Here is a 57671-nt window from a genome sequence, read left to right on the forward strand (position 1 = left end):
TTTTCCGCCATACCTGTACCAAGATGCGGGTTTTCTTTAGACCATCCGTCAATCGGAGGCCATAGCATTTTGTCAAGGTCTGCCCCTGACTTATAGCCATACTTCAGGTATGCGCGGGTTGTGATATTGCCTGCGTGGATGATGCGAGTGCCTTCAGAACCATCACAAAGGTGGAAGGCATCCTGACCATGCTCTTCGACAATAAAAGTACCCTTCGTAAAATCAATCGTATTGAATTTGAATTTACGGAACGCCAAACAAGGCTGGCAACCGTGAAGCGTCAATCTGACTTCATCAGGGATTCTTTTTCTAACTCCATCTTCTTCTCGCCAACCATAACCGACACCGCGCGTTTTAATACGGTTGTCCGCGCCGAAATAATCAGGGGCATAACCGACGTTTTTAGTCAGCGGGAATACGCCGCCGCGCGTGGAAATCCAAACATTGGACGGCAACTTATCCAGCCACGCCTGAATAAGTTGGACGATTTTCAACGCTTCTGCTTGATTGATGTTTTTCTCTTTTTCGTAATGACGAGTGCGAACCTTCTCCTTAAGGTCTTCAGGCAACGCGTCTTCGATGTAGTAAACGCCTTGTTCAAGCGCAATGCGGGATGCTTCCTTGACCTGAAATTCTTCAAAATTGCTTTGCTGTTTGTACAGACTATTGGCAACATCAGGGCCGCCCAAAGCAACTCCCACCTCTCTGGTAAGGGTCGATGGTGTAATAAGTTTAGTGATGGTTTTTCCGCCATACTGCAATTCGCCTGCTTCGGTTACGGCAGGTTCGATGGCTGCCAGTTTTTTGGCGTCCGCCGCCGTATCCTTTGCCGCCTTCGTATTCTTGGCAATTGCCGATAACGCTTTTTCTAAGTTATTTAATTCTTTAGTCATTTGTTTCATCTAAATCTTTCATAATATCCGCCAAAGCCTCGTCACTAACCCCGCCATTGTCCGTTGCCGGTTGCGTTGGGGCAGGAGTGGGCGTTGCCGCCGCGTTGTTACCCGTGCCGCCAGTTGCCGGTTGCGTTGGTGCGGGTTGTGTAGGTTGAGTGGGTTGTTTTGCACTACCGATGTTTTCTTTAACAACCGTTTCGACGATTTTTCTGATTTCTTCGGCTGTCAGCATTTTTGGTGTCTCGACTGACGGAGTGGGTGATGCCATAACCACTAACCCCTGCTCCATGATGCTGACGCGTACCGGCTCAGTAGCCTCACCTATAAATCCGCTGACGTTTGAGATTGACGGCGCGATATATACGTCGCCTTTTAGGACGGTTGAGACGATACCGCCAAAAATGGCACGGAGATCGTATTGTCCGTTTGCCCATGCGACATTTTGAGTCAGGGCGGCAGGAAATGTAATAATGATTTCGCGCCCGCTGACACTAAGCTGCGGCCTCAACTCTTCACCCGTCTGACCACGAACCGTCATTGCCCATTGAGCTTCACGCGGCTCAAATGGGAGTCCGCCGCCGTCAAAACCGACGCGAAAAACTCGGGTATCACCACGGTACAGGGTCAAATTTTTGGTTTGGATGCTCATTTTTATGCCTTAAAAGTCAAATTCGATTTTGATGGCTTCGATTTCTTCGATTGTGTTGGCGGCGGCGATTTTTTCAGCTAATGCCTGACGGCGTCCGGCAACTTCTGCGCTCAATTCCTGATACTCTTTTGCTTTACGCAGAACAACAGCTTTTAGGTTGTCTGAACCGATTCCACGAGCGGCGGCGATGCGATCGATTACTGGCGTCGGTGCAGACGGATTTTTTTCCCACTCGCGGGCTTCGGCAGCTTGGTCTACCCAGCTCTGCACTTCAAAGGCGGGCAGGTCGTCCATGCCGCTTTGTTCATTGACAATTGCTTGTGCTTGTTGATTAAGGCGAGACAAGGTAATGGATTTTGCGGCGGCGAGCTTAGCCTCTTCTGCTTCGGCTTTTTTATCTTGGTTTTCTATCCATTTTTCACCGTCCCATTCGCAGTATTCGGATGCTGGTTCAAGCATCGTCAATTCGTCTGAAAGCCTGCCTACTTTGTCGACAATAACGGCAATGCCATCGGCTTTGCGGTACGCTGCTTTGCCGCGATGGTCGTCAATAATTTCCCAGTCCGAGCCGTTCCATCGGGCGGCGTGTCCGGCTGAAATTTTGGGTGGCGATGTGTCAATACAGCCGGCGGGAATAAGGTAACTACCGTCGCGGGCGTAGATGTCCAGTTCGGCATTGACTTGACCAATATAAATATTTTCCGCATCAAGCTGACAGACGGGTTTAGTCCATTTGATGTTTTGGCTCATTTCTTTTTCCTTTTCCATAAGGTCGTCTGAACTACGTTTCGGTTTTTCAGACGACCTTTTCAAATTAAATCTTGATGATGTATTTCATAGCCACGTTCATCGGGCGTGTTTCCACACCGCCTGCGGCGGCGGTTGTGCCTTCGTTATCAACGGATACAGTCGATGGATTATGCCCCCTGTCGGTATCGGCGCCCAGTCTTACCCCGATGCCGTGGGTATGGCTGCGAAATTCGTCCGCCTGCCAACTGCCCAAGACGCGCCCAATGTCCCGACCGCGACCGGCGTCCCAGCCGCGAATAAATTCACCGCGAAGGTCTGGCAGGTTGAATGTTGTACTGCCGTCGCCCGCTCCGTAGCGTGTCCCTATAACGGCGAACAGCGTGGCATAGGTCTGACGGGATAACGCCGCGCCGTGACACTCAAGCCAGCCGTAAGGCACTGATTCGCCCGCTAAGGCTACAACCGTGCCGCTTGGTGCTGATACATTGAAAAATATTTGGTCAACTTTTGCCACCAGTCCGGGGACGTCCCAGCCGATGGATATCCGATGCTTTGAGCCGCTCGAAGATGGCGAAACATCGATTGTTTCGGCTTTTAATTTTGACAGGGCATACGATGACGGCACGGTATTGGTACCGGTATGCTCTGGATTATGGGAAATGCTCCGTTGCAAAAGCAGCGGCGAATTATCGTACTCGATGACTCCGTTGTTTTTTAAAGCCAGTGCTTTATTATTGTTTTTGTTGCGCAAAAAAACCTGATCCGCGTCGGAGTCGATATGGATATATTTGTTGGCGGCGTAAAGCGCAGGCGAGGCTGCCACGGCAATGCCTTTTGTAAACACGGTATTGCCGCCAAATGTTTTGTCGCCGTTGATGGTTTGATCACCGGTAATCTTGACGGTGTCGGTGTTTTCACTGATTTTTTTATCGACGGCTTTGAGACGGATGTTTAAATTGTTTGTCCTGTTGGCGAGTGCCTGCAAAGGCTGGTTTATTGGGGCATCCGCGCCGCCAATGACTTTATCGCCCGGTTCAACCAGATAAACATATTGCGTGAATTCGTTTTTTTCGATTGCGTTTGCCATAATTTTCCTTAAGCTGCGCCAAAGTTGTATTCGCCGTTAAATTCGATTTCGCCATTCCAGTAGATGGCGTTGCTTCTGTAGTCAATCTCGACCAATCGGCAACGGAGCGGCGCGATTTGCCCTAGCCATTTCTTTATCTTTTCGGCCTCGCTGTTTGTAATCGGACGGCTCAGTTTGATTTTGTATTCTGCCCAGTCGCCTTCCTGACCACCGAAAACGAATGTCCTGTCAAAATAGGCGGTGCCATCCCAATACAGACTTCCGTAGTTTTCAATTATCTCAATGTCGCCATATCCCAAGTCTTTGAATAATTGTCGTATTACGGACGGCGTCCCTTTTCTTTCGTGGATTTTGATGTATTCGGCGACAATTCGCCGACGGGCGGATTCGGTTTCGGCAATGTCCCAGCCTTCATCGCTGCCTATTGAGTTTTCCCACGCCAGCCAAGGCAGCCATTCCGGCGGGCAGTCAACAGGGCGGCGGGTTCGTGCGATTTCATTCAAGTCAAATAATTGCGCCAGTTCCGCCGATGTCAGTTTTGATAGCGCGTGTTGCAATTCGGTGCTGCTGCTTGGTTTTATGCTTTCTGTCATGTCATATTCTCCAAGCTGATTTCGCTGATTTCGATGTATTCTCCGTCGCTACAATTTATGTCTTCCAACGGTGATGCCATTTCGATTTTTTTAACGCCGTCGGTATCCAGCGCACCGATAATTTTTGACAATGCGACGCTTGCACCTAATCTGCTGTTTTTTTCGAGCATTTTTTTTAAGTCATCAAGCTGCTTGTTTTTTACCAAGGTCAAATCCGGACCCGATTCGTATCTAATCCTTGCGGCAATCCTGACTGCCTTCGGGCGACCGGCTTTAACTTTTACGGTATCGCATAAGGGGCGGCGGGTCTCCGCGCTCAAATAATCCTGCGCCGCCTGCAAAATTTCTGCTGATGGCACGCCGTCCGCTGCCTTAATAAAGACGCAGACCGTACCTGCAACCTCTCGGACGGCGCGCGCGTCGATGATTTTCGGATGGGCGTCTAATGCATGGGCTTCGTAGGCGGCGCGCGGACCGGCTGCGGCGAGTTTTTCGGGGTAAAGTTGGACGCGACGGCGCAGGTCGTCGTCTGTTTCGTAAAGTGCTTCGACGGGAGGCAGGGCAGTTGGGTCGGCTTGACGCACTATTTTTCTTGTTATCCCCTTCGCGGCGGCAAGGTGGTCTAAATCGCTACCTTGGGCAAATGCCAGCAACGTCGATGCTGCCGCTTGGTTGATGCGCTGCCTAAGTATCATTTCTTGGTAGGCTTGCTGTTGCAGGTCTATTGTCAGCGGCTCTGATTCCAGCGACAGGGTTGCTGCAATAGTTTCTCGGACGGATGATGGGACAAGCTCAAGCAGTGCTGTTTTTTTGCGCTCGAAAATCGTTTCGAAATCTAATTCTTCGATGACTTTCGGAGCGGGAAGGCGGGTTAAATCGATTTCGGCCATTTTCTTTACTCTATTTTGAATATTTGCTCTGTCCCATCTTCAAGGGCGGTATGTATGGCTACTTTCAGACGACCTTCAGCGGCGGCCTGTACGTCAAATTGGATTTGGCTGATTTTGATTCGTGGCTCCCATGTTGCGATGGCAGTTACTATTGCTTGATGGCTTACGGCAATAACGGCAGGGGTCATCGGCATATCTATCAATTCAGGGAGCAGGCTGCCGTAATCTTCTCGCATTACACGGGTACCGATGCGGGTGAAGAGAATGTTTTTGATTGATTGGGCAATGTGTGTTTTTAATCCGATCAAGCGTCCTGTTTTGTCGTCGGTCATTGCGGCTGTCCTGTCGTTCCGCCGCTGTCTCCCTTATGGGTATGGGTGGTCAGGTTTATTCCGTTGCTGATAATGCTGCCCGATTGTTGACGAATTGTTCCGTTAATAACGGCTGCCGCTCCACCTGTGCCACCGCTGCCTGACATACCGCCTTGGTATGTGAGCAGCCCTTTGACATTTAGCGCGCCTTCAATATCGGTCATGGGGCTGTCAATAGTCAGATGTTTTGTGTGTACCGTTGCAGATTTTTCGGCAGTGATGTCTGCGGTTTGTATTCCGCTGATTTTTAAATGGCGGCGAACGTGGTCGTAGTTTATTTCCGCCCCATCCGGTAATCTGATGATGGTTTCATTTGGGTTTTGTGATGGTGCTGGGTATTGGGTACTGTCGATGCCGCATAAGACGATGCCGTTTTCTGTTTCGCCGCTTGGCGATAAGATGAGGCAGGCTTCGCCGATGCTTGGCAAACGCCAAATCGATACGCCACCGGCAGCAGGGGTTTTATATTTGAGCCAGTCCGTCAACAATCCGCCATGTTGTACCCGGATACGGTTTGACACTGGGTCAACCTCTTGCACGGTGCCTATTTTTATGAGGTTCTCTAATTGACGGGCTGTCATGGGATTATGTTGTCTCCGATTTTTATATTTTCTGCTGCCGATTTGCTGACAAACATGGCTCGTCTTTCAAACTTCCAGCCATTTTCGTTTTGCAATTCGAGGTAACAAACCACAATCCGCAGAAAAACAATGGACGGCTTTTGATTTTCAGTATGGTGCAAGGTTCTTTAAACATGATGCCTTCTCAATTTTGGAAAAGCCGCCGTTGATTGGCGCAACGGCGGCTTTTGGGATTGCCGTCTTTCCGGCTGTCATGCTTACAACTTTCCAAGGAGTATCACTTCAGATGACAGGCTTATTTTCACAAGCTCCGCAGATATGGGCAAGTGGCGGCGTTTTTGTATGTGTTTTTTAAGTTTCGATGCGGTAAAAATGTAAAAGGTCGTCTGAATTGTTATCAGGCGACCTCTTTTCATTTTAGATGTTTTATTTGTTATTTAATATGTTACTTTTCTATTTTAAAAAATATTCTGTTTTTAAATCATTAGGTTTTTATTTAATCTTAATCCCTTCCTCTCTGCCAGATTTTAAAGGCACTGTTTAAAGCAGTGCCTTTTGTTTGACTAATAAAAATTGGGGCTGAAGCAGATTGGCCTTAAATATCATACCCATTTCTCAGGGTTTTTAATTACCGTTTCGGTACGCCAAAGTTAAAAAAACTTCACATTTCTTCGAAGCTACACAAAAAGATTTTCCAGTTATTTCTGTTGTATTTACGTAAACCTTCTTATCCTCAAATTTTGCAGAAAAAGATGAGGTCGTCTGAAAACAAAAACTTTGTTTCAGATGACATTGACAGGTAGGTCATCCATGTTTTGCCTTGTTTGCGAGCATGGTAAACAGGATGCCCTGCCGTTGAATGACTGATTCAACGGAGGCCCCTCTCTACTAAGGGATTTAAGACTGGATAAGGTGTGCTTCATCCCAAGCCTTAGCATTAAAAACAAAGCTCCGCCAGTTCCGGATTTAAAAAAGGTCGTCTGAACATTTTCAGACTACCTTTTTATTGTTTGCTATTCGTTCTTGCAGAAAATTGCTTAACCTCTGGGCAAGCCGTTTTCATTCGCAGAAAAAATAGGGAGCGGTCAGATTTGTTTTTCAATCATAAAGCCCGCCTATCAGAATAGATCAACCGCGCCCACTATCTGTTTTGCCATATTTATCATGCAGATTTCGGATTTCTACTTTCAACCATTCATCCCATTCAGGGCATAGGCGGCAGAGTTCTTTGTTCCAATACAGACAGTCCCAAGCCATGCTGCGCGAGGCTTCGGTATCGCGCTCAAACATTCGGGCGACAAAAGGTACGAGCGTTTGCGCGCTTTTGAACATACCGCCGTATTCTCCGTAAGTGCGGCAGGTTTCGGGATGGAGCGTTTCCATCAACGTTTCGATGTCATCCTGCAACGCAAGCCATGAACCGTTTGACTCGTCCAGCCCAAGCACATCGCGCAGCCAATGCTTGATGTTTTCCAAACCTTGAAAACGCGGGTCATGCCACAGCAGGCTCAGGGCGACAAGCTGACTTTCGGCTTCCGTCCGACCTTGCGGGTTTTCATGATCAAAAAGAGAGAGGAGTTCGTACAACGCACGATTGCGCTGCTTTTCCGGCAGCGCAAGTAAGATGTCGCAGACTTGTTCGGGAGTCTGCCAAAGAGGAAGTTTGGAGAGGGTCATGGACTTGGAGGTCGTCTGAAAGTCAATGAACATGGCTAAATCAATTGATTCATTTGATTTTCGTAACGAAGCTGCTTTTGAATTGAAAATATAAAAATCCGCCCTGGGTCGTCTGAAAACCGATTTCAGACGACCTCTCTGCCTTAAACCATCAACCGCAATATCGGCAGTCCAATATGTCTTTGCGGATGTCGTTCAACAGAAAGGCTGCGGTGTCTTCGTGTTCCGCCTGTACGAAGGCGAAGAGTCGGGCGATGATTTTGCCGATGAAGACTTTTTGCAAGGCGCAGGCGTCGGTCAGGGTGCGCTCCTTCAGGAAGCTGCGGATGTCTTCGGGCAAGGTGTAGTCGCGCGCAACGGCGGCAAAGCGGGCGTCGGTTTGCAGACGATCGAGCAAGGTTTGGTTTTTGTCCAACTTAATGCCTGCTTCTTTTTCTTCGGCGGTGGCGCGGACGAACTGGTCGTAAATTTCGGCATAAAGCATATCGTTCGGACCTTCGAAGATAGTGAAGGGGCGGATGTCGATAGCGATATTGCTGGCGGTGTGTCCGCGTTCAAAACCCTTCGCACCCAAGAGTTTTTGCAACATTTGGGCAGCGGCGTAAGTGTATTCCGTGGCGAGGGTTTTGATGATGTTTGCCTCCATCAGCTGATGGGCGACGGGGGCAACGGGCGAAACGCAATGGCAGACGTAGCGGTAAAGAATCTCGGAAACCTGATGGCGGCGTTGGATTTCGCGGCGTTCGTAATCGACAAATTTGATGTCGTGGCGGACATATCGGTTCAGGTTGTCAAGGATGTATTCCATGATGCCGTGCGTCATGCCGATCAGTTGCAGGCGGCTGCGGATAAAGATGTTTTGGAACGCGCGCAAACCGGCGGCATCGCTCTGCGAGAGTTTCATGACGGCGGCAGCGGGCATTTGGGCATCAATGCGGTTGACGGCGTAACGGACGGCGCGCAGGCCTTCGGATGCGAGGGCTTCGTAGCGGATGTATTGTTTGGGAACGAGCAGCAGGTTGATGACTTTGGAGAGTTTGCCGTTTTTGCGCTCTTTGGCGGCAACGAGGAGAAAGTCGCTCTGCGAGTTGCCTTGCCAGTATTTCGCGGCGTTGACGTAAATGGTTTGTTCGTCGATGTATTCGTAGTAGGACTGCATTTCGCGGGCAATCGCCGCGCCGGAGGTTTCGGGTTCGGTAATGCCCAAACCGCCGCCCTCGCCTTTAAAAACCATGTCCAAACCTTGCGCGACTTGCGCTTCGTCGCCAAACTCTTGCAGAGGCTGCAACACCAGTGCGCCTTCGATGCCGGTACGCAGGGTAACGGGCACGCCGTAATGCCCCGCAATCCGCAGGACTTCTTGGATTTCAAACTGGCTGCCCTTACGGCCGCCGTGTTTTTTGTCGAGGAAGGGCAACAGCAAACCCGCCTGCTTCAAGGCAAGCCATTTGTCTTCGGGCAGGTATTGCATGAGGTTGAGGTCGTCTGAAAAAATGCGGCGGAATGCGGATTCGATATGCTTTAAAAAAGCAGCCGTGTCCATAGTTGACGGCTGCGCGCTTGATTCGGTGTGTGTCATCATGATTCTCGGTTAATCGGCAGTTATTAGAGTTTAGAGCTAAATTTCTAGGATTTATACCACAAACCCGTTTAAGCGACAATGATTATCAAGTATGACCGGACTTTCAGCGTGCAAACGCATGATTACGCCGCCCCGATAAACCGATAAGGTGCTACCATAACGCAAAACACCGCCGGAACACTGCCATGTATTCACAACACAGCGAACGCCATTTCAGCAACCGCAACAACTGGCTGCGCGCAAGCGTATTGGGCGCGAACGACGGCCTGATTTCCACCGCCTCGCTGCTAACCGGCGTTGCGGCCGCCGCACCCGATTTCCAAACCCTGCTGCTGACCGGCGTTTCCGCCCTGATCGGCGGTGCGGTCTCGATGGCGGCGGGGGAATACGTTTCCGTATCCAGCCAGTCGGACACGGAAAAAGCCGACTTGCGCAAAGAACGCTGCGAATTGGAAGCCAACCCAGATGCCGAACTTGCAGAACTGACCGAAATATACCGCCGCCGCGGTTTGTCCGACGCGCTTGCCGCCGAAGTCGCACAGGCATTGATGGAACACGACGCGCTCTCCGCCCATGCCCGCGACGAAATCGGCATCACCGAAACCTCCGCTGCCAAGCCCATGCAGGCCGCTCTTGCCTCCGCCGGTTCGTTCTGCGCCGGCGCCATACTGCCTCTGCTGATCGCGCTGACCGCTCCCACCGCCCTGATCCCTACGCTGGCGGTGACCACTTTGTTCGGACTCGCCGCGCTGGGCTACGCCTCCGCCAAACTCGGCGGCGCACTCGTCGCTCCCGCCGTCCTGCGCGTGTGCCTGTGGGGTGTGGCGGCGTTGGCGGTTACGGGTATGATCGGCAAACTGGCGGGTGTAGCAGTTTGAACGGAGGTCGTCTGAAAACTCAGCCTCAATGAAGAGGAAAGTATTTTCAGACGACCTTTTGTTATATCCGTTTGTCTTTACACAATGTCTCTTACCAGTCAAAACTAATGTCATCAGGCATATCGAACTTTATCCGCTATCCCGAAAAATTTCAGACGACCCCTTCATCTCAAAAGGTCGTCTGAAACAGACAAAGCGGTTGGTTTAAACCTGTCTTTCTGTGTTCAAAAAACAAGTTCAGTTCAAGCTTACGCTTCGCCTTCTGCCTGCTCGGCTGCCTCCGTTGCGCTTGGCTCGGCGGCTTTGTAGAGGTAAACCGTTGCCAGCGGCGGTACTTTGACGGCGAGCGAGTTGGGTCTGCCGTGCGACCAGATCTCTTCGGTCTGCAGGGTTTGTCCGGCGGATACGCCGCTGCCGTTGTAACCGGGGTCGTCTGAATTGAGGATTTCGCGGTATTCGCCGGCTTCGTTCACGCCGAAGCGGTAGCTGTCGTGGACGACGGGCGTGAAGTTGCTGATGACGATGACGCGGTTGCCTTCGCGGTCGCGGCGTTCGAAGATGAAGACGGAATTGTTGCCGTCGTCGGCGACCAGCCATTCGAAGCCTTCCGACCATTGGTCGAGCTGGTAAAGCGGCGCGGTGTCTTTATAGACGCGGTTCAAATCGCGCACGAAGTTTTGTACGCCTTTGTGCCAGCCGCCTTCTTGGTCGAGCAGGAACCAATCCAGTCCTTCGTTGTAGTTCCACTCTCTGCCTTGCGCGAACTCGTTGCCCATAAACAGGAGTTTTTTGCCGGGGAAGCCGTACATGAAGCCGTAGTAGGCGCGCAGGTTGGCGAATTGCTGCCAGCAGTCGCCGGGCATCCGTCCGAGCAGCGAGCGTTTGCCGTGTACGACTTCGTCGTGCGAGAGCGGCAGGACGAAGTTTTCGCTGTATTGGTACATCATGCCGAAGGTCATTTTGTTGTGGTGGTATTTGCGGTTGATGGGGTCTTCCATCATGTAGCGCAAGGTGTCGTTCATCCAGCCCATGTTCCATTTGTAGCTGAAGTTCAAGCCTTCTTGACGGGTTACGTTGGCGAACGAGGTGGATTCTTCGGCGATTTCGGTAGCGGAGGGGACAACCTCTTTCAGCATGGTGTTGGTATCGCGCAGGAAGGCGATGGCTTCGAGGTTTTCATGGCCGCCGTATTGGTTGGGTATCCATTCGCCGTCTTTGCGCGAATAGTTGCGGTAAATCATGGAGGCGACGGCGTCCACGCGGATGCCGTCGAAACCGAAACGCTCTATCCAATACAGGGCATTGCCTTGCAGGAAGTTTTTGACTTCGTTCCTGCCGAAGTTGTAAATCAGGGTGTTCCAGTCTTGGTGGTAGCCTTCGCGCGGGTCGGCGTGTTCGTACAGCGCGGTGCCGTCAAACTTGGCAAGCCCGTGGTCGTCGGTCGGGAAGTGTCCGACCACCCAGTCGAGGATGACGCCGATGCCTTCGTCGTGGGCGGCTTTAATCAGGGCGCGCAATTCGTCGGGCGAACCGAAACGGCTGGTCGGCGCATACAATCCGGTCGCCTGATAGCCCCACGAGCCGTCAAACGGATATTCGGAAACGGGCAGGAACTCGATATGGGTGAAGCCCATGTCTTTGACGTATGCGACCAATTCTTTGGCGAGCTGTTCGTAAGTCAGCCAGAAGTTGTTTTCAGGATTGCGTTTCCACGAACCCAAATGCACTTCATAAATGCTGATAGGCGCGTCAATGGCGTTGGCACGGGCGCGGAAGTCGGGTGTGTCCACTTTTTCCGGCAAACCGCGCACGACAGATGCCGTATTCGGGCGCAACTCTGCGCCAAAGGCATACGGGTCTGTTTTTTGCCGCACATCGCCGTTGGCATCGCGGATTTCAAATTTGTAGAGGGCGTTGAGTTTGACGGCGGGGATGAAGATGTCCCAAATACCGTTGTCGCGGTGGAAACGCATGACGTGGCGACGGCCGTCCCAGTGGTTGAATTCGCCGATGACGGACACGCGCTGCGCGTTCGGCGCCCATACGGCAAAGTTGACGCCTTTCACGCCGTCCACTTCGGCAAAATGCGCGCCTAAAGTTTCATACGGACGCAGGTGTTTGCCTTCCGCCAGCAGCCAAGAATCCATATCTTTTAAGGCAGAGCCGAAGCGGTAAGGGTCTTCTTCGCGCACAGGCTCGGCATCTTCGGCATAACGGACGTTCAACGCATAATCGGGCGCACCTTCGGGCAGCACGGCAACAAAGAATCCGCGTTCATCGACTTTTTCAGACGACGTAATCAGTTCGCCGGTTTCACGGTTGACAATATCCACGCCCCAAGCGTTCGGAATCAGGGTCCGCACGACCTCGTCGCCTTCTGCAAGGCGGTGTCGTCCCAAATAGGCGAACAAATCGCTGTGGGTGGCAAGAAACAGGCTTTCGACCGTGTCGCGTTCGACTTGGTCAAGCTCGTGATAAGGCTTCATCCGGCTGTTTTTCTTCATGCGTACCTCTCCAATCATGGCAAGTTGGCCGCCCATCAGGCGGTTGTGGGGAAAATCTTCAAGCGCAGCGGGCATTTTGCGCGCCCAGTTGGGATAACCCTCGGAAACGCCCGGCACATTCAGGTTGTCGCTCATGCCCAGCAGGTTTTCCAGCTGCACCGCATACAGTTTGCTGCGGCTCATGGCGGCATACCGGTGCAAGGCGGTTAACAGCGTTTCGTCGATTTCAGACGACATCTCGGCGTCGGCAGGCAGGCAGCCTGCGTGTTTCAACTTATCGAACAAATCCGACTTGTCGTGTTCGCGCGCTTCCAAGGTCGTCTGAAAAGTTTCCGCATCGGGAATCGTACCCAAGCGGAACATCAAATCCAAATCCTTGCCCGTCCAATAGCCCGCCAAGGGCACGACATCGTGCGTGCTGACCACCGTAATCGCCTGTTCGGGATATTCTTCGGGCCATTCAAAGCCGTGCCAGCCTTTGCTGAAATACACGACCTTATAAGAAAACACCTGATAGCGGTTCAGCAAATACCGCGCTTGGTCGGGTACCGTCCCCAAATCCTCGCCGATAACGACGCATCGATTCCGCCGGCTTTCCAAAGCCAGGATGGCAAACATCACATCCGCGTCGTAATGCACATACGCACCAAAGTCCGCCGTCTTGCCCGCAACCCACCACAGACGGCACAAAGCCATCACATGATCAATGCGCAAGATACCATAAAGCCGCATATTTTCACGCAACAGTCGGACGAACTTCTCATAACCCGTGTGCTTCAACATCATCGGATTGAGCGGCGGCAAATCCCAGTTTTGCCCCGTCGGGCTGAACGGATCGGGCGGCGCACCGACCGCCATATCCATGCAGTAATCGGCGCGGTTGAGCCAAGTGTCCGCGCTGCCGCGTGCCACGCCGACCGCCAAATCGCCGTAAATCCCCAGCTTCACGCCGCGCGCCGCAGCCGCCTCGTTCACTTCGCGCAACTGCTCCGCGCAAAGCCATTGCAGCCACATATAAAAACGGATTTCGCGGCGATGGCCCTGTGCAAATCTTTGAACTGCCTCACCATGCGGATCATGAAATTCCGACGGCCAAGACAGCCAACCCACTTCGCCGGAGCGGTTGTAATACTGATCCAACGCCTCAAACAAACCGAAGCCTTCCAAAGCCTCGCCGCGTTCTTCGGCAAAAGCGTCAAATGCCGCCCGCTCTTGTTCGGCGGCTTCGCATCCGTCGTTTTCAAACGCGTCAAACGCCCTCTGCAAAGCATCACGCTTGAACGCCCAAACCGCCGTATAAGCGACGGTTTCCGTAATCCGCAACGCCGCAATGCGCTGGCAGATATTCGGCTGCTTGAGCCAGTTTTTCAGCTTTTCGTTGTAGGAAAACGCGCCGACCTTCTCCACATCCAGATAAATCGGATTGAGCCATTCGCGCGAAGACGGGCTGTACGGGCTGGCAAAAGCAGGTTTGGCACTGAAAAGCGCGTGCAGCGGATTGATGCCGACGAAATCCAGTTGCTTATCCGCCGCAAACGCCATCAAATCGAGCAAATCGGTAAAATCCCCGATGCCCCAGTTCCGTTGCGAACGCAGGCTGTACAGATGCGTTGTCAGCCCGTTCATGCGCAAACCGTGTTCCAGCATTTTCGGCTGATAAACCGACTGCGGCGCAACCACCAGCCGCACCTTGCGGACGCTGCCTTCCACTTCCGCAGACAAAGTGTAATAGCCGCAAGCCAAAGCCGGCAGCGCAACCCAAAGCACGCCGTCTTCGCCATGGTTCAACGGCAAAACCTGCCGTCCGCCTGCTTCGTCTTCCAAGCAAATTTCAGCCGCGCCATGAAACTCGGAAGGCAGTCGCAAAGACTCCCGACCGTTTTCATGCGCGACCAAAGTATCCGCATAACGGTCGTCTGAAAAACCGTCCTGCTGCAAAGCCTTAATAATCCCTTCCAAAACCTCGGGCTTGGCCGCATGATAAATTCCACCGATGTCGTGGAAACCCAAATCAATACCCAAGCCTGCAGCCTGCTCTTCCAAATGTTCGCTCATGACACAATTCGCCTGTTTACAATAAACCGAATCTTAATATAAATAAGATTGAATGTTTCCTATAATTCAGAGAAAACAAACGTTCAGACCAGAATTTCCCTGCTTAGTTTGACTTATCCCAAAATTTTTAGGCGATGGGGGCAGCTCAATTTTGATGGTTGTCGGAATGTTTCATCTATATTTGGGTATGGGTTTGCAGGATATAAAAAGGTCGTCTGAAAACAGAAACCCAATCCTGTTTTCAGACGACCTTTTATTGTTTCAAATTAGATTAATTAGTGATGATGACCGTGTGGGCCGTGAACGTGGCCGTGTGCGATTTCTTCTTCAGTCGCATCGCGCACGCCGTCAACTGTCGCTTTGAACAAGATTTTCATGCCGGCAAGCGGATGGTTTCCGTCTACTACGGCTTTACCGTCTGCTACGTCGGTTACACGGTAAATCAAGACATCACCGGTTTCAGGGTCATCGGCTTCAAACATCATGCCTACTTCGACATCGACGGGAAATGCGTCGACATCTTCGATACGCACCAGATTTGAATCCTGTTCGCCGAACGCATCATCGGGAGACAGCGCGACTTCAACGGTATCACCGACGTTTTTTTCGTGCAAAGCTTCTTCCACCAAAGGGAAAATGCCGTCGTATCCGCCGTGCAGATAGACGATGGGTTCTTCGGTTTTGTCCAGCAATTGGTTGTCCGCATCATACATTTCATAGTGAAGCGAAACCACGGAATTTTTTTCAATAGCCATTTTTCATCCTTAATCATGACTGTTTATCAAAACAGGCTTTATTGACAACCCTCTGCCAACAAATCCTAAATATTTTATCACACTACCGACCTACACGGAAATTTATAGTAATATTCAAAAATTAACATTATAAAATATAACAATACAAATATTAACTAAGATAACACAAAAACGTAAATTTTGATAATATTTAAATGAGTGTCGCTTTTTTACAACTGTCGTTCTTATGCTTAATGAGTTTTGAATATTGCGACCAAGGATCCGAACTGGCAAAAATGCCTGATTTATTTAGATATAAATGCATGAAATAAATAAATTTTTAAGTTGATGTTTATCTCGAATACATCTTTAGCGACCATCTGTGCTGATTAGTTCTATCCCCCACTTTAGAACATCAGGTATTGATTAGAAGTTACTAAAAAAATACTAATTCATCTGTACCGTTGCACCGATCCACCCTGTCGGGCATAATGCAGGAAATTCAGCAATGAATTTTTACTCTAAATGGAACGGATTAATACCGTTTCAATTGTTCTGTTTTTTGTTTAAATCGATTTAAAGAAGGTTCTCAAAATGAAAAAATCCCTGATTGCTGCTGCTCTGTTCTCTTTGGCTCTTGCCGCTTGCGGTCAAAAAACTGCAACCGAAGCAGCTTCTGATGCTGCTGTTGCCGCATCTGAAGCTGCTTCTGATGCCGCTGTTGCCGCTACCGAAGCTGCATCTGCTGCTGCATCTGCCGCTACCGAAGCTGCTGTTACTGAATCTGCCACTGAAGCTGCCGCTGCATCCGCTGCACATAATGCCGCTGCATCTGCTGCACATGCTGCACATAACGCCGCAGAAGCAGCTCAAGACGCTGCTTCTGCTGCAGCTTCTGCTGCAAAATAATATTTTTACAGTTAAAAAAGCAGGATACGGATTGTATCCTGCTTTTTTGTTTTTCAGACGACCTTTACCGTTTTTCGCTTCCCATATCCGCTATATAATCTTCCGTACACACACACAAACCATCCTGCTGCCCGTTATGCCCAATCTGTACGACCGTTTTCTTGAATTCCTTTCCCCCGCCGAAATCCTCGAAGCCACTCCGGCCTTGTTAAACGACCAGCGCCGCCGCTTTGTTTCCGAACCGGACATCATCTTGCAACCGCATTCCATAGAAAATGTACAAGAAATCATGCGGTTTTGTTTTGAACACCGTATCCCCGTTACCCCGCAGGGCGGCAATACCGGTTTGTGTGGTGCAGCGGTAGCTTCCGGCGGCGTACTGCTCAACCTTTCCAAAATCAACCGCATCCGCGAAATCAACCTTGCCGACAACAGCATCACCGTTGAGGCGGGCGTAATCCTGCAAAACGTTCAAAAAGCGGCAGCCGAAGCAGGCAGACTGTTCCCCCTCAGTCTTGCCAGCGAAGGCTCGTGCGAAATCGGCGGCAATATCGCCTGCAACGCCGGCGGATTAAACGTTTTACGCTACGGCAGTATGCGCGACTTGGTATTAGGCTTGGAAGTCGTCCTGCCCAATGGCGAACTTGTTTCCCATCTCCAACCGCTGCACAAAAATACCACCGGTTACGACCTGCGCCACCTCTTTATCGGCAGCGAAGGCACGCTCGGCATTATCACCGCCGCTACGCTCAAACTCTTCGCACGCCCGCAAACCATAGCGACCGCGTGGGTAGGTTTGGACGATATCGAATCTGCCGTACAGCTTTTAACAGCCGTACAAGGACATTTTGCCGAACGACTGACCAGTTTCGAGCTGATCAGCCGCTACGCCTTGGCATTGTCTTCCGAGTTCAGTCATCTCAAACAGCCGACCGATGCAAACTGGCACGTCCTGCTCGAACTGACCGATTCCGTTCCCGATGCCGCGCTCGACGAAAAACTTGCCGAGTTTCTCTATCAAAACGGCCAAGAAAACAGCATCATCGCGCAATCCGAACAAGAGCGCCTCGACCTGTGGACGCTGCGTGAAAACATTTCCGCCTCCCAGCGCAAGCTCGGCACCAGCATCAAACACGACATCGCTGTCCCGATTGCCCAAGTCGCCACCTTTGTCCGTCAATGCGCCCCCGCCTTGGAAGCCCGTTTTCCGGGTATACAAATTGTCTGCTTCGGACATTTGGGCGACGGCAGCCTGCATTACAACACCTTCCTGCCCGACGTCTTGAGCAACGAAGCCTACTGCTACGAAGATGCCGTCAACACCATCGTCTATGAACACATCCTCGCCTGCCACGGTACCATCGCGGCGGAACACGGTATCGGCACCATCAAAAAACACTGGCTCCCCAGCGTCCGCACCCCGTCCGAAATCGCCCTGATGCGCGCCATCAAAGCCCAGCTTGATCCGCACAACATAATGAATCCGGGCAAACTCCTACCTTAAGCAGAATTTCAGCATTTGCCAAAATCGAAAAGGTCGTCTGAAAACCCATCTCCAAGTTTCAGACGACCTTTTTATTCTCAACTACTCAATGCTGTTATAATTCGTAAATCAAGTAAAACAACGACTTCAAAAGGAAAAATATGACGCTCAAGCCCCCCGTTCGAATCGCCGTTACCGGCGCGGCAGGACAAATTGCCTACGCCACTCTGTTCCGTATCGCCGGCGGCATTATGCTCGGACGCGACCAACCCGTTATCCTGCAACTGCTCGACCTGCCTCAGGCGCAGCAGGCATTGCGCGGCGTGATTATGGAAATGCAGGATTGCGCTTTCCCGCTCCTTGCCGACATTTTCGCGACAGACGACCCCGAAGTCGCCTTCAAAGATGCCGACATCGCTTTGTTGATCGGTGCGCGTCCGCGTACCAAAGGCATGGAACGCGCCGACCTGTTGCATGCCAATGCCGAAATTTTCAAAGTACAAGGAGCGGCGTTGAACAAAGTTGCAAACCGCAACGTCAAAGTCCTCGTCGTCGGCAACCCCGCCAACACCAACGCCTACATCGCCATGAAATCCGCGCCCTACATCCCGCCAGAGAACTTCACCGCCCTGATGCGTCTCGACCACCACCGCGCCGTCAGCCAAGTCGCCGAGAAAATCAACCGTCCGATTCCTTCCATCGAGCAAATGTGCGTCTGGGGCAACCACAGCCTGACCATGTACGCCGACTACCGCTACGCCACCAGCAACGGCGAGTCCGTCCAAGACATGATTACCGAACCCGATTGGAACACCGAAGTCTTCATGCCGAAAATCGCCGGACGCGGTGCCGCCATCATCGCCGCGCGCGGTTCGTCGTCCGCCGCTTCCGCCGCGAACGCCGCCATCTACCATCTGCGCGACTGGCTGCTCGGCAGCAGCGGCAAATGGATCACAATGGGCGTCCCCTCCGACGGCTCTTACGGCATCCCCGAAGGTTTGGTTTTCGGCTTCCCCGTCGTCTGCGACGAAGGCAGCTACCGCATTGTCCAAGGCTTGGATTTGTCGGATGAGTTCAGCCGCCAACGCATCGCCGCGACACTGGCAGAGCTGGAAGAAGAACGCGCCGCCATACAAGATATGCTCTAAAAATCGAGGTCGTCTGAAAACCGGTTTTCAGACGACCTTTAATCTTAAAACAACTAATATTCATAATCGTCATTCTCAAAAATTCCTCTTATATTCTAATTGTAAAATTAATTTCGTTATTGGACTAAAATATGAAAATAAATAATCAAGGACATGATTTTGAAGTACTAAATAAATTTATAGAGGAATTGCTTAAATCTCAAGATAAAGAAATTAAAAATAATGAAAATTATATTGCTGAATTAAAAGATAGGCTAAGGAAAAATTCTCAAAATGAATTAAAATTATCTAATAAATATCTAAAAAAATATAACAATTGGAAAAGTAGAGATGAATATAATAATCGTTTAAAAGAAGAGATTGCCAGATTAAATGAAGCTGAAAATATATTTAAATTTTTAGTCAGTGAACAACAAAATGGCGAAGAGGATATTGAAAAAATAAATGAACAATCTAAAAAATTTTTTGAATTGCTATATTGGGATGTAAAACTAAAAAATAAGGAATTCGACGAAATAATCAAGAATATATTGGATTTTTCGAGAGGCTTATCTCCAGTCATTTTATTATTAACAGCATCAGCTATTGGAATAAAGATAGGGCAATGGTATGGATATTTAATAGGATTTTTCTTTGTTTGTCTGTCATTCGGTCTTGCAGTAATGAACTATTTTGATTTTGCAAATAAGATATTCAACAGATACAAAGGAAAGATTTCATTTATTGTCATGTTATTCGTATTATATCTAGTTTTATTTTTTGTAATATTACAATTTATACCCTTGAGAGAAGTGCTGAACAAGTAACTTGAAACAAAAGGCAATATCTGAAATTAATTGAATAGATTCGAAAATTTTTCAGACGACCTCGACTGACATGAACACCACGGAGTCCCCATGACCACATTGGCAAACAAAAAACTCGCCGTCCTTATCGACGCAGACAACGCCCCCGCCGACATCATCGACCGCCTGCTCGAAGAAGTTGCCAAATACGGCATCGCCAGCGTCAAACGCATCTACGGCGACTGGAGCCACGGCCTTTCCAAATGGAAAGCCGCCCTCCTGCCCCACGCCATCATCCCCGTCCAACAATTTGCCTACACCAAAGGCAAAAACGCCACCGATATGGCGTTGGTCATCGATGCGATGGACTTACTGTACAGCGGCAATTTCGACGGCTTCTGCATCGTATCCAGCGATTCCGACTTCACCCGCCTGGCAAGCCGCCTGCGCGAAAGCGGGCTGACCGTGTACGGTTTCGGCGAGAAGAAAACGCCCGAAGCCTTCCGCAAAGCCTGCGACAAATTCATCTACACCGAAATCTTCCGCCCCGAAAAACAACGCCAAGAAAAAGAGAAGAACAACGGCAAGAACAACCCCGCCGCCGCCCCTGACGCACTGTCCCTGCTCAAACGCGCCGTGCGCGAAAACGCCGACGACCTCGGCTGGGCAAACCTCGGCCCCATCGGCAGCTACATCAGCAAAATCAATCCCGATTTCGACTCAAGGCTGTACGGCTACGGCAAACTCTCCGACCTCATCAAATCCTTCGACATCTTCGAACACCGCACCGACAACAACCAACTCCAAGTCCGCCGCCGCAAATCCGCCGACAAGCTGACTGAGAGGTCGTCTGAAAACCCGGTAGCAACCCATCAAGCAGAAGAAACCGTTTCAGACGACCCCAACACCGCGCAAAAACGCAAAACGCGCGGCAAAAAAACCAACCAAACCAAAAACGAAAACACCGCACCAAGCCCAACGGCAGATAGCGTGCAACCGACACCTGCCAAACCCGAACCAGCCGCCAAAAGCAGCAAACTGCCCGTAACCCGCGTTATCCCCGCCGTACAGCAGGCAGTCGATACACACGCCGACGAACAAGGCTGGGCGCGTTTGAGTGACGTCTCCAAGCAACTGACCGCAGAAGGTACCGACCCGCAGCAATACGGCTTTGAAACCATAAACCACCTCATCCACGCCATCTACACCGACTGGCTGGAAATCAAAAAAGCCGGCCGCGGCGAACGCCTGCGCATCAACAAACGCTTTACCGCCAAAGGCTAAGCCAAGCCATAGGTTTGAAGGACAAGGATAATCTGCTGCACAATCTGAAGAGGTCGTCTGAAAACCTCAAAACCGTTTTCAGACGACCTTAACCTATTAATAAGTTATTAATAAATAATTTAAAAGGATAGATAGTAAAATGCCCAATTCCAAACGCAAAGAATTTTGTAAAACCTTACGAAATGATTTTTTAGAATATGGCATGCAAACCTTATTACTTGGATTGACTGCATTCATAACCGCTTTGTTACCAAGCAGAGCAACACAACAAAGATTTATAGATACTCTTGCTAACCACATTATACAAAGTGATGAATTTTTAGTAAATTTAAAAATTTATATTATTTCATCAATAATATTCTTTCCTAACTATTTTATCTACTATCCTTCCCATATTTTTTAATATAATTAAAAAGTTATTCAAAAAAGAAAAACAATTAACCGTAACAAGCAATCTTGATAATAAAATAATAAGTGATGAAATTCCCGGCAAGTTAGATAAATTAAAAAAAATACACATAAAGTTTGGTAGCTATCTTTTGTTTAAGAGAGCTGGTTCTACAATAGCAAACTCAGGCTCGGTGTTACTATTGTTAGTATCTTTTATTACACTTTTGTATTATTTCCCTCAATTCTTTAATCTAAACAAAGAGGAATTGGAAGAAATAAAAAAAATAAGCGATAGAGAACTAATTATCTATTGGATAACTGCATCAATATATTTCCTTTTTTCAATATTCTTGAAGAGTATAAGCACTGTGTTCATAGAAGAACCAATAAAACGATCAAAAAGCAAACCTTCGTCGCAGAATCTCCTTAATAATAAAGAAACAACTAGCTATGAGGTAAGCGGTACGACACCTCTAGAAGACGTGATTCGCCAACTGAAGCTTCCCAACTCAAAAAAACAGGAAACTATTGCCGACCTTATTACGCATTCCTTTGTTTGGGTTAATGATGAATATGAGGTTAAACTCAAAGACCCTGAAAATCTAAAAATCGAGCTAATTTTAGTGCCTAAACAAAGCGATACAAATCAACCTCAAAACTCAGTTGAAAAAACTAAAAACATATCTTAAGGACTATCAGCATGACGAGTAACGAGCCGCAAAAATTGGTCTACAGGCGCTGTTCGGGCACAGCCGAAATGCGTGTCGGCAAAGTAGCTTGCAGCATCGAACTGCTGGGCAAATAAACCCGTTATTTGCCGCTACGTTTTTTATGTAACCGCAGCCAAAAGGCAAAAGGTCGTCTGAAACCTGAACCGCTCCCAAAGTTGGACGCCCCATCCAACCACAAGGGGCGATTCGTCGTTCAGACGACCTTTAATGCTAAAATGTCCTCTGTTTGCCACACACACCGTTTTTCATGAATATTCTCGAAGCCTTATTATTATTGGTCCTGCTGATCGTCATCAGCGCATTCGTTTCCTGTTCCGAACTCGCGCTCGCCTCGGCGCGCAAAATCAAATTGCAAGTCATGGCAAAAGACGGCGGCGACACGCGCGCGCTCGACGTGCTCAATATGCAGCAGCAGCCGGGTAGCTTCATCACCGTCGTTCAAATCGGTTTGAACGCCGTCGCCATTCTCGCCGGTATCGTCGGCGAAGCGGCGGTGCGCCCTTATTTCGGCGGTTTGTTGGCAAACGCGGGCAGTTGGGGCAGTACGGCCGCGTCGCTGCTGACGTTCGCGCTGGTCACGGGCAGCTTCATCCTGATTGCCGACCTGATGCCCAAACGCATAGCGATGACTCATCCCGAAGCGGTGGCGGTGCGCATCGTGCGGCCGATGATGTTCTTGATTTTTATCCTAAAGCCTTTCGTTTGGACATTTGACGGGCTGGCGAACGCGATATTCAAACTTTTCAAAATTTCCACCGTCCGCCAAGAGCAGCTGACTTCGGAAGACATTTACGCCGTCGTCGATGCGGGCGCGCAGGCGGGCGTGTTGAAAGAGCAGGAACACTACCTGATTGAAAATATTTTCGACATGCAGGCGCGCACGGTGACTTCCACCATGAGCACGCGCGAATACATCGCCTATTTCGATAAAAACGACGGCAGCGATACCGTGTTGGAAATCATGTCGGAAAAACCGCACAACAAATTCTTGGTGTGCGACGGCGATTTGGAACGCGTCATCGGCTACATCGAATCACACACGCTGCTGACTTTGTTTTTAAAAGAAAAAGACGTCCGCCTGACCGACAAGCGCGTGTTGCGCAAAGCCTTGTTCATCCCAGACACGCTGTCGCTTTACGATGTATTGGAAACCTTTAAAACTTCCGGCGAAGACTTTGCCGTGGTGGTGAACGAATACGCGCTGGTGGTCGGCGTAGTAACGCTGAAAGACGTGATGAGCATCGTCATGGGCGAGCTGGTCAATACAGAAGAAGAGCCGCAAATCATCAGCCGCACCGAAGATACTTGGCTGGTGGACGGCGCAACCCCGCTCGCCGACGTCATGCGTGCGTTGGATATTGTAGAATTTCCCAATTCTGAAAACTACGAAACCATCGCCGGCTTTATGATGTATTCCCTGCGCAAAATCCCGAAACGCACCGATTTTTTAGTTTACGCGGGCTATAAATTTGAAATCATCGACACCGAAAATCTGAAAGTCGACCAGCTTTTGGTGTCTAAACAAGGGGAAGACGTAGCCAGCCAGCCGGTAAGTTGCTAAAAACTTTTTTCTGAAATAGCGTTACCAAATCTATTGTCTTAATATCTCAAATAACGAAAGGTCGTCTGAAAATCAGTTTTTCAGACGACCTTTTATTTCAAAGCTTATTTTAAAACCCAAACCAATGCCGATTATACGATTTATCCGAAATTCGCGGTTTTCAGACGACCTCTAGTTCTAAAAAAGTCGTCTGAAACGCTGGCACTACTTTGTTAATGCAGATTTCTAAACTGCTCGAGGAAGGCGGGAATACCGGGCAGCATGCCTACTGCGCCCATTGCTGCGCAGAGAATAACAAAGCCGACGGTAGGTACGACGACGCGACCCATAAACCCGAGTTCCGCGCTGCGTTCTTTGCATCCGATTAAGCCCAAGTTGTCCAAAAGCATGGTCAGCGACCAGCCGAAAACAGGGTTGACCAGTGCGGAAGAGAACACAACGATGGCGGCAGACTGGGTGGTTTTACCCTTGCGCGTCATTTCCATGCCGGCTTCCAAAAGCGGAACATAGACGCCGACAATCAGCGCAACGCTCAATACAGGCTGCCAAATCGCCAAATCCATGGGATAGCCCCAGACGGATGCAATGATACAGAACAAGGCAGTCAGTATCGCGCCTGCGGGAATCGGTCGTTTGGCGATAGAGGCGGGAACGATGTAGGTTCCCCATGAAGAGGTAAAATTCGCGCCGCCCAATACCGAGCCTGCGACTTGGCGGACGGAACAGGTGAACATGGTGTCGTCGATGTTCATCAAGGCTTTTTCGGATCGCTCGGGATAGCTGATTTTTTGGAACACTTGATGCCCTAAGAAATCAGGCGACCACATGGCAACGGCGAGTACGGCAAAGGGGAATACGACCAAAAAGCTGTCCATCGTCGGTAAACCCATCATCCAGCCGGTATTTTCACCCCACCAGTAGGCAGGACTCATGGGCGGCAGGCCAGGAGCGGTTTGGAAGGAAAACGGCGCACCCAAAAGATAGGCGGTAAAGCCTGCCAGCACACAGCCCAACGGGACGGCAAGCCAACGCTTGCGCCAATGTTCCAGCAGCGCATAGAGCAAGATGGTGCCGATGATCACGATGAAGGCAATGTAGCTTTTGTCAAAACTGCCTGCCCATTCAAAAAGTTTCTTGACCTGTCCGGTCGTACCGACGAAGCCCAGATACAGCAGCAGCCCGCCGCATACGCCGTTGCTCGTCAGTTTCGCCATCAGGCTGCCGCCCTTGGTAATGCCCAACAAGAAGCCGAACACACCAATCAACAAACCGAAAGCCAGCGGATGGCCGCCTGCGGCAACGACGATAGGAATCAGCGGAATCAGCGGTCCGTGCGTACCGGGTAAGTTGGAAGTGGGAAGAAAGAGGCCGGAAAGCAGCAGGATGAAGATTGAAGCAATCAGCAGCTCGTAACGGACGTTTTGCGGCAGAAAGGTGTCGGGCAGACCCAACGGCACGGCAAACGCCGCCGCCACTGCGCTGACCATCACCACCTTGCCAATCGTTCCCGCCACAGCAGGAATCAGGTCTTCGGGTTCGAAGCGGTAATCGCGAAACGGCAGATTGAGCCGCCAGCGTTTGGGCTGCATGATTTGCAGCTCGTGTTCCAAATACGCCTCACGGCTTTCAAAGTCCGACGACGGCTTGTGCATGCCGGAATATGATGTGTCGTGGTTCATAATTTCTCCTTTGGTCGACTTGTTTTTGGTTTTGTCGGCAATCGCCGTCCGACTTTTTATATCCGCTCCGAAAGCGGCTATACACGGCAAAACCGGTAGTCGGAATCGGGCTGTGTTGTCAACAATTTAGTTTTTGGATACTAACACACAAATTATCCGGTACAAGTAAAAATTTTCGTTTTGGTATGAATAAGTTGGAAAAACAACAAAAAAAGGTCGCCTGAAACTTCAGACGATCTTTGTTTTGAAATTTTTAATCCTCCAAACAGATACAAAGGGGAAGAGTCATTCCTCTCGGTAAAATGACAGGTTTATTTCCAGGTATTTGGATTTTGAAGGAGGATTATTATTCGCTGTTTCCAAGGGTTTCCCCATGTTTTTCGCTCCTGAAAACAACAGCAGTTTAAACCAAACGGAAACACGTTATAATGTAATCCTCTCCGTTCAGAATATTAAGGTCGTCTGAAAGCCTTTATGAAACACGCAATCAAACAAAAAATCCTCGAACAGGCACGCCGTGACGGCGTACAGGTAACCGCTTTGCGCGAGCAGGTGCTCGATATCGTTTTGCAGCAAAGCGGCGTGATTAAAGCCTACAACGTCTTGTCGCAGATGCAGCAGCAAAGCGAGGGCGTGGTTGCGCCGCCGACGGCCTACCGCGCCCTTGATTTTTGGGCGGAGCAGGGCGTTTTGCACAAAGTGGCGGCGGTCAACGGCTATATTTTGTGCAGCCACGCGCAGCATGAGTGCGACGACCATTGCCACGACCACGAAGAAGCCGAAGCGCACCATAGCGCGTTTATTTTGGTCTGCACCGAATGCGGCACGGCGGACGAACAAACCCTGAGCCACGAATGGGCGGCACTGCGCGCAGGCGTTGCCGAAAGCGGCTTTGCGCTGAAAGAAGAACACGTTGTTTTAACTGGAATCTGTAAAAAATGTCAGAAGTGAAAAAAACCAAAGTCCACCTGATTTCAGGTTTTCTGGGAACAGGCAAAACCACCGCGCTTAAAAGCCTGATGGAACAGAAAGACCCGAACGAAAAATGGGTCATCATCGTCAACGAGTTTGGCGAAATCGGTATTGACGGGGCGGTACTGAGCGACAACGGCATCCCCGTGGCAGAAATCGCCGGCGGCTGTTTGTGTTGCACAGCCGGCCCGCAAATGGGCGTAACCGTGCAGAAAATGCTGCGCGACGCCAAGCCCGACCGCCTGATGATTGAGGCAAGCGGACTGGCGCACGCCGCCAGCGTCATCGACGAATTGAAAGCCAAACCGCTGGACAGCCTTTTGGAAATCGGCGCTGTCTTTACCGTCGTCGATCCGCGCCAGTTCATCAACCCCGATTACGCGCAGCAGGCATTGTATAAAGACCAAATCGGCATCTGCGACGTATTGGTCGCCAGCAAAACCGATTTATGCACCCCCGAACAGCTTGCCGAATTTCACGACAAAGCGGCAAAACTGTTCCCGCCCAAAGCCAAAGTGGTCGAAGTCCAAAACGCACAACTCGACATCCAATGGCTCGACATTCCTGTCATCGAAAAATCACGCTACCGCCTCAAAGCCCTGCCGGACAACACTATGGGCTTCCAGTCGCAAGGTTTCACTTTCCCTGCCGGACGCGATTTTGACGGCGAAAAATTGACCAACTTCTTCAACGATCTGCCCAAATTCACAGACGGCCTCGTCCGCGCCAAAGGCGTGTTCCAAGTGCTTGGCACATGGGTGTGGCTCAACTGGGTGGATGGGCAATGGGGTGCTAACCAAGTCTCATGGCGGCGCGACTCGCGCTTCGAGCTGATAGCCAAATCGTTTGACGCGGATTTGATTGAGAAGAAACTGCAAGAGGCTTTGGAAAAATAAGGGGGGTCGTCTGAAAGTTTGTCGCAGCAATTTTCAGACGACCTAAACGATAGTGAAGTCTATTGTTTCAACTGTCAGAATAATATAAAGCAACTGCGTAGCGTGGGCTCTGCCCGCGAATAAATCAAATAAACATCGCAGGAAAGAAGAAAATGGCAAAATTTTTAAATACCAGCGGTACAACGTATTACTTGGAGGAGTTAATTAAAAATGCACAGGAACGGCTTTATTTGATTAGCCCTTATCTAAAATTAAACGATAGGGTAAAAGAGCTTTTAGAAGACAAAGACCGCATGAAAATCGATGTGCGGATTGTAATGGAGAATATAAATTACTTGAAACTATAGCACAGCAACTCGGAAATAATCGTAATGTATCAGGTAGAATTGATCTATTTACAGAATTAAAGGCCTGTCAATCTTGCAACAATGTTATTTTAGAGTTTAGAAATCGCTATCCAAATATTCAATTAAATATTTTTACAGAAAAATAGAATCATGGAAAAAATAAAAAATTATATAGAATTCAAGAAATTATATAAAAATATAACGGAAAAATTTGTCAGAGATTTAGATATAACATTAATTGAAGCAGCTGAATATTCTATAATTGAATTCGAAATTTATTTATCTGAATATCCGGAAGATAGTACATTTATTTTTACAGCATGGGCAATCTATCTGTTAGAAAATAACTGTCTCAATGAAAGAGGAAAAGATAATTTTTTCATCGCGGAAATGAAAAAATGTTATCAACAAACTAATTTGGATAGAATAAAATCTATCTATTCTTCGAGTGACTATCATATTTTTGCTAAGGATGTAAACAAGATTCAACAAACATTTAAATTAAATCTTGCCAATATCATGCAGCAAGAGTAGCAACTGTATTTTTAACCCCGTCGGGCAAAAATACCAAAAACGGTAAATCACTAAAAATACTTTTATACCGCCGCAGCAGCAAGCTGTAGCCTGCATGAAACCTAAAATCCATGCGTAAGGTGTGTGCTCCAGCACGCACGCGTTCCATGATTTACGGATCAATGCCGTCTGAAAAGCTCACAATTTTTCAGTATGGTAAAAGTGAATTGCAGCCATCAGAGGCAGCTTGGTTGAAAAATTTAAATTATGTTCGTACAAGCTATTGTCCGAATCTTCACGCAAAATGTTACGTCAGCGAAGATGCTTGCATTATTACAAGCCTGAATTTATATGAATTCAGCCAAGTAAATAATAATGAAATGGGTATCTTGCTGAAGCGTAGTGAAGATGGAGAAGTCTATCAAGATGCTTATAGCGAAACGCAGCGTATTATCCGTATTAGCGATGAAGTTAAGATTTCAGTCGACGTAGTAGAAAAAGAGCAAGTAGCGCAGAAAAGTCAAGATACAGAAATTGCTAAAAAATACGATACATTGACTGTCGCTAAGCTGGCAGAAAAATGGGAAGTAACAACGGAAGAATGCAATGCGAAACTGTGTCATGCGGGCTTGCAGGAAATAGACGGTAAGTTCTACCGTTTGACAGATACAGGTAAGAAAGCTGGTGCACTTATCAAAAAAGGACGTTACGGATATTTTATTGTGTGGCCGGATAGTTTGACATTGGAAATGGTCGAAGCGGCTGGCAATAATCAGAAAGATTTGCTGGATAGGTTTATTAGCTGGCTTATCAGTTAAATTTTTTGCAAGTATCAAAAGTATAGGTCGTCTGAAAGCAATCCGTACTTTTCAGACGACCTTAAAACCCAAATAGAGGAATACCCCAAGCATGTACCGTTACATCCTCCACCGCCTATTACTCTTAATCCCCACGCTGTTGGGGATTTTGGCGATTACTTTTGCCGTTATCCAATTCGTGCCGGGCGGGCCGGTGGAGCAGATGGTGCAGCAGTTGACGCATGGTGCGGTCAGCGGCGAGACAGCGAATGCGACGGCGGGCAACATTATGAAAAACGGCAACCGCATCAGTCCGGAAGATTTGGCAGCGTTGAATGCGCTCTATGGTTTCGACAAGCCGCCGCTGACGCGGTTTGCGGATATGGTGTGGCGGTTTGCCCGTTTTGATTTGGGCAAGAGTTTTTTCCATCATGAAACCGTGTTCGAGCTGGTCAAACAGAAAATGCCGGTGTCGATGAGTTTGGGCTTGTGGACGTTTTTCCTGACTTATCTGATTTGTATTCCGTTGGGCATTGCCAAGGCGGTGCGCGACGGCAGCCGTTTTGATGCGGTAACGGGGATGGTGGTGCTGGTCGGTTATACCATACCGCCGTTTGTGTTGGGTTTGGTGCTGCTGGTGTTGTTCGGCGGCGGCAGCTTTTTTGCGTGGTTCCCGCAGGGCGGTTTGGTCGGCGATGATTTCGACACGCTGTCGTGGGCGGGCAAAATCAAGGATTATCTGTGGCACATGGCGCTGCCGATTACGGCTTCGGTGGCGGGCAGTCTGGCGGTAACGACGGTGTTGACGAAAAACGTGTTTCTTGAAGAAATCCGCCGCCAATATGTCTATACTGCCCGCGCCAAAGGCTTGCCGGAGAAGCAGATTTTGTGGAAACACGTTTTCCGCAACGCGATGATTCCGCTGATTACCGGTTTCCCCGCCGCCTTTATCGGCGCGTTTTTCACCGGTAGCTTGCTGATTGAAACCTTGTTCTCGCTCGACGGGCTGGGGCTGCTTTCCTACGAGGCGGTGATGAAGCGCGATTATCCGGTGGTGATGGGAACGCTGTATGTGTTCACGCTGATGGGTTTGCTGGCGAAATTGGTGTCGGATATTTCTTATTCGTGGGTCGATCCGCGCATTCATTTCGGCGGACAGAAATAGGTCGTCTGAAAACTTAAAGAATTATGGAGTTTAAATATGATTAAACGTTTAAAAGATATTTCTGAAGAAAGCCGCGAACATAAAAACGATGGTGCAAAAGTAGTCCGTATGGAATTGCAGGATGATGAAGCAACCAAACGGTTGGTCATGCATAGCGCAAAGCGCGTAATTGCCGCGCATAAGTCAGAATTGGAAAAGTTGGCTTATAAATGAATAATATAAATACGAATTTTGTTATTTTTGTACATGATGAAATCCTGTATCAAACCAAAGTAGGTAAAACAGGGGTCGATTTAGGACGCTTGGAAAGTGTTTTAGGCAGAGTTGACCAGCAAATTTATTACAATCAAATTGATAATGCTTTTGAGATAGCAGCATGGTATGGCGTAGCTTTGGCAAAAGGTCATGCTTTTGTTGATGGAAACAAGCGTACCGGATTGGCAGTAATGCTGACATTTTTGGAAATTCAAGGCATTGATATTCAATATAATACTGGTTTGGATGATTTGATGGTCGATATTGTGGAGAGTAAATTGCCACATGAAACGTTAGCCGAGAAAGTGGCAGAATTTCTTTATCATTTAATGATTTGAATATTCAAACGACCTTTGTGCAACCCAATTATGAAAACACACACCTCAAACCCCACTTGGCAGGCCTTCAAGCAACACAAACGCGGCTGGTTCGCGTTGCGGGTTTTAGCCGTTTTGTTCGCCGTCGCGCTGCTTGCGCCTTTGTGGAGCAACGACAAGCCCTTGTGGATACGTTATCAGGGCGAATATTATTTTCCGCTGGTAAACGAATACAACGAAACCGTGTTCGGCGGCGATTTCGACACGCCTGCCGATTACCTCGATCCGCTGATACGCGGCAACATCACGTCAAACGGTAATTACGCCGTTTATCTGCCCAATCCCTACGACGCCGATACGCTCAATGATTTCGACACGCAGCCTGACCCTGCAAGTCCGTCCGAAAGGCACTTGCTCGGCACGGACGACCGCGGTCGTGATGTCTTGGCGCGTTTGGTTTACGGATTCCGCGATTCCCTGTTGTTCGCCCTTGCGCTGACTTTGGTAACGACCGTAATCGGCGTGATCACCGGCGCGGTGCAGGGTTATTTCGGCGGCAAGACCGACCTTTTGATGCAGCGTTTTATCGAAATCTGGGGCGGGATGCCGGAGCTTTACCTCTTGATTATCCTGTCTTCGTTTTTTAATCCCAGTTTGTTGATTTTGCTGGCGTTGCTGTCGCTGTTTGGTTGGATGGGGCTGTCCGACTACGTCCGCGCCGAGTTTTTGAAAAACCGTCAGGCAGATTACGTTTTGGCGGCGCGTTCGATGGGCGTGGGCAACCGCGCGATTATGTGGCGGCACATCCTGCCCAACAGCCTGACGCCCGTATTGGCGTTTCTGCCTTTTCGTATCTCCGGCGCGGTGCTTGCGCTGACCAGCTTGGATTTCCTCGGTTTGGGCGTTCCCGCGTCGCAGGCGAGTTTGGGCGAACTCTTGGCGCAGGGCAAGGACAACTTAGACGCTTGGTGGATAGGCTTGTCCACCGTCGGTACGCTGACGGTTATGCTGCTTTTGCTGGTGATGATAGGCGAGGGCTTGCGGCAGGCGTTTGACGTGCGCGCTAGGGGATAGTATAAGCACGGAAATTCTGAGGGAGCGCCCATTGATGGGCAACCCGTGCCTTTAGAAGTTTCAGACGACCTCTATAATATTTTACTCACTTCATTTTTAAAGAATTTCAATGAACCAAACACACAATACAAACTTCTACGAAATGCTGACCGCTGCCTGCCGTAAAAACGGCAAAGGGACTGCGGTGTTCAATGATAAAGAAAAAACCACTTACCATGCACTCAAGCAGGAAGTCGATGCCGTAGCCGCATATCTGCAAAATATGGGCGTCAAATTCGGCGACAAAGTGGCTTTGGCGGTATCCAATTCGCCGGAGTTTATCAGCGCCTATTTTGCCGTCTCCGCCATCGGCGCGGTTGCCGTACCGATGAATACGTTTTTGAAAAACAACGAATACGCGTATATTTTGAACGACTGTAAAGCGCGGTTTATGTTTGCTTCGGCAGGTTTGCAGAAAGAATTGAAGGGGCTGAAAAAACAGACCCGCGTCGAGAAAATCATTTGGATAGGAGAAGCGAAAGCAGCGGACGAAGCCGATGTGCGTTTTGAAGAAGCGCGCCGTTTTTCGGGTACGCCCGATTTGAGCCACCAGCCGAAAATCGATGATTTGGCGCATATTATTTACACTTCCGGCACGACAGGCCACCCAAAAGGCGCATTGATCAGCTATGGCAACCTGTTCTCCAACCTTGAGGGCATCGAGCGCATCTTTAAGATTACCAAACGCGACCGCTTCGTCGTGTTCCTGCCGATGTTCCACAGCTTTACGCTGACGGCCATGGTGTTGCTGCCGATTTATATGGCGTGTTCGATTATTTTGGTGAAATCCGTTTTCCCGTTCTCCAATGTTTTGAAACAGGTTTTATTCAAACGCGCGACCGTGTTTTTAGGCGTGCCCGCGATTTACACCGCCATGAGCAAGGCGAAAATCCCTTGGTATTTCAGATGGTTCAACCTCGTCCGTCTGTTTATCAGCGGCGGCGCGCCTTTGGCGGAACAAACCATCCTCGACTTTAAAGCGAAGTTCCCGCGTGCCAAGCTTTTGGAAGGCTACGGCTTGAGCGAATGCTCGCCCGTCGTCGCCGTCAACACGCCCGAAAGGCAAAAAGCCCGCAGCGTCGGCATCGCCTTGCCCGGATTGGAAGTCAAAGCCGTCAACGACGAATTGGTCGAAGTACCGACGGGCGAAGTGGGCGAACTCATCGTCAAAGGCGGTTCGGTCATGCAGGGCTACCTGAATATGCGCGATGCCACGGACGAAGCCATCGTCAACGGCTGGCTGAAAACAGGCGATTTTGTCACGATAGACGAAGACGGCTTTATCTTTATCGTCGACCGCAAAAAAGACCTGATTATTTCCAAAGGGCAAAACGTTTATCCGCGCGAAATCGAAGAGGCGATTTACAAACTTGACGCCGTCGAAGCCGCAGCCGTCATCGGTGTGAAAGACCAATATGCCGACGAAGAAATCATTGCCTTTATCCAACTCAAAGACGGCGAAACGTTGGACGAAGCCGACGTGCGCGCCCATTTGCGCGGACATTTGGCGAATTTCAAAATCCCCAAACAGATTTACTTTAAAGACGAACTGCCGAAAAACGCCACGGGCAAAGTGTTGAAACGGGTGTTGAAAGAGCAGTTTCAGAAATAATAAGCGTTCAGACGACCTCGGTTTGCGGGTTTGAATCAGAGGTCGTCTGAAAAGCAGAAAGCAGATGTTTGTTGGGCGCGATTTTTGTTCATCATCAGATATGGCTTACTGCTTCGTAAAGATTTCTGCCCGTGCGGCGGGTATTGCCGATTTGATTCCACCCGTTTTCCGTTTTCAGACGACCTCGATACCATGACAAAACCCATCCTTGAAATTGAAAACCTAAACGCCTTTTTCCCCGGCAAGCAAGTCCTGCACAATGTCAGCCTGAGCGTACAGACCGGCAGGAAACTGGCATTGGTCGGTGAGAGCGGCAGCGGTAAAACTGTGTTGGCGCAGGGCATTATGCGGCTGAATCCGCTGGTGTCGTTTGACGGTCGTCTGAAATTTGACGGCAACGATTTGCTGACCCAATCCGAACGTGCCCTGCAAAAGCTGCGCGGGCGGGAAATCGGCATGGTGTTCCAAGAACCGATGACCGCGCTTAACCCCGTGATGCGCGTCGGCGCGCAGATTGCCGAAGTGCTGACCCTGCATCTGGGTTTGGACAAAAAACAGGCATGGGCGAGGGCGGTCGAACTCTTGGCGGAAACCGGCATCCGCGAGCCTGAGCAGAAAGCCTTTGCCTATCCCTTCCAGCTTTCTGGCGGACAGCGGCAGCGGGCGATGATTGCGATGGCGGTTGCCGCCGAACCCAAGCTCTTGATTGCCGACGAACCGACCACCGCCTTGGATGTCGCCGTGCAGGCGCAGATTCTCGATTTGTTGGCGCGCTTGCAGCAGGCGCACAACATGACCATGCTCTACATCACCCACGACCTGAACCTTGTCTGCCGCTTTGCGGACGACGTCGCCGTGATGCGCGGCGGACGCATTGTCGAAACGGGCGCAGCGGCGGAAGTGTTCGCCCGTCCGCAACACGAATACACGCAAATGCTGTTGAACGCCGGCGCCGCGCGCAAGGTCGTACCTTTGGCGGACAACCCCGCCACCGTCTTGCAGGCGGAGCAGCTTTCCGTCGCCGTCAAAGAAACGGCAGGCTGGTTCAAAAAACGCAGCAAAACCCTGCTGGAGCCGGTTTCCTTCGATTTGAAAGCGGGCGAAACGCTGGGCATCATCGGAGAAAGCGGCTGCGGTAAAACCACGCTGGCAAAAGCCGTGATGCACCTTATCGATGCGGAAGGCCGTCTGAAAATCAACGGTGAAGCTTGGACGCGCGAATCGAGACGCGACATCCAAATGGTGTTCCAAGACCCGTTCGGCGCATTCAACCCGCGCATGAACGTCTTTAACATCGTTTCCGAAGCCTTGCGCGTCCACGAACCCGATTTGTCCCGCGCAGAAATGCGGCAGCGCGTGCAAGACGTATTGCGGCAGGTCGGACTGCCCGAAGACGCGCTCGAACGCTATCCACACGCCTTTTCCGGCGGACAACGCCAGCGGCTCGCCATTGCCCGCGCCATCATCGTCCGTCCGAAAATCCTCGTTTTGGACGAACCGACCAGCGCGCTCGACGTACAATGGCAGCAACAGATTCTGGAGCTGCTCGCCGATTTGCAGAAAAAACACGGTCTCAGCCTCATCATCATCAGCCACGACCTCGCCGTCATCCGCGCCCTGTCGCACCGCGTGATGGTGCTGAAAGACGGCAAAATCGTCGAAGAGGGCGGCTGCGAAACCGTATTTGCCAACCCTTCCAGCGATTACACGCGCCATCTGATGAGCTTTAGGGCAGGCTGAACTGTCGGATAGGTCGTCTGAAAAACATTAGCCAATCCCGATGGCAACCTTACAAAAAAGCTATTACACTTTTGCGACACTTGAAATTTTCAGCCCCAAGCCCTATCCTGCACAACATCTGATTCAATTTGACACAAAAAGGAAAAACTCATGAGCAGCGAACTGATTATCCACACCACCGATGCAAATTTCGAACAAGACGTTTTGAAATCCGACGTTCCCGTATTGCTCGACTTCTGGGCACCTTGGTGCGGACCTTGCAAAATGATCGCTCCGATCTTGGACGACATCGCCGCCGAATTTGAAGGTCGTCTGAAAGTCGTCAAAATCAACATCGACGAAAACGAAGCCACCCCCGCCAAATTCGGCGTGCGCGGTATTCCGACGTTGATGGTGTTCAAAAACGGCGAAAACGTCGCCACCAAAGTCGGCGCTTTGGCAAAAGGTCAACTGACCGCATTTGTAAACGCTTCTTTGTCTTAAGTTTCAACAACGCAAAAGGTCGTCTGAAAATTTTCAGACGACCTTTTTGTTATAATTTCCCTTTTCCCCGAACTAGAAAACAGGTACAGGCGGCAATATGGAAGTCATCCAATACCCAAATTCCCCTTTCAAACTCCACCAACCCTTCCCGCCCGCAGGCGACCAGCCTACCGCCATTGCCGGCCTGCTCGAAGGGCTTTCAGACGGCCTTGCCTATCAAACCCTGCTCGGCGTAACCGGTTCGGGCAAAACCTACACGATGGCGAACGTCATCGCGCAAAGCGGCCGCCCCGCCATCATCATGGCGCACAATAAAACCCTTGCCGCCCAGCTCTACGCTGAAATGCGCGAATTTTTCCCTGAAAACGCGGTGGAATATTTTGTCTCCTACTACGACTATTACCAACCCGAAGCCTATGTGCCCAGCCGCGATTTGTTTATCGAAAAAGACAGCGCGATCAACGAACACATCGAGCAGATGCGCCTTTCCGCTACCAAAAACCTGATGACGCGCGACGACGTGATTATCGTCGCCACCGTGTCCGCCATTTACGGTATCGGCGACCCGACCGAGTATCAACAAATGGTGTTGTCCGTCAAAGAAGGCGACACCATTGAGCAGCGCGACATCATCGCCACGCTCGTTTCCATGCAGTACGAACGCGGTGATTTGGATTTCAAACGCGGCAGCTTCCGCGTGCGCGGCGACGTGATTGACGTGTACCCCGCCGAAAGCTCCGAAAACGCCCTGCGCATCAGCCTGTTTGACGACGAAATCGACCGCCTCGATATGTTCGACCCGCTTTCAGGCAGCCTGCACCAACGCGTCGGCCGCTACACCGTCTTCCCGTCCAGCCACTACGTTACCCCGCGCGACACCGTATTGCGCGCCTGCGAGTCCATCAAAGAAGAATTGCGCGAACGCATTGAATTTTTCGCCCGCGAACAACGCCCCGTCGAACAACAACGTATCGAACAGCGCACCCGCTTCGACCTCGAAATGCTCTACGAAATGGGCTTCTGCAAAGGCATCGAAAACTACTCCCGCCACTTCTCCGGCAAAAAAGAAGGCGAACCGCCGCCCACGCTGATGGACTACCTGCCCGACAACGCCATCATGTTCATCGACGAAAGTCACGTTACCGTCACCCAAATCGGCGGCATGTACAAAGGCGACGCATCGCGCAAGCAAAACCTCGTCGACTACGGCTTCCGCCTGCCTTCCGCCCGCGACAACCGCCCGCTCAAATTCCACGAATTTGAAAAAGTCATGCCACAAACCGTCTTCGTTTCCGCCACCCCCGCCAAATACGAAGAAGAACACGCCGGACAAGTGGTCGAACAAGTCGTCCGCCCCACAGGGCTGGTCGACCCCCAAATCATCATCCGCCCCGTCGCCACCCAAGTCGATGACCTAATGAGCGAAATCAACGACCGCATCCAAAAAGGCGAGCGCGTACTCGTTACCACCCTCACCAAACGCATGGCGGAGCAACTCACCGACTATTACAGCGAACTCGGCATCAAAGTGCGCTATCTGCACAGTGACATCGACACCGTCGAGCGCGTTGAAATCATTAGAGATTTGCGGCTCGGCCTGTTTGACGTACTCGTCGGCATCAACCTCTTGCGCGAAGGCCTCGACATCCCCGAAGTCTCACTCGTCGCCATCCTCGACGCCGACAAAGAAGGCTTCCTGCGCTCCCACCGCAGCCTGATTCAAACCATAGGCCGCGCCGCGCGTAATGTAAACGGCGTCGCCATCCTGTACGCCGACAAAATCACCGACTCCATGAAAGCCGCCATCGACGAAACCGAACGCCGCCGCGAAAAACAGATTAAATTCAACGAAGAACACGGCATCGTACCGCAGCAGATTAAAAAACAAGTCAAAGACATCATCGACGGTGTGTACCACGAAGAAGACGGTGGCAAAGGTCGTCTGAAAGGTAAAGGTAAGAACAAGGTTAAAGTCGGCGAGATTCACAACGAAGAAGACGCGATTAAAGAAATCGCCAAACTGGAAAAAGCCATGCAGCAGGCGGCTAGGGATTTGCAGTTTGAAGAAGCGGCTGTGTTGCGGGATAGGATTCGGGGGATTAAGGAAAGTCTATTTGGTAGTATTTAGAAAATCTTTTTAGGGTTAGATTAATATGAACGTAGTTTTTTTATTTAATTCAGATCATCCAACTTTGGGTTCTTATTATGGTTTTTCCATCATGAAAGCCATTTTAGAAACTCATGTATTACAAAGCACAAAACGTAGCATGCGCGTATCTATTGGAGATGTTATCATTCACAATGGTGAAAAGCCACTGAGGATAAATGATTATAGAATAATACTTAAAGAAATATACACACCAACCACACTAAATCTCATCCATAGAGAAAAACTTTATAATTCATTTCTAACTTCAACAATTTTTTGTTGGATGTTTCAAAATATGGATATAAAAACAGCTCAATCACTTCATGAAAAACTTAATATTTTTGATCCTTATTTGGGAGCTATGGATATTAAATTCTCAAATAATATCCATCTTCAGGTTTTTAGAAACAGTTTGATTGAATTGTTCCGTATTGAGAACGGGATTATTTCCATATTCTATGGTTTTAATGAAGATCCAGAAAATTATGAAAATGAATTGCTCGTGCAACATGGTTTTAAAGTAAAGCATGAATGTATAGGAGCAAGAAGAACAATATTCGATAACTTTGATACGTTGAATCATTTCAAAAGGATTGAGTCATTTGAGGAATTTTTTACAAACATGCTTGATCTGAAAAATGAAGACATATCGGATATTATCTATGCACTAGAAGAGCTTCATCCTAAGCTTTTTGATGTATTAGCAGCTGCTTCTAGAACATTAGAAAGGGCAGAGACTGATGAAGATTTAGCCCAAGCAGCATTATCAGGTAGAAGATTTTTGGAAAAATTGGCAGACTATCTGTTTCCTGCTCAAGAGAAACCCTGGAGAGATAGAAAAGTTGGAAAAACCCAATATAAAAATAGAATTTGGGCATACATTACTATTGAGTGTGAAAAAAATAATAATATGTCTTCTTTAGAAACTCTTGGGAAAGAGACTGACAGATTAATTGATTTGTTTAATGCTGGATTACATGCTAATCCAACTAAAGAGAAAGTAGAAGCTGCATTCTGTGATCTGGTTAAATGGCTTGTGGCAATTATTAAAATTAACCCAGCATCAGTCCGAAAACCAAATCTAGCATATGAAGAAGAACTTGAGAATTTTCTGATGACTTTTTTAGATAACAAATAGCAAGCCGTAGCCTGCACCCCCGCCAACCGCGTTCGTGGCTGCGCCACACACCCCACCTGCGGATGGCACAAACTTTAGAACCAAGGTGTAGCAACTGTATTTTTCACCCCGTCGGGCAAAAATACAAAAACTCAAATCAAGCCGTTTGGATACCGTTTTCGGTGGTACCGTTTTCGGCAAAGTAATCACGCATCCGGGCATTCAATACTGTCAGCAGTTTGCGCATACATGCCGTAACGGCAACCTTATACGGCTTACCCTTGAACAGCAGGCGCTGATAGAAATCCCGAATAAGCGGTTCAAAACGTGTCGCTACCACGGTAGCCATGTACAGCGCCTTACGCACCGCAGACCTTCCGCCGAAGCAGCGGCTTTTGAATTTGGTTTCCCCGCTCTCCCTCGGGTGCGGGGCAATACCGACCAGACTCGCCAGCCGTTTGTGGCTCAGCCGCCCCAATTCGGGCAGCATCGCCATCAGCGTAGCCGTCGTTATCGAACCGATGCCTTTGATTTGTTCCGCTACTTGGGCTTTGCCGTCAAAATGCGTGTGGGTGTGGTCATCGATTTGTTTGTCCAATTCGTCAATCAGCCGGTCAAAATGGGCAATCAGTTGTTTGACGCTTTCGACTTGCGTTTCATGAACCTGATGCAGACGGTTTTTCTCGGCAGTCCGCATATCCACCAGTTGGTTGCGGCGGTTGACCAATGCTTCCAACACTTCTTCCGCTTCAGTGGGCGGTTGGTAGAGCATGGTTTGCCAACCTTCTTTCTGCATCATCATCTGTGCGAAGAAGGCGAGCATTTGGGCATCTTTGGCGTCGGTTTTGGTCAGCGACTGCGATTGGGCAAACTGATGCGTCTGACGCGGGTTGGCGATGATCACGGCCATACCTGCGCGGTGGATGGCTTTGGCGGCGGGGATTTCGAGACCGCCGGTGCTTTCCATCACGACGAGGGCGACGTTGTGTTTTTTAAGGTATTCGACGGTATGGGCGATCCCTTTGGGGTTGTTGGTTTCGGTTTTGGTTTTAGACAAAGACGAAACGGCGATGACGAAGTTTCGTTTGGCGATGTCGATGCCTGCGTAATTGTGTTGGGTACTCATCATAAACCTGCCTTGCATTCGGTTGTGTTGTCTGGCAACTGTCCGGTTGTGTCGATGGGTTGCCCGACCGCTCCCTGAGCTACTCAACGGTTGTTTGCCTTGGTCGGATGCGGGTGGCGGCCGGGCGGTTTGTTGCTATGATACGGGAGTTCCGATATACAAGGGTGTGTGCGGTACGCACGCACGCGTTTTTTGCCTTTCAAACTATTGTTTCAAACTTTCAGACGACCTCAAAAGTCGTCTGAAAATCTCTAGCATAAAGGTCGTCTGAAAACCAATTTGGCGTTTTCAGACGACCTTTTGCTGATTTTGGGCTGCCGATACGGTTTTTTAAGAGCTGATTTCCTCCAGCGTCCTGCCTTTCGTTTCTTCACCTAAAGCCAAAATTACCAATACAATCAGCATCATCACGCCGGCAAACATCATGAATATATTGCCGAATCCTTCGCTGCCGCCGACCATTTTGGCGACCACCATAGGCGCGAGAATGCCGCCGATGCGCCCGATTGCGCCAGCCCAGCCGGAGGCGAAGGCGCGGAAGCGGAGGGGGTAGAGTTCGGGTGTGTAGGTGTATAAAACGCCCCATGCGCCGAGGTTGAAGAACGACATCAGGCTGCCCCACGCCATGACTTCGGCGGCGCTGCTGCTTTGTCCGAAAAACCACGCGCAGACGGCACAGGCAGCGAGAAAGCCCGCCAAAGTCGCTTTGCGCCCGATTTTTTCCACCAATGCCGCTGCCGCGATGTAGCCGGGCAGTTGCGCGACGATCATCACCAGCACATATTCAAAGGTTTTGACCACCGTATTGCCTTGTTCGACCAAGAGTTTCGGCAGCCAAGTAAAAATGCCGTAATAGGAAAAGACGATGCCGAACCAGACCAGCCACAGCATCAGCGTGCGCCGTGCGAAAGGCTGTTGCCATAATTGTATGAAACGGATGCGCTGTTTTTGCTGTTGCGGCGGTGCTACGGCTGTTGCGGCGGGCGTAATTCCCGCTTCATTTTCCAAGCGGCTGACCAGCCGGTGCGCTTCGTCCGTTTTGCCTTGCGAGAGCAGGTATGGGACGGATTCGGGGATGAATTTCAACACCAGCGGGATATACAAAATCGGTAGTGCGCCGATTAAAAACGCGCTGTGCCAGCCGAATTTTGGGATAAAGAAATAGGAAGCGAGTGCGGCGGCAAGCCAGCCTAAGCCCCAAAAACTTTCCAGTAAGACGATAAACCGACCGCGTACTTTCGGAGGGGCGTATTCGCTGACCAATGACACCGCGACGGGGAGCTGCCCGCCCAATCCTACGCCGACAAAGAAGCGGCAGGTAAGCAGTGTTGCAATGTCGGGAGCGAAGGCGCATAGGCCTGTCGCCGTGCTGTACACTGCCATGGTCGCGGCAAATACGGTTTGCCTGCCGAAGCGGTCTGCCAGCCAGCCACTCGCTACCGCCCCCAGTGCCATGCCGATAAAGGCGATGCTGACTATCCAGCCCAGTTGCGCCGGCTGCAAACCCCATTCTTTGCCCAATGCGGGCAATATAAACGACACGATGCCGGTATCCATTGCGTCAAACAGCCAACCGATGCCGACCAATACCAGTAATTTGTAGTGGAACCTGCCCGGCGGCAATGCTTGCAGGCGGGAAAGAATGTCCATCTTGATTCTCCTTTGGGATTTTGAGGAAGTATATATAGCAGATTCGCTTGATTTTTGATACGGTACCTGCCAGCTGCCGTCATTCCCGCGCAGGCGGAAAACCGTCGGAAACTTTGAACAACAGATATTTGCAAAACGGTTGCCGAAATTCAAAAGTGGATTCCCGCCTGCGCGGGAATGACGACATAGATGCTTTTGATTTGGACTTACAGTAGAGTTTTTGCGAAATTGGGTGTTACCGGAAAGTAGGCCCGGTGCTTGAGTGTGTACTGAAAATGGTTTGAGGCCGTCTGAAAACGATTGGGCAAAATCCGATATGTCCGTTTTCAGACGACCTTTTCTAATTTTCTTCTTTTGCCCAATGCTCCCTTACCCGCGCTTTGCCGTCCGCGTCCAAACGGCGGTAAAGGTTGATGACTTCCTCGGCGGAGGCGGTGTTTTCCGGCTGCGCCGCGCCGAACAGGGAGCGCACATAGTCATCCGCCGGATGGTTTTGAATATCCTGCGGCGTATCGACCTGCACCAGCCTGCCTTGGTGCATCACGCCGATGCGGCAGGCGAGTTTGGCGGCTTCGTTCATGTCGTGGGTAACGAAAACGATGGTGGTGCCGAGTTTTTTGTGTATCAGGGACACGGTTTCCTGAAGGGAAGCGCGGGCGAGCGGGTCGAGGGCGGAAAAGGGCTCATCCATCAGCAAGATGTCGGGCTTGGCGGCGATGGCGCGCAGGATGCCGATGCGCTGCTGTTCGCCGCCGGAGAGTTCGTGCGGATAGCGGTTTAGGTAGGTTTCGGGCGGCATACCGACCAGCTCGAGCAGTTCGTTCACGCGCGATGTACGCTTCGGTTTGTCCCAGCCCAAAATGTCGGGCATCAGCTCGATATTCTGCCGCACGGTCATGGTGGGGAACAGGGCGATTTGCTGCAGCACATAGCCGATGCGGTGCCGCAGCCCGCGGATGTCGTAATCTTTGATACGCCTGCCGTTGAAATAAACATCGCCGTCGGTCGGCTCGGTCAGCGCGTTAATCATGCGCAGCGTGGTGGATTTGCCGCTGCCCGAACCGCCCACCAACACGAAAAACTCGCCTTGATAAATGGTCAGATTCAGTTCGTTTACAGCGGTGTGGTTGTCGTAGCGTTTGCTGACGTTTTTGAATTCGATTAAGGGAGTATGTTCAGGCTGCATCATAAATATCCTTTGCAACTTCGACAAAACGGCGCGGCTCGCGTTCTAGCAATTTCGGCAGGTCGTCTGAAACGGCGGCAAGTTCGCCTTTAGCAATGGCGGTGTAGGTGGAAACCCATGCTTCAATCTGCCAGTCGGGCGCGTCAGGGTACGCGGCTTTGCGGCTGGCGAAGGCTTCTTCTAGGGTTTCGTTGTGGTAGCGGTGCGGTTTACCGGTAATTTCGGTTAGGACGGCGGCTATTTCAGCGAAGCTTAATGATTGGGAACCTGTCAGCGTGTAGGTTTGATTATCGTGGCGGTGGTTGCCGCATGCGATGTCGGCGATGACGTTTGCCGCCGCTTGGGCAACATCGCGCTGCGAAACGCAGGCAACGCGCCCATCGTCGGCAGGGCCTGCGATGATGCCGTCTGCGTTGGCAATCGTTGCCATCATCTCGCTGTAAAAATTGTCGCGCAGAAAGGTGTAACGCATATTTGTTTGTCGGATCGCATTTTCGGTAACCGCATGGGTGCGCGCCAGCGTGAAGGTGCTGTCCAACGCCGCCTGTGCAAAAGAGAGATAGACAATGTGTTTCACGCCCGCTTCCGAAGCAGCCTGCACCAAAGTCAAATGCTCCTGCTCGCGCGTCGGGCTCTCGGCGGCGGACACCATAAACAGCACCTCCACCCCGTTTAACGCCTGCTTGGCAAGCTCCAAATCGTCATAGGCAAACCGCCGCGCTTCGCAGTTCGGCAGGGCGGGCGCTTTGGTGGGGTTGCGCAGCGGCAGAATCAGCGGCAGGCCGCGTGTGTTCAGATGACGGGCGACCATGCCTCCGATGTTGCCGCTGGCGCCGGTGATGGCGATGTTCATGGGGAACTCCTTGGGAAGTGGAGGAAAATAATAGGGGAAGGGTAGCTGAAAAAGTGGCTTTAGGGTAGACGGATTTTCAGACGACCTTTTAGAAGTAGTAAAGGTCGTCTGAAAACCGATATGAAGATTTTTCAGACGACCTTCGAATCACAGAACTCATTTCTCCCGTTTCTGCTGCATCAGCCAATCACGGGCTGGTTCGAGCAGGTAGGCGTAATCAAACGAATACATATGCTCCGCGCCTTTGTGGGTGCTGTTTTCTGGAATCACCGTATTCGGCGTGAAGCGGATGAAGTTGATGCGTCTGCCTTGGGCAAGCATTTGTTGGACTTTTGCGTTTTGTTCGGACTGCGGCAGTTTGGCGGAAAACTCGGTTTCGGCGTAGGCGACTTTGTTTTGTTGCAGCATTTCGCCGACTTGCGCCATGCCTGCCGATGCCTTCGGGTCGGCGGCGGAAACGGTGTAGATGAATTTTGCCCGCGTCAGCGGTTTTAATACGTTGATGTCCCATTGGCTGCCGACGAACATGGAAGCGGCGAAGAAATCCGGCTCAATGCTGTTGAGATAAAAGGAAATCATGCCGCCCATGGATTGGCCGGTGGTGTAAACGCGGTCGGGGTCGATCAGTTTTTGGGTCATCAGGCTTTTGACGAGGCGCAGGGTCATGCCGACTTCGTCTGAGGTTTGCCATTGGTCGTTAACCGCCGTTTCGGTGTAGGACGGCACGAGGACGAAGGCGGGGTGTTTCGCCTGCGCTTCGTCGGTTGCCCAAATAATGCCGCCGTAGCCCTGCATCAGCGGGGCTTTCACGCCTTTGCCTGCGGTACTGGCGTCGGCAATGAACATCACCAGCGGGTATTGGCGGCCGGGTTCGAGATTTTTCGGCGTGTACAGGTTGTACTGCATTTCCTTGCCCGTTTGCGGGTCTTTGAAGGTCAGCACTTCAAAACGCGGGGCGATTTGCTCGCGCAGGGCGAGCAGGCGGCTGTCGTAGGATTTGTCCGCGCCGCCGTATTGCTTGTCCCAAGCGGGATTTTGCGTGCTTTGGGCGGCGGGGCTGTTTTCAGCGGTGTTTTGCGTGGCGGTGCAGGCTGCCAGCAGCAGGCCGGCGGCGATGACGGTGGCGGTTTTTTTCATGAGATTACTCCTTAAAAGGTTGAGGGAAACAGTTAATTTGCTTTCACGCCCAAGCGGTTCAGCGCGTCAATGGCAGGCTGGGAAACATGGTCGCCGCGTGCGGCGGATTTCTGATACCAGCGCACGGCTTGGGTCATGTCTTTTGCCGTACCGATGCCGTTTTCGTAGCAATAGCCCAGCCAGTATTGCCCCGTGATGTCGCCCGCTTCGGCAGCCTGCGTGAAGTAGACAAAAGCGGTTTGTGCATTTTTGGCGACGCCTTCGCCGTTCAGATACATCAGGCCCAGATAACGCGGCGCTTTCATATGCCCCGCCTGCTGCGCCTGCTCAAAGTAGGGCTTGGCGTGTTGGTAATCCTGTTTTTGATACAGGGCGATGCCTTTGTCCAGCAGGGCTTTCGCCTGCTCGTTATGCTGCGGGACGGCAGAACAGGCGGCGAGAAGAGCGGAGATGGCAAGCGCGGATAGTTTGGATTTCATGGGTGTTTCTTTAAAAGTGGGGAAAGGGGGATTGTAGGAATATCATGCGTTTACGGCAAGCGGCGGGGTGCAGGCTGCCATCGGTCCGAATCTGCGATTCGGCAAACCGATGTGCGTGCCTGTGGTGCTGCTTTTCGGGCTTTCAGACGGCCTTAAAAGCAGCCTGCACTTTCAGGTAGCCTCTTTGCCATACATTTCCCGCAACACCTCCGTCAGCCAGTCGAACACTTTTAACACGCGCCCGGAAGTTACTGTGCGTTGCGGGCGGTAGATGTAGAGTTGCCACGGGCGGCGCGGGATTTCGGGGAAGAGTTCCACCAGTTCGCCGTTTTGCAGGTGGATTCGGCACAGATGTTCCGGGATATAGGCGGCAACGCTGCCTGCCAGTGCGGCGGCGAGTTCGTTGGCAGGGTCGTCCGTGATGAAACGGATGTTTTTTGGAAAAACGTGCATTTCTGAGTTGAGCGGCCAGCCCCACGGGCGGTTGGTGTTGGCGTTAATGAGCGACGATGCGGGGAAACGGCCGGTTAATTCGTCTAGGCTTTGCGGCGTGCCGTGGCGGGCGAGATAGGCGGGGGAGGCGACGATTTTGTCGGTGGTGTCGCAGATTTTGCGGACAATCATCAAATCTTCTGCCTGTGTCCCGATGCGGATGCCGATGTCGAGTTGGTTTTCCACCGCGTTAAGTTTGGCGTCGTTGCTGCGCCAATCGATATAAAGTTCGGGATAGTCGGCGCATTTTTCCAGCAGGCGGGTGAGTATGCGGCTGTTATCGTTCCACTGCGGGACGGTAATGCGGACGATGCCGCGTATCTCGTCTTTTTCTTTGGCGGCAGAAAACAGGTTTTCGCTGTCGGCAAGGAGCTGCTGGGCGCGCGGCAGGAAGGCTGCGCCAAACTCGGTCAGGTGGATATTGCGTGTGTTGCGGGTAAAAAGCTGTTCGCCGAGGTGTTGTTCCAATTCGGCAATCACGCGCGTTACCACCTGCGGCGAAACGGACAGGCGCAGCGCGGTTTCGCGGAATTGCAGGGTTTCGGCGGCGGAGCAGAAGTATTTTAGGGCGTTGAGTTTGTCCATTTTGATTTTCAAGGGATTGGTTCGGGTCGTCTGAAAACCTTTTCAGGCAGCCTGCACCTTAATTGTTCCATATTCTAGAATTAACAATTCAGATTTTATTCATTGTTTGCGAAACAGTCCATCCCTATAATGCACTCATTCGATAAGCAAATAACGGAGCAACCCCATGAAAATCAAGCTAAAAAATCATTCCTGAAAACTGCCGCCGCAGCCGCCGTTGCATTGACTTTGTCCGACCATGCGCTGGCAGACGTGTCCATTACCCCGATGAAAGGAGTTCAAACCATGCAGCTTACCCAAGAATGGGACAAAATTTTCCCTCAGTCCAATAAAGTGGAACACCACAAAGTAACATTCCGAAACCGCTACGGCATCACCTTGGTTGGCGATTTGTATGTGCCGAAAAATATCCGTTCAGGCCAGAAACTGCCCGCAATTGCGGTGGCCGGCGCGTTCGGTGCGGTGAAGGAGCAATCCAGCGGCCTATATGCCCAAGCGATGGCAGAACGCGGTTTTGTAACCTTGGCATTTGACGGTTCGTTCACCGGTGAATCGGGCGGCGAGCCGCGCAATATCGCTTCGCCCGAAATCAATACCGAAGACTTTTCCGCCGCCGTTGATTTCCTCGGCCTGCAAAACTTCGTGAACCGCGAACAAATAGGCATCTTGGGCATTTGCGGCTGGGGCGGCATGGCGTTGAACGCCGCTGTGGGCGATACCCGCATCAAAGCCGTCGCCACCAGCACCATGTACGACATGACCCGCGTGATGGCCAACGGCTACGAAATCAACATGAAGCAGAACGCCCAAGGCGGCCACGACCGCGCCCCCGCGCAAACTGCCGAAGCGCGTTACCAAGCCAAACAGGGCATGAACACCCAACGCTGGGCAGACGCGGAAAGCGGCACGCCGTCGCACGGCAGCCCCGACAACCACCTGCCTTCGCAAGACAAATTGACCGCCGACACCCCGCAGTTTGTACGCGAATATTCGGGCTTCTACAAAACCCAACGCGGCTACCACCCACGCTCCGTCAATTCCAACGGCGCATGGTCGCAAACCACCCCGCTGGCGTTCATCAACATGCCGATTCTGCAACGCGCAGGCGAGTTGAAAGCCCCCGCCTTAATCGTTCACGGCGAAAAAGCACACTCGCGCTATTTCAGCGAAGACGCGTTCAAATCTCTGGGCAGCCAAAACAAAGAGCTGTACATCGTGCCGGGTGCGAACCACACGGATTTGTATGACAACACCCGAGGCAAGATTCCGTTTGATAAGTTTGAGCAGTTCTTTAAGGCGAATCTGCATTAAGGTCGTCTGAAAGGCTACCTGAAAGCGTAAAAGCAGCCTGTACTTTTTTGTAACGAGTGCAGGCTGCTTTTTATTTTTCAGACGACCTTTTCAGATTCCGAGGCCGTCTGAAAAAGCAAACGCGGCGGCTGTTTTAAGCAGGTTTACGGAAGGTAATGCAGTAAAAGCGGTTGTTCCACAGCAGCCGCGTTTTCTTTTCCTGTACGGTTTTGGGGATGCAGTTTTCGATTTGTGTCAGATCGAAATCGGTGTCTTGGAAGTAGTTCCACGTGAATATGCTTTTTTTGTATTGTTGTTGGATGAAATCGGTGGTTTCGTCTGCGATCATGATTTTGGTGCCGGGCTTGGCGACGCGCAGCATTTCGTTGATGGCTTTTTGTTTGTCGCTGAAAAAATTAATGCCGCCCACATGGAATACGACGTCGAATATATTGTCGGCAAAGGGTAAATCTTCGGCGTTGCAGTGTACCAAGTCCAAGCCCGCCGCTTTTTCCCGCCATACGTCGCGGCAGCGTGCCAACATGCCGAGCGACAGGTCGGCGCCGGTCAAATCCAGCGCGGAGAGGTTGATGTCGGCGGGCAGGTGGTTTAAATCGGTACCAGTGCCGATGGAGACATAGAGCGCGGTGCAGTCTTGCCGCCACTCCAGTTCGTCCATCAGGCTGCGCCGTGTTTCGTTGATGCTGTTGCCGTATCTGAGGCGGGCTATCCAGCGTTCGCCGAAGTCGTACCAACGGGCGAGGCGATTGTACATGTTCATATATTTGGCGTTGTCGCCCGTTACGTTGGCGGAATCGAGGCACAACAGAATACCGTCTTGTTCGGGCGGAAGCGGGTTTTGTAAGGCGGGTTTGAGTTTTTGGATGAGCTTGGCGGAAGGCATGGTGCTTCTCCTGTTGAGGGTTGAACGATGCGTATCTCGAGTCGGGATTCGACAAAGCCGTTAAAACATTGGATTCATCTATCGATTTATCCAGCGGGGTCGTCTGAAAGCTTGATTAGATGGGGAGCAGGCGATTTTAGGGTAGCTGCGCTGTCTGAAATAAAGGCCGTCTGAAATCGTGTTTCAAACGGCCTTTTGACATAGTTTACGACAAGGATGGATTAGAACTTGCTTTTGATGTCGTCAATCAGGTTTTCGGCTTTTTCTTTTGCCTCGTCAACCAGATGTCCTGCTTCTTCTTTGCCTTTTTTCAATACGTCGCTTGCTTTTTCCTCAATGTCGGCGGCAACTTCTTCGACTTTGCCGATGTCTTGTTGTATTACGCCTTCTGCTTGGAGTTTGGAATCGTTTAATAGTTCTCCGGCTTTTTCTTTTCCATTACCGCTGATTTGGTCTAATTTGCCGCTCGAGCCTTCTTAATGATAGCAACGTTTGGAAAAATTCAACGGACAAGGTTCCAAGCCATTTTTATGGCAATCAGCAGCAGCATGATACCGAAGGAGATTTTGAGCCGGCGGGCGGGGAGTTTGTGCGCGGTTTTGACGCCGAGCGGAGCAAAAATCATGGTGGCGATGCTGAGGATGGCGACGGCGGGTAAATAGAGGAAGCCGCCGGAGCCGTGTGGCAGGTCGGGAACGTTCCAGCCGGTAACGAGATAGCCGATTGTGCCGGTGAGCGCAATCGGCCAGGCGAGGCCGGAGGATGTGCCGATGGCGCGGTGGGCGGGGAAGTTGCAATACATCAGGAAGGGGACGGACAGCGAGCCGCCGCCGATGCCGACCCAACTCGAAGCTGCGCCGAACAATGTGCCGACCGCGCTTAAGCCGGGTAGGGCGGGCAGGTGGCGCGAGGCTTTGGGTTTGGAGTCTGTCAGGGTTTTGAGGGCGATAAGGGTTAGGAATGCGATAAAGAAGATTTGCAGGGCGCGGGTAGGCATGTATTTGGCGGTTACCGCGCCGATCAGTACGCCGAATATCATGGAGGGGGTCATACGGCGGACAGTCTGCCAGTCGATGGCGCTTTTTTTGTGCTGCGCGTACATGCTGGAGAAGGTGGTGAATACCATGACGGCGAAGGATGTACCGATGGCGAGATGTTGGGCGTAGGGGTGGCTGCTGATGCCTTGCAGTTGCAGTGTCCACAAGACGACAGGGACGACCAGGGTACCGCCGCCTACGCCGAACAATCCCGCAATAAAACCCGCCGCGCTTCCGACGGCGAGCAGGGCGAGGATAATATCCCAAGTCCACATTTTTCAGACGACCTTTTTGGTTTTACGGCGTTTTTTCAACCAGCGCCATACCGCCATGATGTAGCCGGATAGGCTGTAACCTAGGAAAAACAGAAAAAGTACAAGCGAAGGTTTCCAGTTGATGAGCAGCAAGACCAACACGGTAAGCACCATGCCCATAAACGGGACTTGGCGGCGGATGTTGATTTCTTTAAAGCTCCAAAACGGGATTTGGACAATCATGGAAATGCCGGCGAAAAGCGTGATGCCCAAAGCCCACCAATGCACGCCGGGGAAGCGTTCGATGCTGTGGTTGACCCAAATCAGGCCGACAATCAACGCGGCGGCGGTCGGACTGGGAACGCCGATGAACCAGCGTTTATCGACTTTGCCGATAAGCGTATTGAAGAGGGCGAGGCGCAGGGCGGCGCAGGCGCAGTAGATGAAGGCGACGGAATAACCGATTTTGCCAAACTGCCAAAGCTGCCATTTATAGGCAATCAAGGCGGGCGCAACGCCGAAACTGACCATGTCGGCAAGGCTGTCGAGCTGTTCGCCGAACGCGCTTTGGCTGTTGGTCAGCCGTGCCACGCGACCGTCCATGCCGTCGAGCAGCATGGAGAGGAATACTGCAATCGCCGCCGTCTCATAACGCCCGTGCATGGATTGGGTGATGGCGAAAAAGGCGCAGAACAACGCAGCGATGGTAAAGGAGTTGGGCAGCAGGTAAATACTGTTCCGACGCAGAGAATTGCGCGGCGGGATTGGCGGTTGGTTTTGCATGTTGTCCATAATCGTTTGATGATGCAGTACAAAGCAGATGGAGGGATTATACCGTATTGAGATGAAAATGATTCCGGAATGTGCAGGAGGTCGTCTGAAAATGTGTGAACACAACTGGGTTTGTTCACTTTCAGACGACCTTTTTACCGAAATATGAGTTTTGCTGTCTTTCTAAAAACAGGAACAATCAGTCGTAAATTGCCATATTTTTATCAAATCCGAACAACCAAACAACAGCGTGTAACGTGGGCTTTGCCCGCGAAAATCATGATTGGCCCGCGGACTCGGCATTCATGCCATATCGGCGAAAGGGATTCGTGAGGGACGGGCCGTCTGAAAACAGGCGGATCAAATTTTGTCAAAGCAAATGTTCAAATAATAAGCGCAAAGAAAAAGCATCAGAACCGTCATTCATCCGGATTTTTGGTTTTCGGAAGGATTCGGAACGCCATTATTCCAAATCTCCGGATTCATACCTGCGCGAGAATAACGGCAAGGGCGGTTTCTATTTTAATCGACCCTGTTTTCAGACGACCTTTTTCATTCAAGCCGACGATTAATCAAACAATTCCCGCTGCGCCTGCTCTTTGGTCACGCGCACGTCGGTTTCGCCGTCGGCAAAAGTGATGTGCAGTTTCTGCCCTTGCTTCAAAACATCGGCGTTGCGGATGACTTGTCCGCGTGTGTTTTTGACGACGGAGAAGCCGCGCTCCAGAATCTGCTGCGGCGAGACGGCTTCGAGCAGGGCGGTTTGGGCGGTCAGGCTTTGTCGGCGGTGGGCGAGCAGTTGGCGGAAGGCGTGCGACGAGGTCGTCTGAAAACGGTCAATGTCTTGCCGGTAAACGGAAATATCGGGACGGCAATGTTTCAGGGCTTGGGTTTGGCGTTCGAAACGGGCGGTGTGGGCGCGGACGTTTTGCGTCATCGAGTAGGACAGGGTTTGCGCCAGTTTGTGGATGTAGGTGCGCTGTTCGCCGAGTTTTTGGCGCGGGTGGCGGATTTGCCGCGCGAGCCAGTCGAGCTTTTGGCTGGCATCGAAATAGCGTTGTTCCAAAACGGTTTTCAGACGACCTTGGGCTTGGGCGAGACGGTGTAACGATTCTTGGCGGTTGGGGCTGACCAGTTCCGCTGCGCCGGTCGGTGTGGGCGCACGTACGTCGGCGACGAAATCAGCAAGCGTGAAATCGGTTTCGTGTCCCACGCCGCTGACGACGGGAATCGCGCAGGCTTCGATGGCGCGCACAACAGGCTCTTCGTTAAACGCCCACAAGTCTTCAATGCTGCCGCCGCCGCGACAGACAATCAACACATCGCATTCGGCGCGTTGCGATGCGGTTTTGATCGCTTGGGCAATCTGAAACTCGCTGCCCGCGCCTTGAACGGCGGTCGGATAAACGATGACGGGAATTTCGGGCGCACGGCGTTTCAGGGTGGTAAAGACATCGCGCAATGCCGCCGCCGCCAGACTGGTTACGATGCCGATACATTGCGCTCGGGCGGGTAAAGGTTTCTTGCGTTCCGCCGCAAACGCGCCTTCCGCCTGCAACTGTGCCTTCAGCCGCTCGTAGGCTTCGTAAAGCTGTCCCAAGCCTTTGAGCCGCACCTCGTTCACCGTGATCTGAAATTCGCCCCGCGCCTCGTAAATACTGATTTTGCCCGCCACTTCGATATGGTCGCCTTCTTTCAAAGGTTTCGCCAAACGTGCCGCCGCACCCTTGAACATCGCGCAACGCACCTGCGCGCGGCTGTCTTTGAGCGAGAAATAATAATGTCCGCTGGCGGCACGGGTCAGGTTGGACACTTCACCCGCAATCCAAAAGCCGGCAAGATGGTCTTCCAGCAAGGCTTTGGCGAGGGCGTTGAGTTCGGATACGGAAATGGAGGAGGGCGCGAAGAGTTCGGACATCGGGAGGGCGGGAAGAAATGGGGAAAGGTTGGATTATAAGGGGTTTCGGGCGGCATTTGTGCGGAAAGGGCCGTCTGAAAGAAGTCTTTGCCGGATATTATTTTAATAGTATATTGTCAACCTCTAAACGAAAACATTACGGGATACTGTTATGAAACATATTTTGATTGATTTTGAAAACGTCCAACCGGAAGCATCGCAATTGAGCGGAGTGAGTGAAGAAAACTGCCATATCTGGCTTTTTCTGGGAAAGCTGCAACAAAAAACTTTATCGGTGGAGCTTTGCGAAGCCTTATGCAGGTTTGGGAAAAATGTTCATTTCGTACGGATCGCAAAGACAGGCAAAAATGCTTTGGATTTTTATCTTGCCTATTATTTAGGCAAGATTACGGAACGGGACAAGGAGGCATTGATATGCATTCTTTCGAGGGACGGGGGATTTGATGTTTTAGTCGAACATTTGGAAGATGCGCATTTGTGTAAGGGTATTGTCAGATTGGGAAGTTTGGAGGATGCAGGGAAGAATGAGGAATTGTTATTGGAAATGAAAAAACAACAGATAGGACAAGAACCTAATCTTTCAAAGGATAAGCACTCCGCCGAAGAAGCGGAAATTGTGTATTCTGAACCTGTTGCTTTACATCAATCTCCTACATTTATTAATTCATGTGTACGAAAGGTAATTGCAGCATTAATTCCGCCCAGTGCTTTCAGACCGACCGTTTTTCACAATTTGGAATCGCGCTTGCATTCTGTTTTGTATCAAGAATTAATCCCCTTTAATCAAGAACAACAAAATGAAATAGTTGGGAAAATTATCCAAAGTATGCTTAATAAAAAACTGATTTCGTTCAATCCTGATACTAATTTTGTGAATTATCACATTAGCAGTAATGATATTTTAGAGAAGTTGACGTGCAAGCTGATTGAATCAAAAAGTAAAACGGTACAGGGCGCTAGAAATGTTCTGCGTTCGCAATCTAAAATATTTTGTTTGGAAGTGGAAGAAAATACATTAGATGATATTTTAAAATACTGCGAATTCCAGCAATTGATACGTATCAAAGGCGACAAGATAGAATATGCCCCTTTCCCTTTGGAGATTCAAATTCCGAAACGGATTGATATTATCAGCAAAGAAGAAGATATTAAGATACTGAATGCAGTACAGAAATTTTTTAATAAGTCAGCTAAAAATAAACCAAAAACCAAAAAAGCAATAATCAATTCTTTCAAATCCATTCTGAAATTATCGGATAACCATATTGAAAAATTAATTAATGTGCTTGTCAGTCAGAAAAAATTTTCTATTGATAATTTAGGGAAAGTGAACTATCCAAAAAAATAAGGTTTGCCTGTTTTGGATATTTCCCTTATCCCATACCCCAAAAGATGCCCGAATGCCCAAACTCCATCAAATCATCGAACGCCATTGGCAACGCCCCAATCCGTTTTTATCTTTCCTGCTCAAACCCTTATCCATACTTTTCGCCAAAATTGCAGCAAAACGGCGCGATGATTTCGTTTCAGGCCGTCTGAAAAGCGAAAAGCTGCCCGTGCCTGTGGTCGTGGTCGGCAATATCCATGCGGGTGGGACGGGGAAAACGCCGATTGTCGCCGCGCTGGTGTCGGGTTTGCAGGAAAAAGGCGTCAAGGTCGGCATCATCAGCCGGGGCTACGGGCGCAAGAGTAAGGCGGTTCATGTATTGAATGCCGAAAGCCGTGCGGAAGATGCGGGCGACGAGCCTTTGCTGCTGTTCCGTAAAACCGGCGCACCGACGGCGGTGGGCAGCAGCCGTGCGGAGGCAGGCAGGGCGTTGCTGGCGGCGCATCCCGATATCGGGCTGATTGTAGCGGACGACGGTTTGCAGCATTACGCCCTGCGGCGGGATGTGGAAATCGCGGTGTTTCCGGCCGCAGATACGGGGCGCACGGATTTGGATCTGCTGCCCAACGGCAGTTTGCGCGAACCTTTGTCGCGACTGGATTCGGTGGATGCGGTCGTCGTCAGCGGAGGCAAGGCGGATGCGTCGTTTGTGCCGTCTGAAAATATGTTTCACAGCCGTATCGAAACGGGACAGATTTACCGTTTGAACCAGCCGTCCGAATTACTGGGTACAGGTCGTCTGAAAAACCAAACCGTCGCCGCCGTGGCGGGTATCGCCAAGCCGGAGCGTTTTTTCGATTCACTGCAGAACATGGGCATCACCTTGAACCAAACCGTCGCGCTTCCCGACCATGCCGACATTGCAGCGGCAGATTTTCCCAATGCGGATGCGGTGATTATTACGGAAAAGGATGCGGTCAAGTTTTCAGACGACCTCAATCTGAATCATGTATGGGTGTTGCCCGTTTGTGCGATAATCGAACCTGATTTGGCGGAATTTGTTTCAAAAATGTTAGAATCTAAACGCTTATAGATGTTTCCCGGATGTTTTAAAACAGTTTCAAACAACGTAATAGGAGAGAATGATGAAATTGAAATATTTGCTGGTTTTTTGTGCAGCTTTATTAACTTGCGCTCAAAATGTGGTTGCCAAAAAAAGGGCAAGGCCGAGTGATAGTGCTGCGGGTAAATTTCTGGAAATCCAAGGCATAAACAGCTATTACGCAGATAAGTTAGAAAGCTCTTTGGAGATGGTGGATAAAGAAATCAATGCCCGTTTGTTGTCTATGACTCCTTTAACTCAAAAAGGAAAGATGCGGGCATTGATAAGCCGCTATATTGAAGATATGCATGCCGAATTGACCCATCCGGAGATGGAAAGACAATGGCTGAATCAAGAAAAGCGCGCCGTACAAAAACTATTCACTCAAGAAGAAGTCGATGTGATCAACCGGTTTTTCTCTTCAGCCCAAGGGAAAAATATTTTGAAGAAGATAAGAAACCGCCAACGGCGCAGCGGAGGCATTAGAAATTATTTGAGCCGCTCGGAAATTGAGAAGATTTCCGAAGCATTTGGAGATGGTGCCGGGAAATCTGCACTTGGAAAAATAGAGCGGTTCGATAAGCTGAATGATAAAATTATCCACAGAACTTTGAGCGATAATTTCAGCAGTGCAAGCGATAGATATACGCCTGCTTTTGAGGAACAGGCACATCGTCTTTTGAGCAAAGGCAATAAATTTTTACCGAAATTTTTCAAATAACGCTTCGGTCGTCTGAAAATATTTATTTTTTGTTGAAAGGAAAAGAATGATGAAACTGAAAACCTTGTTATTGCCCCTCGCCACCTTTGCATTGTGTGCCAACGCATTTGCCGCTACACCCAGCGACGCGTCGCTGGAGCGTTGGTTGGATACGCAGAATTTTGACCGGGATATGGAAAAAAATATGATTGACAGTTTCAATATTGGATTTAAACCATATGCAGATAAAGCCCTTGCCAAAATACCGGAAGCGAAAAAAGAGCAAATGGCAAAAGCTATTGACCGTTATCGCGAAAATGTTTTGAGAGATTTGATAACGCCCGAAGTGAAACAAACTGTCCACAATACTTTATTAAAGCATGCTAAATCGACATACACGCAAGAAGAAGTTGACAGCATGATTGCCTTTTATAGTTCGCCTGTCGGGCAGACTGTTGTTGCCAAGAGGCCTCTTATGCTCAATCAAGCGATGAGTGAAATATCGACGTTTGGATTTGCATTAACAGAAAAAGCTGTACAGCGTCATATGCCTGAATTTGCGAAAGAGATACAAGGTATCATGTGTGGCGGCAAAAACCCTGATACAAGCTGTAAACAAGCCAAACAGGTTGGGAAAAAGCATAAGAAATAAATTATAGTCGTCTGAAAATATTTCAGACGACCTCCAATTTATCAAACGAAAGAAACCCATGGAAAAAAAATTCTTAGACATCCTCGTCTGCCCCGTTACCAAAGGCAGGCTGGAATATCATCAGGACAAACAAGAGTTGTGGAGCCGTCAGGCGAAGCTGGCTTATCCGATTAAAGACGGCATTCCCTACATGCTGGAAAACGAAGCACGCCCGTTGAGCGAAGAGGAACTCAAAGCATGACCGAATTCGTCGTATTGATTCCGGCGCGGCTGGATTCATCGCGCCTGCCCGGAAAAGCCTTAGCGGACATCCACGGCAAACCGATGGTCGTGCGCGTTGCCGAACAGGCGGCAAAAAGCAAAGCGGCGCGCGTCGTCGTTGCCACCGACCATCCCGATATTCAGACGGCCTGTCAGGCGCACGGCGTCGAAGTCGTCATGACTTCAAACCGGCACGAAAGCGGCACGACCCGCCTTGCCGAAGCCGCCGCCGCGCTGAAGCTGCCGCAACATCTGGTGGTCGTCAACGTACAGGGCGACGAGCCGCTGATTGCCCCCGAACTCATCGACCGCACCGCCGAAGTCTTGGTGGAAAACAACGTGCAGATGGCGACCGCGGCGCACGAATTGCACGATTTCGACGAATTTATGAACCCCAACGTCGTCAAAGTCGTCCTCGACAAAAATCGCAACGCCATCTACTTCAGCCGCGCCCCGATTCCGTATCCGCGTGATGCCATGCGCGCCGAAAAACGCGAATTGCCCGCCGAAACCGCCGTCCTCCGCCATATCGGCATCTACGCCTACCGCGCCGGTTTCTTGCAACGCTATGCCGAAATGAGCGTCTCGCCGCTGGAAACCATCGAATCGCTGGAACAACTGCGCGTCCTGTGGCACGGCTACCCGATTGCCGTCGAAACCGCCAAAGAAGCCCCAGCCGCCGGCGTGGATACGCAAGAGGATTTGGACAGGGTCAGGGCTGCGTTTGAGGTCGTCTGAAAACTGGTAAGTTTCAATAATTCAACCTCCCTCTTTCTTTGGAAGAGGGTAACCGTGGCGAGGGCTTAACTCTCGCCATGGATTATGGAAAACGAGTTCAATCATTCAAAAAATTTGAAAATAAAAATAGGAAGAACAATGAAAAATAATAAATATTCTAAATTTAGAAATTTAAATGATGGAAAAGATGATGATGATTTTGAAAATTTTTGGAAGAAAAATAAACATACAAAAAGTATTTTTGAAAATTCAGAACTTTTTGCGCAGAATTATAAAAAGTTTAATGATGTCGATGAGTGTGTTTATTTGGTTGATAAATTCATTAGCAAAACCTTAACGGATAAAATCTATAATGAAAAACAAGAAAACGTTATTTGTTGTTTTTCTTCTAGTAAAATTATAGGTACTTATGGAGAAGAGTTGATGTGGGCTCATTATGCCAATAGCTCAAAAGGTATAAGAATTGACTTTACAATTGATAAGGAGTTTGAAGATAAATATGTTAAGAAAGTAGAA

At 50.3% G+C, this 57671-nt stretch carries 55 protein-coding genes and 2 pseudogenes (1 of these 57 running past the window's edge); 32 read left to right on the plus strand and 25 right to left on the minus strand.

Going from position 1 to position 57671, the window contains the following annotated elements:
• The 10 genes from HMPREF2907_RS00895 to HMPREF2907_RS00940 form a co-directional block, all read right to left on the minus strand.
• The coding region (locus HMPREF2907_RS00895) for a hypothetical protein (RefSeq protein ID WP_168165187.1) at window positions 1-902 on the minus strand (902 nt) is incomplete at its 3' end.
• Window positions 886-1545 (minus strand): hypothetical protein, encoded by a 660-nt coding sequence (locus HMPREF2907_RS00900; RefSeq protein ID WP_070679170.1) that lies wholly within the window; start codon window positions 1543-1545, stop codon window positions 886-888. The genes HMPREF2907_RS00900 and HMPREF2907_RS00895, both read right to left, overlap by 17 nt.
• 9 nt (window positions 1546-1554) lie before the next feature.
• Window positions 1555-2295, minus strand: coding sequence for a hypothetical protein (locus HMPREF2907_RS00905; RefSeq protein WP_070679217.1), 741 nt, complete (start codon window positions 2293-2295; stop codon window positions 1555-1557).
• Between the two features lie 64 nt (window positions 2296-2359).
• Window positions 2360-3382, minus strand: a complete 1023-nt coding sequence (locus tag HMPREF2907_RS00910) for a tail fiber protein (protein ID WP_070679171.1) — start codon at window positions 3380-3382, stop codon at window positions 2360-2362.
• Window positions 3383-3390: 8 nt separating this feature from the next.
• Window positions 3391-3975, minus strand: a complete 585-nt coding sequence (locus HMPREF2907_RS00915) for a phage tail protein I (protein ID WP_070679172.1) — start codon at window positions 3973-3975, stop codon at window positions 3391-3393.
• Window positions 3972-4865, minus strand: coding sequence for a baseplate assembly protein (locus HMPREF2907_RS00920; RefSeq protein ID WP_070679173.1), 894 nt, complete (start codon window positions 4863-4865; stop codon window positions 3972-3974). Before HMPREF2907_RS00920 ends, HMPREF2907_RS00915 begins: the two co-directional genes overlap by 4 nt.
• 5 nt (window positions 4866-4870) lie before the next feature.
• Window positions 4871-5197 carry a GPW/gp25 family protein gene (locus tag HMPREF2907_RS00925; protein WP_045074507.1) on the minus strand — a complete coding sequence of 109 codons (327 nt, stop codon included), beginning with the start codon at window positions 5195-5197 and terminating at the stop codon, window positions 4871-4873.
• Entirely contained in the window at window positions 5194-5817 is a 624-nt protein-coding gene (locus HMPREF2907_RS00930) for a phage baseplate assembly protein V (protein WP_070679174.1), read from the minus strand. Before HMPREF2907_RS00930 ends, HMPREF2907_RS00925 begins: the two co-directional genes overlap by 4 nt.
• A 1128-nt stretch (window positions 5818-6945) precedes the next feature.
• The gene (locus tag HMPREF2907_RS00935; protein WP_070679175.1) at window positions 6946-7527 is read right to left on the minus strand and encodes a hypothetical protein; all 582 of its coding nucleotides are present in this window, start codon (window positions 7525-7527) and stop codon (window positions 6946-6948) included.
• A gap of 118 nt (window positions 7528-7645) precedes the next feature.
• The gene (locus HMPREF2907_RS00940) at window positions 7646-9073 is read right to left on the minus strand and encodes an acyl-CoA dehydrogenase family protein (protein WP_141754383.1); all 1428 of its coding nucleotides are present in this window, start codon (window positions 9071-9073) and stop codon (window positions 7646-7648) included.
• Window positions 9074-9261: 188 nt separating this feature from the next.
• Between HMPREF2907_RS00940 and HMPREF2907_RS00945 the strand changes: the two genes are divergently transcribed.
• Window positions 9262-9954, plus strand: coding sequence for a VIT1/CCC1 transporter family protein (locus tag HMPREF2907_RS00945; RefSeq protein ID WP_070679176.1), 693 nt, complete (start codon window positions 9262-9264; stop codon window positions 9952-9954).
• 248 nt (window positions 9955-10202) lie between these two features.
• On the opposite strand, the gene glgB is transcribed toward HMPREF2907_RS00945, so the two are convergent.
• On the minus strand, window positions 10203-14513 hold the full coding sequence (gene glgB, locus HMPREF2907_RS00950; protein WP_070679177.1) for a 1,4-alpha-glucan branching protein GlgB: 4311 nt from the start codon (window positions 14511-14513) through the stop codon (window positions 10203-10205).
• A 275-nt stretch (window positions 14514-14788) separates the two neighbouring features.
• Window positions 14789-15268 (minus strand): FKBP-type peptidyl-prolyl cis-trans isomerase, encoded by a 480-nt coding sequence (locus tag HMPREF2907_RS00955; protein WP_070679178.1) that lies wholly within the window; start codon window positions 15266-15268, stop codon window positions 14789-14791.
• Between the two features lie 573 nt (window positions 15269-15841).
• On the opposite strand from HMPREF2907_RS00955, the gene HMPREF2907_RS11435 reads away from it, so the two are divergent.
• From HMPREF2907_RS11435 to paeA, 8 genes are all read left to right on the plus strand, one after another.
• Window positions 15842-16156, plus strand: a complete 315-nt coding sequence (locus HMPREF2907_RS11435; RefSeq protein ID WP_083310628.1) for a hypothetical protein — start codon at window positions 15842-15844, stop codon at window positions 16154-16156.
• A 136-nt stretch (window positions 16157-16292) separates the two neighbouring features.
• Window positions 16293-17660: an FAD-binding oxidoreductase gene (locus HMPREF2907_RS00960; protein ID WP_070679219.1), complete on the plus strand. Its 1368-nt coding sequence runs from the start codon at window positions 16293-16295 to the stop codon at window positions 17658-17660.
• A gap of 140 nt (window positions 17661-17800) precedes the next feature.
• Window positions 17801-18787, plus strand: coding sequence for a malate dehydrogenase (locus tag HMPREF2907_RS00965; RefSeq protein WP_070679179.1), 987 nt, complete (start codon window positions 17801-17803; stop codon window positions 18785-18787).
• Window positions 18788-18918: 131 nt separating this feature from the next.
• Entirely contained in the window at window positions 18919-19593 is a 675-nt protein-coding gene (locus HMPREF2907_RS00970; protein ID WP_016687021.1) for a hypothetical protein, read from the plus strand.
• A gap of 90 nt (window positions 19594-19683) precedes the next feature.
• The gene (locus HMPREF2907_RS00975) at window positions 19684-20856 is read left to right on the plus strand and encodes an NYN domain-containing protein (protein ID WP_016687020.1); all 1173 of its coding nucleotides are present in this window, start codon (window positions 19684-19686) and stop codon (window positions 20854-20856) included.
• A 139-nt stretch (window positions 20857-20995) separates the two neighbouring features.
• Window positions 20996-21259 (plus strand): hypothetical protein, encoded by a 264-nt coding sequence (locus HMPREF2907_RS00980; RefSeq protein WP_070679180.1) that lies wholly within the window; start codon window positions 20996-20998, stop codon window positions 21257-21259.
• A gap of 187 nt (window positions 21260-21446) precedes the next feature.
• The gene (locus tag HMPREF2907_RS00985; RefSeq protein ID WP_141754381.1) at window positions 21447-21935 is read left to right on the plus strand and encodes a hypothetical protein; all 489 of its coding nucleotides are present in this window, start codon (window positions 21447-21449) and stop codon (window positions 21933-21935) included.
• Between the two features lie 289 nt (window positions 21936-22224).
• Window positions 22225-23538 carry a polyamine export protein PaeA gene (gene paeA / locus HMPREF2907_RS00990; RefSeq protein WP_070679182.1) on the plus strand — a complete coding sequence of 438 codons (1314 nt, stop codon included), beginning with the start codon at window positions 22225-22227 and terminating at the stop codon, window positions 23536-23538.
• 212 nt (window positions 23539-23750) lie between these two features.
• Here the strand turns inward: paeA and HMPREF2907_RS00995 are convergent, their stop codons facing one another.
• On the minus strand, window positions 23751-25217 hold the full coding sequence (locus HMPREF2907_RS00995; RefSeq protein WP_070679183.1) for a DUF3360 family protein: 1467 nt from the start codon (window positions 25215-25217) through the stop codon (window positions 23751-23753).
• Between the two features lie 474 nt (window positions 25218-25691).
• Here HMPREF2907_RS00995 and HMPREF2907_RS01000 point away from each other — a divergent pair, with 474 nt between their 5' ends.
• The 15 genes and pseudogenes from HMPREF2907_RS01000 to HMPREF2907_RS01060 all read left to right on the plus strand — a co-directional run bounded on the left by HMPREF2907_RS01000 (window position 25692) and on the right by HMPREF2907_RS01060 (window position 38714).
• On the plus strand, window positions 25692-26168 hold the full coding sequence (locus HMPREF2907_RS01000; protein WP_003744587.1) for a Fur family transcriptional regulator: 477 nt from the start codon (window positions 25692-25694) through the stop codon (window positions 26166-26168).
• Window positions 26156-27085 carry a CobW family GTP-binding protein gene (locus tag HMPREF2907_RS01005; protein WP_003757856.1) on the plus strand — a complete coding sequence of 310 codons (930 nt, stop codon included), beginning with the start codon at window positions 26156-26158 and terminating at the stop codon, window positions 27083-27085. The genes HMPREF2907_RS01000 and HMPREF2907_RS01005 overlap by 13 nt, the downstream gene beginning before the upstream one ends.
• A gap of 152 nt (window positions 27086-27237) precedes the next feature.
• A complete protein-coding gene (locus HMPREF2907_RS01010) occupies window positions 27238-27432 on the plus strand; it encodes a phospholipase D-like domain-containing protein (protein ID WP_003757858.1) in 195 nt (64 codons plus the stop codon).
• Window positions 27402-27578: pseudogene (locus tag HMPREF2907_RS11440) on the plus strand (deaminase domain-containing protein); the annotation flags it as partial. The gene HMPREF2907_RS01010 and the pseudogene HMPREF2907_RS11440, both read left to right, overlap by 31 nt.
• Window positions 27579-27582: 4 nt before the next feature.
• Window positions 27583-27966 (plus strand): hypothetical protein, encoded by a 384-nt coding sequence (locus tag HMPREF2907_RS01015; protein WP_070679184.1) that lies wholly within the window; start codon window positions 27583-27585, stop codon window positions 27964-27966.
• Between the two features lie 146 nt (window positions 27967-28112).
• Window positions 28113-28763: a phospholipase D-like domain-containing protein gene (locus tag HMPREF2907_RS01020; protein ID WP_070679185.1), complete on the plus strand. Its 651-nt coding sequence runs from the start codon at window positions 28113-28115 to the stop codon at window positions 28761-28763.
• Between the two features lie 91 nt (window positions 28764-28854).
• Window positions 28855-29907 (plus strand): ABC transporter permease subunit, encoded by a 1053-nt coding sequence (locus tag HMPREF2907_RS01025; protein WP_016687013.1) that lies wholly within the window; start codon window positions 28855-28857, stop codon window positions 29905-29907.
• 36 nt (window positions 29908-29943) lie between these two features.
• Complete coding sequence (locus tag HMPREF2907_RS12780; RefSeq protein ID WP_167390275.1) at window positions 29944-30120, plus strand: hypothetical protein; 177 nt, start codon at window positions 29944-29946, stop codon at window positions 30118-30120.
• Window positions 30117-30500, plus strand: coding sequence for a type II toxin-antitoxin system death-on-curing family toxin (locus HMPREF2907_RS01030; RefSeq protein ID WP_049223224.1), 384 nt, complete (start codon window positions 30117-30119; stop codon window positions 30498-30500). The genes HMPREF2907_RS12780 and HMPREF2907_RS01030 overlap by 4 nt, the downstream gene beginning before the upstream one ends.
• A 30-nt stretch (window positions 30501-30530) precedes the next feature.
• Window positions 30531-31553 (plus strand): ABC transporter permease, encoded by a 1023-nt coding sequence (locus HMPREF2907_RS01035; RefSeq protein WP_070679186.1) that lies wholly within the window; start codon window positions 30531-30533, stop codon window positions 31551-31553.
• Window positions 31554-31662: 109 nt separating this feature from the next.
• A complete protein-coding gene (locus HMPREF2907_RS01040) occupies window positions 31663-33204 on the plus strand; it encodes a fatty acid--CoA ligase (protein ID WP_039405276.1) in 1542 nt (513 codons plus the stop codon).
• Window positions 33205-33396: 192 nt separating this feature from the next.
• A complete protein-coding gene (locus HMPREF2907_RS01045) occupies window positions 33397-34944 on the plus strand; it encodes an ABC transporter ATP-binding protein (RefSeq protein WP_039405274.1) in 1548 nt (515 codons plus the stop codon).
• 150 nt (window positions 34945-35094) lie between these two features.
• The gene (gene trxA / locus HMPREF2907_RS01050; RefSeq protein ID WP_070679187.1) at window positions 35095-35427 is read left to right on the plus strand and encodes a thioredoxin TrxA; all 333 of its coding nucleotides are present in this window, start codon (window positions 35095-35097) and stop codon (window positions 35425-35427) included.
• A 97-nt stretch (window positions 35428-35524) separates the two neighbouring features.
• A complete protein-coding gene (gene uvrB, locus HMPREF2907_RS01055; RefSeq protein WP_070679188.1) occupies window positions 35525-37555 on the plus strand; it encodes an excinuclease ABC subunit UvrB in 2031 nt (676 codons plus the stop codon).
• Between the two features lie 91 nt (window positions 37556-37646).
• Complete coding sequence (locus HMPREF2907_RS01060; RefSeq protein WP_141754382.1) at window positions 37647-38714, plus strand: hypothetical protein; 1068 nt, start codon at window positions 37647-37649, stop codon at window positions 38712-38714.
• 136 nt (window positions 38715-38850) lie between these two features.
• Here HMPREF2907_RS01060 and HMPREF2907_RS01065 read toward each other — a convergent pair whose 3' ends face one another.
• The 7 genes from HMPREF2907_RS01065 to HMPREF2907_RS01095 all read right to left on the minus strand — a co-directional run bounded on the left by HMPREF2907_RS01065 (window position 38851) and on the right by HMPREF2907_RS01095 (window position 46213).
• Window positions 38851-39837, minus strand: a complete 987-nt coding sequence (locus HMPREF2907_RS01065; RefSeq protein ID WP_070679190.1) for an IS110 family RNA-guided transposase — start codon at window positions 39835-39837, stop codon at window positions 38851-38853.
• A gap of 312 nt (window positions 39838-40149) precedes the next feature.
• The gene (locus HMPREF2907_RS01070; protein WP_070679191.1) at window positions 40150-41469 is read right to left on the minus strand and encodes an MFS transporter; all 1320 of its coding nucleotides are present in this window, start codon (window positions 41467-41469) and stop codon (window positions 40150-40152) included.
• Between the two features lie 340 nt (window positions 41470-41809).
• Window positions 41810-42658 (minus strand): ABC transporter ATP-binding protein, encoded by an 849-nt coding sequence (locus HMPREF2907_RS01075; protein WP_083310631.1) that lies wholly within the window; start codon window positions 42656-42658, stop codon window positions 41810-41812.
• Window positions 42645-43508 (minus strand): SDR family oxidoreductase, encoded by an 864-nt coding sequence (locus HMPREF2907_RS01080; RefSeq protein ID WP_070679193.1) that lies wholly within the window; start codon window positions 43506-43508, stop codon window positions 42645-42647. Before HMPREF2907_RS01080 ends, HMPREF2907_RS01075 begins: the two co-directional genes overlap by 14 nt.
• Window positions 43509-43664: 156 nt before the next feature.
• Window positions 43665-44645, minus strand: a complete 981-nt coding sequence (locus HMPREF2907_RS01085; protein WP_070679194.1) for a carboxylesterase family protein — start codon at window positions 44643-44645, stop codon at window positions 43665-43667.
• A gap of 32 nt (window positions 44646-44677) precedes the next feature.
• Window positions 44678-45124, minus strand: coding sequence for a tetratricopeptide repeat protein (locus tag HMPREF2907_RS01090; RefSeq protein ID WP_070679195.1), 447 nt, complete (start codon window positions 45122-45124; stop codon window positions 44678-44680).
• Between the two features lie 171 nt (window positions 45125-45295).
• Complete coding sequence (locus HMPREF2907_RS01095) at window positions 45296-46213, minus strand: LysR family transcriptional regulator (RefSeq protein ID WP_318258965.1); 918 nt, start codon at window positions 46211-46213, stop codon at window positions 45296-45298.
• Window positions 46214-46330: 117 nt separating this feature from the next.
• Here HMPREF2907_RS01095 and HMPREF2907_RS01100 point away from each other — a divergent pair, with 117 nt between their 5' ends.
• Window positions 46331-47512 (plus strand): alpha/beta hydrolase, encoded by a 1182-nt coding sequence (locus HMPREF2907_RS01100; protein ID WP_083310632.1) that lies wholly within the window; start codon window positions 46331-46333, stop codon window positions 47510-47512.
• A gap of 133 nt (window positions 47513-47645) precedes the next feature.
• Here the strand turns inward: HMPREF2907_RS01100 and HMPREF2907_RS01105 are convergent, their stop codons facing one another.
• The 5 genes and pseudogenes from HMPREF2907_RS01105 to xseA all read right to left on the minus strand — a co-directional run bounded on the left by HMPREF2907_RS01105 (window position 47646) and on the right by xseA (window position 52375).
• Complete coding sequence (locus tag HMPREF2907_RS01105) at window positions 47646-48395, minus strand: class I SAM-dependent methyltransferase (protein ID WP_070679197.1); 750 nt, start codon at window positions 48393-48395, stop codon at window positions 47646-47648.
• A 221-nt stretch (window positions 48396-48616) separates the two neighbouring features.
• Window positions 48617-48862: pseudogene (locus HMPREF2907_RS01110) on the minus strand (CsbD family protein); the annotation flags it as partial.
• Window positions 48863-48897: 35 nt separating this feature from the next.
• Window positions 48898-49707 (minus strand): sulfite exporter TauE/SafE family protein, encoded by an 810-nt coding sequence (locus HMPREF2907_RS01115; RefSeq protein WP_070679199.1) that lies wholly within the window; start codon window positions 49705-49707, stop codon window positions 48898-48900.
• Window positions 49708-49710: 3 nt separating this feature from the next.
• On the minus strand, window positions 49711-50478 hold the full coding sequence (pssA, locus tag HMPREF2907_RS01120) for a CDP-diacylglycerol--serine O-phosphatidyltransferase (RefSeq protein ID WP_039407180.1): 768 nt from the start codon (window positions 50476-50478) through the stop codon (window positions 49711-49713).
• A gap of 547 nt (window positions 50479-51025) precedes the next feature.
• The gene (gene xseA, locus HMPREF2907_RS01125) at window positions 51026-52375 is read right to left on the minus strand and encodes an exodeoxyribonuclease VII large subunit (RefSeq protein WP_070679200.1); all 1350 of its coding nucleotides are present in this window, start codon (window positions 52373-52375) and stop codon (window positions 51026-51028) included.
• Window positions 52376-52526: 151 nt separating this feature from the next.
• Between xseA and HMPREF2907_RS01130 the strand changes: the two genes are divergently transcribed.
• From HMPREF2907_RS01130 to HMPREF2907_RS01160, 7 genes are all read left to right on the plus strand, one after another.
• Window positions 52527-53723 carry a PIN domain-containing protein gene (locus HMPREF2907_RS01130; RefSeq protein WP_070679201.1) on the plus strand — a complete coding sequence of 399 codons (1197 nt, stop codon included), beginning with the start codon at window positions 52527-52529 and terminating at the stop codon, window positions 53721-53723.
• A 52-nt stretch (window positions 53724-53775) separates the two neighbouring features.
• Window positions 53776-54795: a tetraacyldisaccharide 4'-kinase gene (lpxK, locus tag HMPREF2907_RS01135; protein ID WP_070679202.1), complete on the plus strand. Its 1020-nt coding sequence runs from the start codon at window positions 53776-53778 to the stop codon at window positions 54793-54795.
• A gap of 49 nt (window positions 54796-54844) precedes the next feature.
• Window positions 54845-55525, plus strand: coding sequence for a DUF2059 domain-containing protein (locus HMPREF2907_RS01140; RefSeq protein WP_318258966.1), 681 nt, complete (start codon window positions 54845-54847; stop codon window positions 55523-55525).
• Between the two features lie 49 nt (window positions 55526-55574).
• The gene (locus HMPREF2907_RS01145) at window positions 55575-56156 is read left to right on the plus strand and encodes a DUF2059 domain-containing protein (protein WP_070679222.1); all 582 of its coding nucleotides are present in this window, start codon (window positions 55575-55577) and stop codon (window positions 56154-56156) included.
• Between the two features lie 58 nt (window positions 56157-56214).
• Entirely contained in the window at window positions 56215-56397 is a 183-nt protein-coding gene (locus HMPREF2907_RS01150) for a Trm112 family protein (RefSeq protein ID WP_002238882.1), read from the plus strand.
• On the plus strand, window positions 56394-57155 hold the full coding sequence (gene kdsB / locus HMPREF2907_RS01155) for a 3-deoxy-manno-octulosonate cytidylyltransferase (protein WP_003743970.1): 762 nt from the start codon (window positions 56394-56396) through the stop codon (window positions 57153-57155). Before HMPREF2907_RS01150 ends, kdsB begins: the two co-directional genes overlap by 4 nt.
• A 138-nt stretch (window positions 57156-57293) precedes the next feature.
• On the plus strand, window positions 57294-57671 hold the start of the coding sequence (locus tag HMPREF2907_RS01160; protein WP_070679204.1) for a DUF2971 domain-containing protein. The gene runs 558 nt beyond the window's last position; the window shows 378 of its 936 coding nt (coding positions 1-378); it begins with the start codon at window positions 57294-57296; its stop codon lies beyond the right edge, outside the window.

This window comes from Neisseria sp. HMSC055H02, assembly GCF_001813335.1.
Taxonomy (GTDB): Bacteria; Pseudomonadota; Gammaproteobacteria; order Burkholderiales; family Neisseriaceae; genus Neisseria; species Neisseria sicca_C.

Bases quoted from the DNA above. Each gene is read 5' to 3' on its own strand.
- HMPREF2907_RS00900 (WP_070679170.1), bottom strand. From the start codon at position 1,545: ATGAGCATCCAAACCAAAAATTTGACCCTGTACCGTGGTGATACCCGA.
- HMPREF2907_RS00905 (WP_070679217.1), bottom strand. From the start codon at position 2,295: ATGAGCCAAAACATCAAATGGACTAAACCCGTCTGTCAGCTTGATGCG.
- HMPREF2907_RS00910 (WP_070679171.1), bottom strand. From the start codon at position 3,382: ATGGCAAACGCAATCGAAAAAAACGAATTCACGCAATATGTTTATCTG.
- HMPREF2907_RS00915 (WP_070679172.1), bottom strand. From the start codon at position 3,975: ATGACAGAAAGCATAAAACCAAGCAGCAGCACCGAATTGCAACACGCG.
- HMPREF2907_RS00920 (WP_070679173.1), bottom strand. From the start codon at position 4,865: ATGGCCGAAATCGATTTAACCCGCCTTCCCGCTCCGAAAGTCATCGAA.
- HMPREF2907_RS00925 (WP_045074507.1), bottom strand. From the start codon at position 5,197: ATGACCGACGACAAAACAGGACGCTTGATCGGATTAAAAACACACATT.
- HMPREF2907_RS00930 (WP_070679174.1), bottom strand. From the start codon at position 5,817: ATGACAGCCCGTCAATTAGAGAACCTCATAAAAATAGGCACCGTGCAA.
- HMPREF2907_RS00935 (WP_070679175.1), bottom strand. From the start codon at position 7,527: ATGTTCATTGACTTTCAGACGACCTCCAAGTCCATGACCCTCTCCAAA.
- HMPREF2907_RS00940 (WP_141754383.1), bottom strand. From the start codon at position 9,073: ATGACACACACCGAATCAAGCGCGCAGCCGTCAACTATGGACACGGCT.
- HMPREF2907_RS00945 (WP_070679176.1), top strand. From the start codon at position 9,262: ATGTATTCACAACACAGCGAACGCCATTTCAGCAACCGCAACAACTGG.
- glgB (WP_070679177.1), bottom strand. From the start codon at position 14,513: ATGAGCGAACATTTGGAAGAGCAGGCTGCAGGCTTGGGTATTGATTTG.
- HMPREF2907_RS00955 (WP_070679178.1), bottom strand. From the start codon at position 15,268: ATGGCTATTGAAAAAAATTCCGTGGTTTCGCTTCACTATGAAATGTAT.
- HMPREF2907_RS11435 (WP_083310628.1), top strand. From the start codon at position 15,842: ATGAAAAAATCCCTGATTGCTGCTGCTCTGTTCTCTTTGGCTCTTGCC.
- HMPREF2907_RS00960 (WP_070679219.1), top strand. From the start codon at position 16,293: ATGCCCAATCTGTACGACCGTTTTCTTGAATTCCTTTCCCCCGCCGAA.
- HMPREF2907_RS00965 (WP_070679179.1), top strand. From the start codon at position 17,801: ATGACGCTCAAGCCCCCCGTTCGAATCGCCGTTACCGGCGCGGCAGGA.
- HMPREF2907_RS00970 (WP_016687021.1), top strand. From the start codon at position 18,919: ATGAAAATAAATAATCAAGGACATGATTTTGAAGTACTAAATAAATTT.
- HMPREF2907_RS00975 (WP_016687020.1), top strand. From the start codon at position 19,684: ATGACCACATTGGCAAACAAAAAACTCGCCGTCCTTATCGACGCAGAC.
- HMPREF2907_RS00980 (WP_070679180.1), top strand. From the start codon at position 20,996: ATGCCCAATTCCAAACGCAAAGAATTTTGTAAAACCTTACGAAATGAT.
- paeA (WP_070679182.1), top strand. From the start codon at position 22,225: ATGAATATTCTCGAAGCCTTATTATTATTGGTCCTGCTGATCGTCATC.
- HMPREF2907_RS00995 (WP_070679183.1), bottom strand. From the start codon at position 25,217: ATGAACCACGACACATCATATTCCGGCATGCACAAGCCGTCGTCGGAC.
- HMPREF2907_RS01000 (WP_003744587.1), top strand. From the start codon at position 25,692: ATGAAACACGCAATCAAACAAAAAATCCTCGAACAGGCACGCCGTGAC.
- HMPREF2907_RS01005 (WP_003757856.1), top strand. From the start codon at position 26,156: ATGTCAGAAGTGAAAAAAACCAAAGTCCACCTGATTTCAGGTTTTCTG.
- HMPREF2907_RS01010 (WP_003757858.1), top strand. From the start codon at position 27,238: ATGGCAAAATTTTTAAATACCAGCGGTACAACGTATTACTTGGAGGAG.
- HMPREF2907_RS01015 (WP_070679184.1), top strand. From the start codon at position 27,583: ATGGAAAAAATAAAAAATTATATAGAATTCAAGAAATTATATAAAAAT.
- HMPREF2907_RS01020 (WP_070679185.1), top strand. From the start codon at position 28,113: ATGATTTACGGATCAATGCCGTCTGAAAAGCTCACAATTTTTCAGTAT.
- HMPREF2907_RS01025 (WP_016687013.1), top strand. From the start codon at position 28,855: ATGTACCGTTACATCCTCCACCGCCTATTACTCTTAATCCCCACGCTG.
- HMPREF2907_RS12780 (WP_167390275.1), top strand. From the start codon at position 29,944: ATGATTAAACGTTTAAAAGATATTTCTGAAGAAAGCCGCGAACATAAA.
- HMPREF2907_RS01030 (WP_049223224.1), top strand. From the start codon at position 30,117: ATGAATAATATAAATACGAATTTTGTTATTTTTGTACATGATGAAATC.
- HMPREF2907_RS01035 (WP_070679186.1), top strand. From the start codon at position 30,531: ATGAAAACACACACCTCAAACCCCACTTGGCAGGCCTTCAAGCAACAC.
- HMPREF2907_RS01040 (WP_039405276.1), top strand. From the start codon at position 31,663: ATGAACCAAACACACAATACAAACTTCTACGAAATGCTGACCGCTGCC.
- HMPREF2907_RS01045 (WP_039405274.1), top strand. From the start codon at position 33,397: ATGACAAAACCCATCCTTGAAATTGAAAACCTAAACGCCTTTTTCCCC.
- trxA (WP_070679187.1), top strand. From the start codon at position 35,095: ATGAGCAGCGAACTGATTATCCACACCACCGATGCAAATTTCGAACAA.
- uvrB (WP_070679188.1), top strand. From the start codon at position 35,525: ATGGAAGTCATCCAATACCCAAATTCCCCTTTCAAACTCCACCAACCC.
- HMPREF2907_RS01060 (WP_141754382.1), top strand. From the start codon at position 37,647: ATGAAAGCCATTTTAGAAACTCATGTATTACAAAGCACAAAACGTAGC.
- HMPREF2907_RS01065 (WP_070679190.1), bottom strand. From the start codon at position 39,837: ATGCAAGGCAGGTTTATGATGAGTACCCAACACAATTACGCAGGCATC.
- HMPREF2907_RS01070 (WP_070679191.1), bottom strand. From the start codon at position 41,469: ATGGACATTCTTTCCCGCCTGCAAGCATTGCCGCCGGGCAGGTTCCAC.
- HMPREF2907_RS01075 (WP_083310631.1), bottom strand. From the start codon at position 42,658: ATGATGCAGCCTGAACATACTCCCTTAATCGAATTCAAAAACGTCAGC.
- HMPREF2907_RS01080 (WP_070679193.1), bottom strand. From the start codon at position 43,508: ATGAACATCGCCATCACCGGCGCCAGCGGCAACATCGGAGGCATGGTC.
- HMPREF2907_RS01085 (WP_070679194.1), bottom strand. From the start codon at position 44,645: ATGAAAAAAACCGCCACCGTCATCGCCGCCGGCCTGCTGCTGGCAGCC.
- HMPREF2907_RS01090 (WP_070679195.1), bottom strand. From the start codon at position 45,124: ATGAAATCCAAACTATCCGCGCTTGCCATCTCCGCTCTTCTCGCCGCC.
- HMPREF2907_RS01100 (WP_083310632.1), top strand. From the start codon at position 46,331: ATGCACTCATTCGATAAGCAAATAACGGAGCAACCCCATGAAAATCAA.
- HMPREF2907_RS01105 (WP_070679197.1), bottom strand. From the start codon at position 48,395: ATGCCTTCCGCCAAGCTCATCCAAAAACTCAAACCCGCCTTACAAAAC.
- HMPREF2907_RS01115 (WP_070679199.1), bottom strand. From the start codon at position 49,707: ATGTGGACTTGGGATATTATCCTCGCCCTGCTCGCCGTCGGAAGCGCG.
- pssA (WP_039407180.1), bottom strand. From the start codon at position 50,478: ATGGACAACATGCAAAACCAACCGCCAATCCCGCCGCGCAATTCTCTG.
- xseA (WP_070679200.1), bottom strand. From the start codon at position 52,375: ATGTCCGAACTCTTCGCGCCCTCCTCCATTTCCGTATCCGAACTCAAC.
- HMPREF2907_RS01130 (WP_070679201.1), top strand. From the start codon at position 52,527: ATGAAACATATTTTGATTGATTTTGAAAACGTCCAACCGGAAGCATCG.
- lpxK (WP_070679202.1), top strand. From the start codon at position 53,776: ATGCCCAAACTCCATCAAATCATCGAACGCCATTGGCAACGCCCCAAT.
- HMPREF2907_RS01140 (WP_318258966.1), top strand. From the start codon at position 54,845: ATGATGAAATTGAAATATTTGCTGGTTTTTTGTGCAGCTTTATTAACT.
- HMPREF2907_RS01145 (WP_070679222.1), top strand. From the start codon at position 55,575: ATGAAACTGAAAACCTTGTTATTGCCCCTCGCCACCTTTGCATTGTGT.
- HMPREF2907_RS01150 (WP_002238882.1), top strand. From the start codon at position 56,215: ATGGAAAAAAAATTCTTAGACATCCTCGTCTGCCCCGTTACCAAAGGC.
- kdsB (WP_003743970.1), top strand. From the start codon at position 56,394: ATGACCGAATTCGTCGTATTGATTCCGGCGCGGCTGGATTCATCGCGC.